Origin of the sequence: Streptomyces omiyaensis (assembly GCF_014650895.1) — a bacterium.
GTDB lineage: Bacteria > Actinomycetota > Actinomycetes > Streptomycetales > Streptomycetaceae > Streptomyces > Streptomyces omiyaensis.
This window is the reverse complement of record NZ_BMVV01000009.1, coordinates 228,977-285,488: the sequence shown is the minus strand read 5'-3', so window position 1 is coordinate 285,488 and position 56,512 is coordinate 228,977. Positions and strand designations below refer to the sequence as shown.

General features: G+C 75.0%; 52 protein-coding genes and 1 riboswitch (1 of these 53 only partly in view). Of the genes, 35 read left to right on the top strand and 17 right to left on the bottom strand.

From position 1 onward, the window contains the following. Window positions 1-239 precede the first annotated feature (239 nt). Both sigK and IE287_RS18055 read left to right on the top strand, forming a co-directional pair. The gene (sigK, locus tag IE287_RS18060; protein WP_189850076.1) at window positions 240-806 is read left to right on the top strand and encodes an ECF RNA polymerase sigma factor SigK; all 567 of its coding nucleotides are present in this window, start codon (window positions 240-242) and stop codon (window positions 804-806) included. Further along, window positions 803-1,561 (top strand): anti-sigma factor, encoded by a 759-nt coding sequence (locus IE287_RS18055; protein ID WP_189850075.1) that lies wholly within the window; start codon window positions 803-805, stop codon window positions 1,559-1,561. The genes sigK and IE287_RS18055 overlap by 4 nt, the downstream gene beginning before the upstream one ends. A gap of 171 nt (window positions 1,562-1,732) precedes the next feature. Here the strand turns inward: IE287_RS18055 and IE287_RS18050 are convergent, their stop codons facing one another. After that, the gene (locus tag IE287_RS18050; protein ID WP_189850074.1) at window positions 1,733-1,876 is read right to left on the bottom strand and encodes a hypothetical protein; all 144 of its coding nucleotides are present in this window, start codon (window positions 1,874-1,876) and stop codon (window positions 1,733-1,735) included. A gap of 161 nt (window positions 1,877-2,037) precedes the next feature. Continuing rightward, window positions 2,038-2,217 carry a DUF6480 family protein gene (locus tag IE287_RS18045; RefSeq protein WP_189850073.1) on the bottom strand — a complete coding sequence of 60 codons (180 nt, stop codon included), beginning with the start codon at window positions 2,215-2,217 and terminating at the stop codon, window positions 2,038-2,040. Window positions 2,218-2,554: 337 nt separating this feature from the next. Between IE287_RS18045 and IE287_RS18040 the strand changes: the two genes are divergently transcribed. Further along, on the top strand, window positions 2,555-3,712 hold the full coding sequence (locus IE287_RS18040) for a S1 family peptidase (protein ID WP_189850072.1): 1,158 nt from the start codon (window positions 2,555-2,557) through the stop codon (window positions 3,710-3,712). A 153-nt stretch (window positions 3,713-3,865) separates the two neighbouring features. On the opposite strand, the gene IE287_RS18035 is transcribed toward IE287_RS18040, so the two are convergent. After that, the gene (locus IE287_RS18035; protein WP_189850071.1) at window positions 3,866-4,216 is read right to left on the bottom strand and encodes an ArsR/SmtB family transcription factor; all 351 of its coding nucleotides are present in this window, start codon (window positions 4,214-4,216) and stop codon (window positions 3,866-3,868) included. Between the two features lie 394 nt (window positions 4,217-4,610). After that, a complete protein-coding gene (locus tag IE287_RS18030) occupies window positions 4,611-4,949 on the bottom strand; it encodes a thioredoxin family protein (RefSeq protein ID WP_189850070.1) in 339 nt (112 codons plus the stop codon). Between the two features lie 315 nt (window positions 4,950-5,264). Here IE287_RS18030 and IE287_RS18025 point away from each other — a divergent pair, with 315 nt between their 5' ends. From IE287_RS18025 to IE287_RS18000, 6 genes are all read left to right on the top strand, one after another. After that, window positions 5,265-6,602 (top strand): hypothetical protein, encoded by a 1,338-nt coding sequence (locus IE287_RS18025; RefSeq protein ID WP_189850069.1) that lies wholly within the window; start codon window positions 5,265-5,267, stop codon window positions 6,600-6,602. A 128-nt stretch (window positions 6,603-6,730) separates the two neighbouring features. Then, complete coding sequence (locus tag IE287_RS18020) at window positions 6,731-7,216, top strand: hypothetical protein (RefSeq protein WP_189850068.1); 486 nt, start codon at window positions 6,731-6,733, stop codon at window positions 7,214-7,216. Between the two features lie 136 nt (window positions 7,217-7,352). Then, on the top strand, window positions 7,353-8,273 hold the full coding sequence (locus tag IE287_RS18015; protein WP_229883552.1) for an acetaldehyde dehydrogenase (acetylating): 921 nt from the start codon (window positions 7,353-7,355) through the stop codon (window positions 8,271-8,273). Between the two features lie 50 nt (window positions 8,274-8,323). Continuing rightward, window positions 8,324-9,364 carry a 4-hydroxy-2-oxovalerate aldolase gene (dmpG, locus tag IE287_RS18010; RefSeq protein ID WP_373307860.1) on the top strand — a complete coding sequence of 347 codons (1,041 nt, stop codon included), beginning with the start codon at window positions 8,324-8,326 and terminating at the stop codon, window positions 9,362-9,364. Further along, entirely contained in the window at window positions 9,361-10,332 is a 972-nt protein-coding gene (locus IE287_RS18005; RefSeq protein WP_189850065.1) for an ATP-grasp domain-containing protein, read from the top strand. The genes dmpG and IE287_RS18005 overlap by 4 nt, the downstream gene beginning before the upstream one ends. A 75-nt stretch (window positions 10,333-10,407) precedes the next feature. Then, window positions 10,408-10,701, top strand: a complete 294-nt coding sequence (locus tag IE287_RS18000; RefSeq protein WP_189850064.1) for a hypothetical protein — start codon at window positions 10,408-10,410, stop codon at window positions 10,699-10,701. Window positions 10,702-10,775: 74 nt separating this feature from the next. On the opposite strand, the gene IE287_RS17995 is transcribed toward IE287_RS18000, so the two are convergent. Together IE287_RS17995 and IE287_RS17990 are read right to left on the bottom strand one after the other, a co-directional pair. After that, complete coding sequence (locus tag IE287_RS17995) at window positions 10,776-13,007, bottom strand: FG-GAP repeat domain-containing protein (RefSeq protein WP_189850063.1); 2,232 nt, start codon at window positions 13,005-13,007, stop codon at window positions 10,776-10,778. A 228-nt stretch (window positions 13,008-13,235) separates the two neighbouring features. Then, window positions 13,236-13,850 (bottom strand): TetR/AcrR family transcriptional regulator, encoded by a 615-nt coding sequence (locus IE287_RS17990; RefSeq protein WP_189850062.1) that lies wholly within the window; start codon window positions 13,848-13,850, stop codon window positions 13,236-13,238. 67 nt (window positions 13,851-13,917) lie between these two features. Between IE287_RS17990 and IE287_RS17985 the strand changes: the two genes are divergently transcribed. The 5 genes from IE287_RS17985 (at window position 13,918) to IE287_RS17965 (ending at window position 20,247) form a co-directional block, all read left to right on the top strand. Next, window positions 13,918-15,456, top strand: a complete 1,539-nt coding sequence (locus IE287_RS17985; protein ID WP_189850061.1) for an MFS transporter — start codon at window positions 13,918-13,920, stop codon at window positions 15,454-15,456. Then, window positions 15,453-16,169, top strand: a complete 717-nt coding sequence (locus tag IE287_RS17980; RefSeq protein ID WP_189850060.1) for an SGNH/GDSL hydrolase family protein — start codon at window positions 15,453-15,455, stop codon at window positions 16,167-16,169. Before IE287_RS17985 ends, IE287_RS17980 begins: the two co-directional genes overlap by 4 nt. Before the next feature lie 426 nt (window positions 16,170-16,595). Next, window positions 16,596-17,942, top strand: a complete 1,347-nt coding sequence (locus IE287_RS17975) for a discoidin domain-containing protein (RefSeq protein ID WP_189850059.1) — start codon at window positions 16,596-16,598, stop codon at window positions 17,940-17,942. After that, window positions 17,942-19,246, top strand: coding sequence for an MFS transporter (locus IE287_RS17970; RefSeq protein ID WP_189850058.1), 1,305 nt, complete (start codon window positions 17,942-17,944; stop codon window positions 19,244-19,246). The genes IE287_RS17975 and IE287_RS17970 overlap by 1 nt, the downstream gene beginning before the upstream one ends. Next, entirely contained in the window at window positions 19,243-20,247 is a 1,005-nt protein-coding gene (locus IE287_RS17965) for a TolB-like translocation protein (RefSeq protein WP_189850057.1), read from the top strand. Before IE287_RS17970 ends, IE287_RS17965 begins: the two co-directional genes overlap by 4 nt. A gap of 41 nt (window positions 20,248-20,288) precedes the next feature. Here the strand turns inward: IE287_RS17965 and IE287_RS17960 are convergent, their stop codons facing one another. From IE287_RS17960 to IE287_RS17940, 5 genes are all read right to left on the bottom strand, one after another. After that, a complete protein-coding gene (locus IE287_RS17960; protein ID WP_189850056.1) occupies window positions 20,289-20,735 on the bottom strand; it encodes a TIGR03618 family F420-dependent PPOX class oxidoreductase in 447 nt (148 codons plus the stop codon). Between the two features lie 157 nt (window positions 20,736-20,892). Continuing rightward, on the bottom strand, window positions 20,893-22,632 hold the full coding sequence (locus tag IE287_RS17955) for a lysyl oxidase family protein (RefSeq protein ID WP_189850055.1): 1,740 nt from the start codon (window positions 22,630-22,632) through the stop codon (window positions 20,893-20,895). A 373-nt stretch (window positions 22,633-23,005) separates the two neighbouring features. Next, the gene (locus tag IE287_RS17950) at window positions 23,006-23,698 is read right to left on the bottom strand and encodes a maleylpyruvate isomerase N-terminal domain-containing protein (RefSeq protein WP_229883551.1); all 693 of its coding nucleotides are present in this window, start codon (window positions 23,696-23,698) and stop codon (window positions 23,006-23,008) included. A gap of 164 nt (window positions 23,699-23,862) precedes the next feature. Further along, complete coding sequence (locus IE287_RS39110; RefSeq protein ID WP_189850054.1) at window positions 23,863-24,657, bottom strand: hypothetical protein; 795 nt, start codon at window positions 24,655-24,657, stop codon at window positions 23,863-23,865. Window positions 24,658-24,882: 225 nt separating this feature from the next. Next, a complete protein-coding gene (locus IE287_RS17940; RefSeq protein WP_189850053.1) occupies window positions 24,883-25,971 on the bottom strand; it encodes a Gfo/Idh/MocA family protein in 1,089 nt (362 codons plus the stop codon). A gap of 171 nt (window positions 25,972-26,142) precedes the next feature. On the opposite strand from IE287_RS17940, the gene IE287_RS17935 reads away from it, so the two are divergent. From IE287_RS17935 to IE287_RS17915, 5 genes are all read left to right on the top strand, one after another. Beyond that, entirely contained in the window at window positions 26,143-26,748 is a 606-nt protein-coding gene (locus tag IE287_RS17935) for a TetR/AcrR family transcriptional regulator (RefSeq protein ID WP_189850052.1), read from the top strand. A 208-nt stretch (window positions 26,749-26,956) separates the two neighbouring features. Further along, entirely contained in the window at window positions 26,957-27,619 is a 663-nt protein-coding gene (locus IE287_RS17930) for a deoxynucleoside kinase (RefSeq protein WP_189850051.1), read from the top strand. An 87-nt stretch (window positions 27,620-27,706) separates the two neighbouring features. Beyond that, a riboswitch (cobalamin riboswitch) is annotated at window positions 27,707-27,883 on the top strand. Window positions 27,884-27,965: 82 nt separating this feature from the next. Further along, entirely contained in the window at window positions 27,966-29,015 is a 1,050-nt protein-coding gene (locus tag IE287_RS17925; protein ID WP_189850050.1) for an ABC transporter substrate-binding protein, read from the top strand. 77 nt (window positions 29,016-29,092) lie between these two features. After that, a complete protein-coding gene (locus IE287_RS17920; protein WP_229883561.1) occupies window positions 29,093-30,091 on the top strand; it encodes a FecCD family ABC transporter permease in 999 nt (332 codons plus the stop codon). Next, on the top strand, window positions 30,088-30,900 hold the full coding sequence (locus IE287_RS17915) for an ABC transporter ATP-binding protein (RefSeq protein ID WP_189850048.1): 813 nt from the start codon (window positions 30,088-30,090) through the stop codon (window positions 30,898-30,900). The genes IE287_RS17920 and IE287_RS17915 overlap by 4 nt, the downstream gene beginning before the upstream one ends. Window positions 30,901-30,928: 28 nt before the next feature. On the opposite strand, the gene IE287_RS17910 is transcribed toward IE287_RS17915, so the two are convergent. The 6 genes from IE287_RS17910 to IE287_RS17885 all read right to left on the bottom strand — a co-directional run bounded on the left by IE287_RS17910 (window position 30,929) and on the right by IE287_RS17885 (window position 34,911). Continuing rightward, window positions 30,929-31,330 carry an MFS transporter gene (locus tag IE287_RS17910; protein ID WP_268254989.1) on the bottom strand — a complete coding sequence of 134 codons (402 nt, stop codon included), beginning with the start codon at window positions 31,328-31,330 and terminating at the stop codon, window positions 30,929-30,931. Between the two features lie 138 nt (window positions 31,331-31,468). Continuing rightward, on the bottom strand, window positions 31,469-31,624 hold the full coding sequence (locus tag IE287_RS17905; RefSeq protein WP_189850047.1) for a hydrophobic protein: 156 nt from the start codon (window positions 31,622-31,624) through the stop codon (window positions 31,469-31,471). Window positions 31,625-31,740: 116 nt separating this feature from the next. Beyond that, window positions 31,741-32,799 (bottom strand): iron-containing redox enzyme family protein, encoded by a 1,059-nt coding sequence (locus tag IE287_RS17900; protein WP_189850046.1) that lies wholly within the window; start codon window positions 32,797-32,799, stop codon window positions 31,741-31,743. After that, a complete protein-coding gene (locus IE287_RS39450) occupies window positions 32,796-33,149 on the bottom strand; it encodes a CDGSH iron-sulfur domain-containing protein (RefSeq protein WP_189850045.1) in 354 nt (117 codons plus the stop codon). The genes IE287_RS17900 and IE287_RS39450 overlap by 4 nt, the downstream gene beginning before the upstream one ends. 139 nt (window positions 33,150-33,288) lie before the next feature. Further along, window positions 33,289-34,407, bottom strand: coding sequence for a carboxylate-amine ligase (locus IE287_RS17890; protein WP_189850044.1), 1,119 nt, complete (start codon window positions 34,405-34,407; stop codon window positions 33,289-33,291). An 87-nt stretch (window positions 34,408-34,494) separates the two neighbouring features. Then, window positions 34,495-34,911 (bottom strand): STAS domain-containing protein, encoded by a 417-nt coding sequence (locus IE287_RS17885; protein WP_189850043.1) that lies wholly within the window; start codon window positions 34,909-34,911, stop codon window positions 34,495-34,497. A 173-nt stretch (window positions 34,912-35,084) separates the two neighbouring features. On the opposite strand from IE287_RS17885, the gene IE287_RS17880 reads away from it, so the two are divergent. From IE287_RS17880 to IE287_RS17805, 16 genes are all read left to right on the top strand, one after another. Then, window positions 35,085-35,393 (top strand): MarR family transcriptional regulator, encoded by a 309-nt coding sequence (locus tag IE287_RS17880; protein WP_189850042.1) that lies wholly within the window; start codon window positions 35,085-35,087, stop codon window positions 35,391-35,393. A gap of 653 nt (window positions 35,394-36,046) precedes the next feature. After that, a complete protein-coding gene (locus IE287_RS17875) occupies window positions 36,047-37,525 on the top strand; it encodes a sugar transferase (protein WP_189850041.1) in 1,479 nt (492 codons plus the stop codon). A 76-nt stretch (window positions 37,526-37,601) separates the two neighbouring features. Next, the gene (locus IE287_RS17870; protein WP_189850040.1) at window positions 37,602-38,921 is read left to right on the top strand and encodes a nucleotide sugar dehydrogenase; all 1,320 of its coding nucleotides are present in this window, start codon (window positions 37,602-37,604) and stop codon (window positions 38,919-38,921) included. Continuing rightward, a complete protein-coding gene (locus tag IE287_RS17865; RefSeq protein WP_189850039.1) occupies window positions 38,911-40,176 on the top strand; it encodes a glycosyltransferase family 4 protein in 1,266 nt (421 codons plus the stop codon). The genes IE287_RS17870 and IE287_RS17865 overlap by 11 nt, the downstream gene beginning before the upstream one ends. Beyond that, a complete protein-coding gene (locus IE287_RS17860) occupies window positions 40,173-41,552 on the top strand; it encodes a Wzz/FepE/Etk N-terminal domain-containing protein (RefSeq protein ID WP_189850038.1) in 1,380 nt (459 codons plus the stop codon). The genes IE287_RS17865 and IE287_RS17860 overlap by 4 nt, the downstream gene beginning before the upstream one ends. After that, a complete protein-coding gene (locus IE287_RS17855; RefSeq protein ID WP_189850037.1) occupies window positions 41,549-43,084 on the top strand; it encodes a Wzz/FepE/Etk N-terminal domain-containing protein in 1,536 nt (511 codons plus the stop codon). Before IE287_RS17860 ends, IE287_RS17855 begins: the two co-directional genes overlap by 4 nt. Window positions 43,085-43,087: 3 nt before the next feature. After that, complete coding sequence (asnB, locus tag IE287_RS17850) at window positions 43,088-45,022, top strand: asparagine synthase (glutamine-hydrolyzing) (protein WP_189850036.1); 1,935 nt, start codon at window positions 43,088-43,090, stop codon at window positions 45,020-45,022. A gap of 28 nt (window positions 45,023-45,050) precedes the next feature. Next, on the top strand, window positions 45,051-47,234 hold the full coding sequence (locus IE287_RS17845) for a bi-domain-containing oxidoreductase (RefSeq protein ID WP_189850035.1): 2,184 nt from the start codon (window positions 45,051-45,053) through the stop codon (window positions 47,232-47,234). Then, window positions 47,231-49,198 carry an alginate lyase family protein gene (locus IE287_RS17840; RefSeq protein WP_189850034.1) on the top strand — a complete coding sequence of 656 codons (1,968 nt, stop codon included), beginning with the start codon at window positions 47,231-47,233 and terminating at the stop codon, window positions 49,196-49,198. The genes IE287_RS17845 and IE287_RS17840 overlap by 4 nt, the downstream gene beginning before the upstream one ends. Window positions 49,199-49,218: 20 nt before the next feature. Beyond that, complete coding sequence (locus IE287_RS17835) at window positions 49,219-50,736, top strand: right-handed parallel beta-helix repeat-containing protein (RefSeq protein ID WP_373307862.1); 1,518 nt, start codon at window positions 49,219-49,221, stop codon at window positions 50,734-50,736. 64 nt (window positions 50,737-50,800) lie between these two features. Then, window positions 50,801-52,111, top strand: a complete 1,311-nt coding sequence (locus tag IE287_RS17830; protein WP_189850119.1) for an O-antigen ligase family protein — start codon at window positions 50,801-50,803, stop codon at window positions 52,109-52,111. A 7-nt stretch (window positions 52,112-52,118) separates the two neighbouring features. Next, window positions 52,119-53,393: a glycosyltransferase gene (locus IE287_RS17825; protein ID WP_189850032.1), complete on the top strand. Its 1,275-nt coding sequence runs from the start codon at window positions 52,119-52,121 to the stop codon at window positions 53,391-53,393. After that, window positions 53,390-54,625, top strand: coding sequence for a class I SAM-dependent methyltransferase (locus tag IE287_RS17820; RefSeq protein ID WP_189850031.1), 1,236 nt, complete (start codon window positions 53,390-53,392; stop codon window positions 54,623-54,625). Before IE287_RS17825 ends, IE287_RS17820 begins: the two co-directional genes overlap by 4 nt. Beyond that, window positions 54,622-55,428 carry a glycosyltransferase family protein gene (locus IE287_RS17815; RefSeq protein ID WP_189850030.1) on the top strand — a complete coding sequence of 269 codons (807 nt, stop codon included), beginning with the start codon at window positions 54,622-54,624 and terminating at the stop codon, window positions 55,426-55,428. The genes IE287_RS17820 and IE287_RS17815 overlap by 4 nt, the downstream gene beginning before the upstream one ends. Then, window positions 55,425-56,072 carry a PIG-L deacetylase family protein gene (locus tag IE287_RS17810; RefSeq protein WP_189850029.1) on the top strand — a complete coding sequence of 216 codons (648 nt, stop codon included), beginning with the start codon at window positions 55,425-55,427 and terminating at the stop codon, window positions 56,070-56,072. The genes IE287_RS17815 and IE287_RS17810 overlap by 4 nt, the downstream gene beginning before the upstream one ends. A gap of 3 nt (window positions 56,073-56,075) precedes the next feature. After that, window positions 56,076-56,512: the beginning of an NAD-dependent epimerase/dehydratase family protein gene (locus tag IE287_RS17805; protein ID WP_189850028.1), read on the top strand. 589 nt of this gene lie beyond the right edge of the window; only the first 437 of its 1,026 coding nucleotides appear in the window; the start codon lies at window positions 56,076-56,078; its stop codon lies beyond the right edge, outside the window.

The following is a 56,512-nucleotide window of genomic DNA, read 5'->3' as shown; positions in this document are numbered from 1 at the left end:
AGGAGGTTCCCGTCTCCGGGGAGCGGCCGTGGCCCTCGTATCGCCCTCGGCGTCCGGACACGGCCGTCGGAGAGCGCCGCGACGGACTCCCGTCCCGGCCTCGGCTCACCCGGTCGGCCCGGCCGCACGGCGCGACCGCGCCGGAGACGGCAGAGTCGGACCGGTCGGGCGGCCCAGGAGGGGCGGCCCGGCCGCACGGCCGGACGACGGGCCACCAGAGGCACGACGAGGGACGACCATTGCCTCACGCACCCGAGACGAACGCGCACCTCGACGCTCTCCTGCTCCGGGCGGCCGACGGCGACCGGAAGGCGTTCGCCGACGTGTACGACGCGCTGGCCCGGCCGGTGATGGGGCTGGCCTGCCGGATCCTGCGGGACGCCGGCCAGGCCGAGGAGGTGACCCAGGACGTCATGATCGAGGTGTGGCGGACGGCGGGCCGCTTCCGGCCCGACCTCGGCACGGCGAAGGCGTGGGTGCTCACCCTCGCCCACCGGCGCGCCGTGGACCGGGTGCGTTCCGTCCAGGCGAGCAGGGACCGCGAGGTGCGGGCCGGCATGCTGTCGGCGGACCGGGACTTCGACCAGGTCGCCGAGACCGTCGAGAACAGCGACGAGCGCCGCCGCGTCCACCACTGCCTGAAGGCCCTCGAACGCCTCCAGCGCGTGCCGCTGGTGCTCGCCTACTACCAGGGCATGACCTACGTCGAGGTGGCGCACGCGCTGTCCACGCCCGAGGGGACGGTCAAGTCCCGCATGCGCAAGGGCCTCGACCGGCTGCGCGCCTGCATGGAGGCCGGATCATGACGGCGCGGGAGGATCCGCACCTCGACGCCGCGGCGTACGTCCTGCACGCCCTGCCGCCCGCGGAGGAAGCCGCCTTCGAGAACCACCTCGCGGGCTGCGCGACCTGCCGCCGGGACGTGACCGCGCACGAGCGGACCGCCGCCCGGCTGGCGGCCGCCGAGGACGCCCCGGTTCCCGGGGAGCTGCGGGCGCGCGTCCTGGAGCGGGTCTCCCGCACCCCGCAGGAGCACCGGCCCCCCGCCCGCCCCCGCGGGCGCTCCCTCCGCCGAAGCGGCCTGCGTCTCGCGCTCGCGGCGAGCGTCGCGGCGGCGGCCGTGCTCGGCGCCGTCGCCGTCCGGGAGCACCAGGAGGCCGAGGAGGCCCGCTCCCAGGCGGCGCAGGCCCGGGAAGAGGCCCGCACCGCGGGCGGAGCCTTCGCGTACGTCCTCACCGCGCCCGACGCGACCGTGTACACCGGTGAGCTCTCCGACGGGACGCGGGCGGCGGTCGTCGTCTCCCGCGAGCGGGCCACGGCCGCGTTCACCGCCCGCGACCTCCCGACGCTGCCGAGCGACAAGGTGTACGAACTCTGGTACGCCGGGAAGGCCGGCGACCTGCGCCCGGCGGGCCTGCTGGAGGGCACCGGCGGGCGGGAGACCCGCGTCCTCGACAGCCCGCTGGGCGACGCGGTCGCCGTCGGCATCACCGTCGAGCCCTCGGGCGGCTCCGCCCAGCCCACCACCGAACCCCTGGGCGTCATCCCCATCGGCGCCTGAAGAGCGGATCCGCCGTCACCCGGGCGCGGGCCGGAGGGAGGGGCGGTGCGGCTGCCCGACGGGGCTCGGTCCGTGCCCGCGGGGACGCTCTCCCCAGGGGTGCCGTCCCGGGGGAGACCGCTGCCGTGCGCGTCGTGCCGCACCGTCAGCTCCCCGCGTCCGGTGGCGCGTTCAGTGTGCGCTCGCCCCCGCCTCGGCGTGGCGTCCCAGACGCTCGTAGCGCGAGTCGCCCTCCGCGGCGGCAGGGGGGAGGACGGTCCTGCGCGCCTCTTTCCTCGCCTCTTCCAGGAGGTGGAGGAATTCCTCGTCGGTCATGGCACTCACCACATCCGGTCGCGTCACCTTTCATTCGTTGCGGACGCCCTTCCGGATGACCGGTGGCGGGGCGGCGGCGCGGTCGCCGGCTGTGCGTCCGGCGCCTTCCCGGCCGCACGCGCCGGACGTCGGCGCGGCGCGGAGTCCCCGGCGCGGTTCCCTCAGAAGCCGAGGAACCGGAAGAGGAAGAAGAGGCTGCCGAGCACGGCACCGGCGACGATGAGGGAGACCCAGATCATCGGGTGCTCCCAGATGCCTCCGTCGGCGCCGTCCGGGTGGGCGGAGGACGTGGAGCCCTCCGCGGGCGGGGTCTCTTCGGGGGGTACGAACGGCACGCTCATGGCCACTCCCGGAAGTACGCGACGGCCCTCCGCCGTCGGGCCTCCACCGTCCCTCGCGGCGACCGCCGCCACCAGTCGCATCGATCGTGCATCGACCGGGAGGCGGCGCGAGGGGGAGGCGCGCGGGGGAAGGCACGAGGGGCGGGGCGCGCGGCGAGGGCCCGGGGAAAGGGCGGGCGCCCGGCCTCGCGGAGGGAGCCGGGGCGCGTTCCGGCTTCGCGCGCCGTCCCGGTAGGCCGAAATTTGGTATGGACCTGACAAGCAGAGCCCGCTAGCGTGTCGGTCGCGTTCCTTGAGAGCGCTCTCAGCGTTTGACTCCCCCACACCAGGAGGCCCCGTGAAACGCACCACCCCCCTGCGCGCAGCCCTCGCCGCCCTGCTCCTGACGGCCGGTCTGGGCGCGGCCCAGGCCGGCGCGGCGAACGCCGCCCCGGTTCCGGAAACCACCGCCGCGGCCCCCGCCTCGGCCGGACTGCTCGACGCGATGCACCGGGACCTCGGGCTCACCCCGGCCCAGGCCGAGGAGCGGCTGCGCGCCGAGAAGGCCGCCGCGGACGTGGAGAAGGCCGCCCGCGCCGGCGCCGGCGCCGCCTACGCCGGTTCGTGGTTCGACCCGGCGACGAGCAGGCTCGTCGTCGCCGTGACCGACCGGGCCGAGGAGGCGGAGGTGCGGGCCCTGGGCGCCGACACCCGGCTGGTCAGGCACAGCGCCGCGGCGCTGGACCGCGCCAAGGCCCGTCTCGACACGCTCCGCGCGCCCGCCGGGGTGGCCGGCTGGCACGTCGACCCGAGGTCCAACAGCGTGGTCGTCGACGTCGTGGGCACCGAACGGCGGACGGCCGCCGTGCGGTCCTACGTGGAGCGGGCCGAGGCCCTGGCCGGGGGCCTCGTCACCGTGGCGGAGACGGCCCAGGCACCCCGTACGTACGCGGCGGGCACCGTCGGCGGCGACCCGTACTACACCGGCAACGTCCGCTGTTCGATCGGCTTCTCCGTCCACGGCGGCTTCGTGACGGCCGGCCACTGCGGGCGGGCCGGTGCGGCGGTGCGCGGCTGGGACGGGTCCGCGATGGGCACCTTCCAGGGCTCGTCGTTCCCCGGTGACGACTACGCGTACGTCTCGATCCACAGCGGCTGGTGGACCGTGCCCGTGGTGCTCGGCTGGGGCACGGTGCCCGACCAGCTGGTGCGCGGCTCGGGCGAGGCGCCGGTCGGGGCGTCCGTCTGCCGCTCCGGCTCGACCACCCGCTGGCACTGCGGGACGGTCCTGGCGAAGAACCAGACGGTCAACTACAGCCAGGGTGCCGTGCACCAGATGACCAAGACCAGCGTCTGCGCCGAAGGCGGCGACTCCGGCGGCTCGTTCCTCAGCGGCGACCAGGCCCAGGGCGTCACCTCCGGCGGCTGGGGCAACTGCTCCTCCGGCGGCGAGACGTGGTTCCAGCCGGTCAACGAGATCCTGGGCCGGTACGGCCTGCGGCTCCACACCGCCTGAGCCCGGCTCCCGCGACCCGCTCCGGCCGGCCGGTCCCACCGGCCGGCCGGGGCGGGTCCGCCGTCAGGAGCGGGTCCGCCGTCCCGAACGGGTCCGCCGCCCCGAACGGGTCCGCCGCCCCGAACGGGTCCGCCGCCCGGAACGAGTCCGCCGTCAGGAGGGCGGCGGCGCGGCCGGCCCGGCCGCGTGGAGATCGGCGAGGAGTTCGGCCTGGCCCGCGAGCACGCCGGAGAGGATCGCCCGGGCCACCGCCAGCAGCTCGGCCACCTGGGGGCTGGTCAGCGAGTAGCACACCGCCGAGCCCTCGCGGCGCGCGACGACCAGGTTCGAGCGGCGCAGCACGGCGAGCTGCTGGGAGAGGTGGGCCGCTTCGACGTCGATCTCGGCGAGCAGCTCCGAGACCGCGTGCTCCCGCACGCTCAGGAGCTCCAGGACGCGAATGCGCACCGGGTGCCCGAGCGTCTTGAAGAACTCGGCCTTGAGTTGGTAGAGCGGCGCCTTCACCGGGACCTCCGGCCGGACCGCCCAGGGGCGTCGGGCGTGTGGTGCGGCCGTCGGCGCACGCGCGGCGCGCACCGCGTCCGTTCGGAACTGTTCACCATGGGGATCATCCTCGCGGCTCCGCGTCATCTCAACGGTCTCGACGGGACGGAGAGGCGATTCCCCGGACGCACCCGCGTCCGTACCCGTACCCCTGGCCGGAGACGCCGAACGCGAAATGCGGCATGCGGCACGCCGGGCGGGGGACGGGAGTCCCGGTCAGGCCTTCTCGACCACGCTCGACTTGAGCCGCATGGGGCCGAAGCCGTCGACCTCGCGGGCGAGGTTCTCGTCCATCCGGCGATCCCATGCCGACGGGAAGAGCGCCGCCCCGTGGGCCGGGGCGGCGCGCGGCCGGTCAGAGGTGCGGCTCCACGAGCTCCCGCAGCGCGGTGTCGCTCACGAGGCCCTCGGCGCGTGCCACCGCCTCGCCGTCCTTGAGGAGGACGTAGGAGGGGGCCCCGGTGACCTCGTACCGCCCGGTCGCGGCCGGGCAGCGCGTGATGTCGGTGCGGACGGCGGTCAGACGGCCCGCGCAGGCCTCGGCGAGGCCGGCCACGACGGGGTCCATGGTCCGGCACGGCTCGATCGCCTTGGGCCATGCCCCGGTGAAGTACGCGAGGACCGGGACGTCGCTCATCCGGAGGATGAAGTCGAACTCCGCGTCCTCACGGGGTTGGTGGACCCGCTTCGCCATGCACGCTCCTGAGCTGGTGTTCCGTCGTGGCCGCGTCCGGACGCGTCGGCGCGTCCGGAACCGTCCCATCATGCCCCGGGAAGGGGCGGCCGGGTGCCGTCCGCACCGGGGGCCGCCCCCGGTCGCGTGGGGGACGGTGGAGCGCACGGGGCCGGGGGCGGGAAGGCGGACCTGACAGACTCTCGCCCACCTCCCCGCCCCCGGCCCCGTGCGCTCCCGGGCGAGGCCGCAAAACCGACGCGACCCGCGCATTCATCTCATGTGATGATCACCCGGACGTGGATCATCACCGCATCCACGAGGGGGAGGAAGAACATGACCACGAGGGATGCGAACGGCATCGACCCGGCCGGTCCGAGCGGCCGGCTGCTCCACAAGGGAGACCTCGCGCACAACCCGGCGCCGCAGGCCATCGCCACGGACACGAAGAACGACCGGATCTTCGTCCTGCAGGTGGAGTCCACGACGGACAAGAGGCTCGGGCACCTGATACTCAACCGCTTCGATCGGACCACCGGCAAGCGCCTCGACCACATGCGGCTCATCGGATTCGGCCACGGGCTGTCCCTGGGCGCCGAAGCGGACGGCACCGACACCTATCTGTGGACCGAGTGCGGCCCGCTGCACATCGTGGACGCGGACGATCCGGCCAGGGCCTTCGCCGTCGGCACGACCGCCACGCGCTTCAAGTACGACCCTGTCAACACGCCCGTGCTCGACGCCGAGACCGCCGTGTTGCCGAGGTTCACACCGGCCGTCGGCAACACCGCCACCGGCCCGTCGTACGACCCCACGGTCGCGGCACCCACCGTCACCATCATGCACATCGAGGGCGAAGAGCGGCACTTCACCCGGTACGACGGGGCCTCGGCCAAGGCCGGCACCTGGAACCGGAGCGGCGAGCGCGTCACCCTTCCCCGCACGCAGCCGCACGCGACCGTCGCCCCCAGCCTGCCGCAGACGCCCGCTCTGGCGAAGAACCTCAGCTTCCAGGGCTTCCAGACCATCGGCGACGTCCTGTACGTGTACCAGTGGGCCAAGTTCGCCGTCGGCACCAACCCCGGGCACACCCTCCTGCGCAGGTTCTCCTGGACGACCGGGCTTCCGATCGACGCGGAACCGGTCCTCGTGACCGCCGCCCCCGGTCTGGTGCACCGCGAACCCGAGGGCCTCAGCGCCGAGATCGACCCGGCGACCGGCAAGCGCCGCCTGCTGTTCGGCTTCAGCAACACGATCCCCGGCGAGAAGTACGAACGCGACGTGACCATCTGCTGGTTCCCCGCCGAGGAGCCCGTCGAGGGCGTCCAGGTCCTGGGCGACTGGGAGGAGCTCGCCCTCGCCGGCGGTCTGACCGCCGCGGGCGAGGCCCCGCGCGTGCGGCTCGTCGCCGTCGCGGACACCACCTACCTGCAGTTCCGGGGCTCCTTCTCCGTCTCTCCCGGGGCGACGAAGGAGTTCAGGCTCGCGACGCTGCCGCACCGGCTGCGCCCGACGGTCCCCTTCCGGCACAACGCGCCCCGCAACAACAACAGCGGGCGCGCGATCTGCTCGATCGAGACCACCGTCACCGGTGAGCTGTGGGTGTACGGCGCGACCGCCGACAACGCGATCACCTGGGTCGACCTCAACAGCGTCTCCGGCGCCTGGCGCTGACGCCCCGCTCCGCACCGCGCCGCCCGGCGGCGCCCCTTCACCCCTCGCCGGCCTCTCGCCCCGTGTCCCCGACATCACCGAGAGACCGCCGCGACCCCACCGACCTCTTCGATCCGGAGGATCACCCCATGACCACGACCAGCCGTCGTTCCCTGCTCGCCGCGGCGCTCGCCGCCCCCGTCGCCGCCGTCGGCGTACCGCTCGCCACCGCGGCCCCGGCCGCCGCCGCGGACCCCCTCACGGGCTGCCAGACGGTCCAGGACTGGACGCCCGTCGCCCTGGAGCCGCCCGTCACGTTCGAGACCGGCGCCCCCCTGCAGGCCCGGATCGTCCGCATCGCCGGCACGCAGTTCCTCCAGCTGCGCGGTGTGGCGCTCACCGAGTTCACCGAGGACACCTACCTCGGCACCCTACCGGCAGCGGTCCGGCCGCCCAGGCTGACCCGCGGCATCGCGGCGCGCAACAACCACGAGGGCATCAGCGCGATCCGCGTCGAGGTGGGCACCGACGGACGCCTCAAGGCCTTCGGCACCAAGACGGCCGCGGGCCAGCCGCCGTCGACCAACCTCGTGCGCTGGATCCAGCTCGACTCCTTCTCGTCCGTCATCGGCTGAGTCGGCGGCGCCCCGGACTCCCGTCGCGTGGCGCGCCTCCTCCTGACCACCACCCGGGTAGGTTTCGTACAGATTCAGATCCTTCTGTATGGATTCTTCCCGTGCGGGGAGTGGCGTTCGAGGAGGGCATGACACGGTGTTGTCCACGTCGGGTGAGCACGTGCCGGGGGCCGGGGGGCCCGTCCGGGTCGCCGTCCTGGGGACGGGTGTGATCGGCCAGGACCTGGTGAGCAGGATCGGGCGTTCGCCGTGGCTGCGGTGCGGCCTGGTGGCCGGACGGGATCCGGATTCACCGGGGTTGCGCCGCGCGGCGGAGCGGGGCTGCCCGACCAGCGCGGACGGGATCCGGGCGGTGCTGGCGTCGGAGGAGCCGTTCGCGGTGGTCTTCGACGCCACCAGCGCGCTGTCCCACGCCGAGCACGCGCGGCTGCTGGCGCCGCTCGGCACCCTGCTGGTCGATCTGACCCCGAGCCGGCTGGGCCGGACGGTCGTGCCCGCGGTGACGGGGGTGACGCCCCCGGACTCCGGGAGCGTCAGCCTGATCAGCTGCGGCGGACAGGCGGCGATCCCCGTCGTGCACGCGCTGGCGCGGCGCTTCGACGTGCGGTACGTGGAGGTCGTCTCCACGGTGGCGTCGGTGGTCGCGGGGCGGGCCACGCGGCTCAACCTCGACGAGTACGTGGCGACGACGGCGGAGGCGGTCACCGCGTTCTCGGGGGTGTCCGACGCGAAGGCGATCCTCAACATCAGCCCGGCCGTCCCGCCGGCCGTCTTCCGGACCGCGGTGCACGCGGTCGCGCCCGGCGCGGACCCGGACGAGGTGCGGGCCGTGGCCGGCGAAACGGCCGAGCGGGTAAGGGCGTTCGCGCCGGGGTACCGCGTGGTGGCCTGTACGGCGTCCGACGGCCGGGTGGTGGTCTGCGTGGAGGTGACGGCGGCCGGGGACGTGCTGCCGGCGTACGCGGGCAACCTGGACATCATCGACGCGGCGGCCGTGCTGGTGGCCGAGCGGCACGCGGCCCGGGCGGCGGCCGGGGCGGAGGTGGTGTCGGCATGAACTCCGGTACCCCTGACGCGCATTCACCCACGGACTCCGCGAGGAGCACCGTGGTGGTCCACGACGCCACGCTCCGGGACGGTCAGCACGCGGTGGCGCACCGGCTCGGCGTGGCCGAGCTGCGCGGGTACGCCGAGGCGGCCGACGCGGCGGGCGTCCCGGTGGTGGAGGTCGGGCACGGCCTCGGCCTCGGCGCCTCGTCCCTCCAGGCGGGGCGGGCCGCGGTGAGCGACGACGTGATGCTGTCGACCGTCAGGGAGGCCCTGCGGCACAGCCGGATGGCGGTGTTCCTGCTGCCGGGCTGGGGCACCTCCGCCGACCTGGACAGGGCGGTCGCCCACGGGGCCGACGTGGTCCGCATCGGCGTCCACTGCACGGAGGCGACCCTCGCCGAGCGGCACATCGGACACCTGAGGGAGCGCGGCACGGAGGCGTACGGGGTCCTGATGATGTCCCACATGGCCTCGCCCGGCCGACTCGCCGAGGAGGCGGCCCTGTTGGCCGAGTACGGGGCGAGCGGGGTCGGCATCATGGACTCCGCGGGTCACCTGCTCCCCGACGACGTGGCCGAGCGGATCGGCGCGATCGCCGGAGCGGTCGACGTGCCGGTCGTCTTCCACGGGCACGACAACCTGGGCTGCGCCGTGGCGAACTCGCTCGCGGCCGCCCGCGCCGGAGCGGGCGTCGTCGACGCCTGTGCCCGGGGATTCGGGGCCGGGGCGGGCAACACCCGCCTGGAGGTGCTGGTGCCGGTGCTGGAGCGGACCGGCTTCGCCACCGGCGTCGATCTCTACGGGGTCCTGGACGCGGCCGAGTTCGCCGGGCGCGCGTTCGTCCCCGCCCCGCCGTTCCCGGACTCCGCCGGCATCGTCGGCGGTCTGGCCGGGGTGGTCGCGGCGTTCCGGCAGCACGTCCTGCGCCACGCGCTGCCGGCGGGGGTCGACCCGCGGGACGTCTTCTTCGAACTGGGCCGGCGGCAGGCCGTCGCCGGCCAGGAGGACCTGATCGTCGACGTCGTCGCCGAGTTGAGCAGCAGCGGGCGTGCGCGGACGGGCGCGCACGCGGACGAGCGCAAGGAGGGCACAGCATGAGCACCGATCGGCCGCAGGCCGCCAGGGTGGCCCTGGTCACCACCGAGCACCTGGCCCGGAACGGCTGGCAGGACCCGGACACCGGGCCGCTGCGCGACGCCCTCGTGCGCCGCGGCGTCGACGCCCGCGTCGTGTACTGGTACGACGAGGCGCTCGACTGGGGGCGGTTCGACCTCGTCGTCCTGCGTTCGCCCTGGGACCTGTTCGTCCTCTACCCCGAGCACCTGGTGCCGTGGGCCGTCGACGTGTCCCAGCGCAGCACCGTCCTCAATCCCCCCGCCGTCATGCGCCAGGTCCTCGACAAGCGCTACCTCGCACGGCTCGCGGCGGCGGGCGTGCCGACGGTGCCGACGGTGTTCGCCGAACCCGGCGGCCCGGACGGTCCGTTCACCGTGCCGCCCGGCGAGTTCGTCGTGAAGCCGGTGACGTCGGGCGGGGCGCGGGCCACCGCGCGGTACCGCCCGCACGAGTCGGCCGCCGCCCTGGCCCACGTCGCCTACCTCCACCGGCGCGGGGAGACGGCGATGGTGCAGCCGTACGTGCCGGCGATCGAGACCCTGGGCGAGGTGAACCTGGTCTTCTTCGACGGCTCCTACGACCACGCCGTCGTCAAGGAGCCCGCCCTGAGGCCCGGCGTCCCCTTCGACGGGGCCCATCCCGTCCACCCCGGGCCGCGCGCCCACCGGCCGACCCCGGCCGAACTGGACGTCGCGTACGCCGCCCTCGCCGCCTTCGCCCCGGCGGGACCGCTGCTCTCCGCCCGGGTGGACCTGCTCCACGACGAGCACGGCGAGCCGATGGTGCTGGAGCTCGAACTCGTCACCCCCGCCCTCTTCCTGGCCCACTCCCCCGGGGCGGTGGACCGCTACGCCCAGGCGATCCGCCGTCACCTGTCCCCGCCCGCGACCGAGCCTCCCCCGGGTTCCCCGGGACGGGGACGGGCCGCCGAACCGATGATCACACCGTGAGATCGGCCGATCACCGAGGGCTGGGATGACGGCCGTCGCCGCAGTCGTGCGGCGGATCGAGACAGGGACATCCACATGGCCGTCATCGTCAGCTTCGACTTCCCCGGCGCAGGACGGGAGCTCTGCGACGAAGTCATCGCACGCGTGACCCGGGGCCGGGGCTTCACGTGCTTCGCGGACCTGCCGAACACGGGACTCCTCTCCCACGCGGCGGGGCCGGTCGACGGGGGGTTCCGGGTGACCGAGGTCTGGGAGAGCGAGGAGGCCCTCGCCACGCACGCGCGGACCTTCGCCCCGGTCCTGGCGGACCTCGGCCACGCGGACGTCGAGCCCACGGTCTTCCCCGCGCACCACTTCGTCGTGCGGTAGCCGTACGGGGAACCAGCGGGGGTCCTTCCCCCGCCCGCTCCGCACGCGAGCGGGAAGGGAAGGACCCCCGGCCGTCAGGAGACGCTGGTGAACGCGGTGCCCTCGCCCGCGTACAGGTCGGTGCCCAGGCGGGTGAACGTGCCGGAGGCCGTACCGTTCGAACGGTAGACGTACGTGGCGTTCGCCCCGTAGGCCACGAGGTCCGGGCGGCCGTCGTTGTCCGCGTCGCCCCCGCCCACGAGCTGGCTGAAGACCTGCCAGCCGCCGCCGATCTGCACGCGTCCCGCGAAGCCTCCGGCGCCGTTGCCCTGGTAGAGCCAGAGGACGCCGTCCGTGTCGCGGGCGACGAGGTCCCCGGCGGCCGAGCCGGCGATGTTCCCCACGGCGGTGAGCTGGTTGTAGACCTGCCAGCCGCCGCCGACCTTGACGCGGGTGTCGTAGGGCCGGGAGAGGTCGCCGGTGCCCTTGTAGAACCACAGCGTCCCGGAGGTGTCGGAGGCGAGGAGGTCGGAGCGGCCGTCGCCGTTCAGGTCCGAGCCGCCGGTCAGGTGGCGGTAGACCTGCCAGCCGCCGCCGACCTGCACGCGGGAGGTGAAGGTGCCGTCGCCCTTGCCGAGGTAGCGCCACAGCATGCCGGTGCCGTCGACGGCGACGAGGTCGGCGTGGGCGGCGCCGCCGAGGTTCCCGACGGCCTCGATCTGCTGGTACGTGTTCCACCCGGAGCCGATCCGGGCGCGCTCGGCGGTCGCGATCCTTCCGTCCGCGGGCCGCTCCAGCAGGTCGTCGCGCCACAGGACGCCGGAGGCGTCGCGGGCCAGCACGTCAGTGGAGCCGTTGTTCGAGTAGTCGTGCGCGTTGGCCGCGCGGGTGAGGGTCAGCTGCCCGGTCCACGGCACGGTGTCGCCGGAGTGGTTGTGCAGCTCCGCCTCGGCCGACACCGTGTAGGCGCCGTTCGGCGCGTCGACGCCGTCGACGAGGCCGTCCCACTCGAGGGAGAAGTTCCCGTCCTCGGCGGGGGAGGCCGGGAAGTCCACGTACTCCTTGCCCGTGGCCACGTGGGTCAGCCGGACGAGCAGGAAGGCGTCGGGACGCGACAGCGTCCAGCTCATCGCCACCTTGCCGCCGGTGCTCTCCAGGTCGACCGTCGCGGGCACCTCGGCCCGGTCGATCGTCAGGGGCTCGGTGCTCTCCGGGGCCGCCAGCTTCCCGGTGACGGCCGGGGCGCCGTCCGCGCCGGCCGCGACCCGGAACAGCCCCTCGTCGCCCGCGGTCAGGGCGCCCTGGAGCACCAGGGTGCCGTCGCCCGGGGTCAGCACGGAGGACCCGTGCTCGGCGAGGACCCGGGTCTCGCCGGTGGTCAGGTCGACGGCCTTCGCCTCCTTCGAGGAGCTCGAAGGGTTGCCGTAGACCAGCCACGAGCCGAGGAGACCCGCGTACGCCAGGCTGTCGCGGGCGCCCAGGACGGTCTTCTTCCGCTCCTTCGTGGTGCGGTCGACGGAGGTGACGTACAGGCCGGAGGCGCTGTCGTAGTCGACCCAGGCCACGTGCGAGCCGGAGAACTGCAGGGTGCTGAAGTCGTAGCCGGACTCGATCGAGGCGTACGTCTCCGTCACCGCCCCCGACGTCAGGTCGACCAGGGCGCGGCCGCCGGTCCGCGCGTCCTGCGGGCCGGTCGCGTACCCGACGAGCACCTTGCCGTCCCGGGCCTTCGAGGCGAGGAGGTCGGTGGCGTCGCCCGGCAGGCCCGTGACCTCGCGGGTGGTCGTCCCGGCACCGTCCTTGGTGACGATGTGGAGCTTTGCCGTGCCGTCGGCCTTCCGGAACTGCGCGAGCAGGCTGTTCGGGCCGAGGACGGCGACGTGGAAGCCGTTCATCGGCCGGAGGTCGATCTCCACCGCCGGCGCGGAGGGGTCGGCCATGTTCCGCAGGCCGATCACGTCCATCTCGGCGGTCCAGCTCGCGTTGCCGAGCGCGACCACGTCGCCGCCGCCGATGTCCCAGCCCTCGGGCTCGCCGAGCGGCACCGGGGCGCTCCCGTCGAACGGCGTCCACAGCAGCGACCTGTCGCCCGCGCGGCTGAAGGAGTAGGTGAGGAAGCCGGAGGGCCCGAGGCCACCGAGTTCGGCGGCCTCCCCGATGACGGGGAGCGCCTCGCCCTGTGCGGCCGGGAGGGCGGCGGGGGCGGCGGCCGGGGCCGCCGCGAAGGCGACCGGCGCCGTGGCGAGCGTGCCGGCGCCGAGGCCCGTGACGGCGAGGGCCGTCGTGACGGCGAGGGCGAGGCGGGTGCCGGCGGTGCGGTGCTGCAAGTGAACCCCTTCGGAAGAGCGACCGGGCACGGATGTGTCCGTGCGCGGTCAGACCCGTGAGGGGTTCGCATGGTTGTACGGAAGATCGCAACTTCCTTGCGCGTCCGCCCGGTTCGGCCGCCTCCCGGTCCCCCCTCCCCCTTTCCCGCTCACACGGGTGCGACGCGGGGGGGCGCGCCGGGAGGGGCGAGGGGGCGCGGTGGTCACCGGGCGGTGGGGGTTCCTTCGTCACGCATCCTGGGCGGGGAGGCCCAGGATCGCGCGCATGCCGCGCAGGGCCCACTCCTCCGTGCGGTCGTCGCCGTGCAGGAGCCGGGCCGGGGTGATGCCGGCGGCGAGGGACTCCAGGCCGTAGACGACCTGGGGGGCGTCCGTCCCGGGCGGGAGGCCTCCCGCGGCGACGGCGGTCTCGACGTCGTGGCGCAGGGTGTCCCTCCAGCGGGCGCGGCCCTCGGCGATGCGGTCGTGGACCGCGCCGGTGCGGCCGTCGTAGTCGTAGGTGACCTGGGTGAGCAGACAGCCCCCCGGGTAGCCGGGGTCGGCGGCGTAGCGCACCCAGGCCGCGCAGGCGGCCAGCAGGCGCGGCAGGCCCGCGTCCACGTGCCGCACGGGCAGCCAGACGCGGACCCGGAAGTCCTCCATGACCAGCTCCACCGTCTCCAGCTGGAGCTTCTCCTTGCTGCGGAACTGGCCGATCACCCCGGCCTTGCTCATCCCGAGCCGGTCGGCGAGCCGGCCGATGGTCACGCTGTCCAGGCCCTCCGCGGAGGCCACTTCCGCGGCGGCGCGCAGCACCGCCCGCCGGGTCTCGAGGGCTGCCTGGGCCGATGCACGTCCTGCCATGCCCGTCAGCTTAGCAAACGACCGTACGCCATTGACGTACGAACGATCGTATTCTTAAATCCTCGCCATGACGCCCTCCAGCTCTGCCCGCCGGGCCTCGCTCGCCCTGTCCCTCGCCTGTGCGGGCACCTTCCTGAGCTTCCTCGACGCCACCGTGACCAACCTCGCGGTGCCGGCGATCACCGACGACTTCGACCTCCCGCTGACGACCGCCTCCTGGGTCGCGACCGCCTACGTGATCCCCTTCGCCGCCCTGCTCGCCCCCGCCGGACCGCTGGCCGACGCGGTGGGCCGGGCCCGTCTCTTCCTGATCGGCGTCGCCGCCTTCACGGCGTCGTCGCTGCTGATCGCCCTGGCCCCGAACCTGCCCGTGCTCCTCGGTGCCCGCGCCGCCCAGGGCCTGGCGGCGGCGCTGCTGGTGCCCGCCTCGCTGGCCCTGGTCCTCGCGGAGATCCCCGCCGAGCGCAGACGGGCCGCGATCGGCGTGTGGAGCGCGGCCGGCGCGCTCGCCGCCGCCGCGGGCCCCGCCGTCGGCGGCGTCCTGGTGGAGGTGCTCGACTGGCGGGCGCTCTTCTGCCTCAACCTGCCCGTCGGCGTCTGGGTGCTGGCCGCCGGAAGGAAGCTGCCGGCCGGGGAGCCCCGCACCGGCCGGGCGCCCGACCTCGCGGGCGGCCTGCTGCTCGCGCTCGCCGTCGGGGCGGCGGTGTACGGGCTCACCCAGGGCCCCGATCACGGCTGGTCGTCCGCGCACGTCCCGGTCGCCGCCGGGGTCGCCCTGGCCGCGGGCGCGGGCACGGTGGCGCGGGCCCTGCGGCATCCGCGGCCTGCGCTGCGCCTCGACCTCTTCCGCGGCCGGAGCTTCGCCGTGGCCGGCGGCGTCTCCCTCGCGTACGGCGCCGCGCTGTTCACCACGATGCTGCTCGGCGTGCTCTTCCTGACCGGGGCCTGGGGCTACTCCGCCCTGGAGGCGGGCCTGGCGATGAGCCCGGCGGCGCTCGTCACCGCCGTGGTCGGCGTCGGCATCGGGCGGCTCCCCGTCCCCCTCCCGCCGCGCACGCTGGTGGCGGCCGGCTCGGCCCTCGTCGCCGCCTCGACGGGCGTCCTGGCCCTGCTCATCGACACCGAGCCCCGCTTCTGGTCGCTCTGGCTCCCGGCCGGGGCGGTGATGGGCGCCGGCGTCGGCATGGCCACCGTCGGCATCTCCAGCGCCGCCGCGCTCTCGGTCGCGCCCGGCCACTTCGCCGCCGCGACGGGCACGGTCATGGCGGCCCGCCAGGTCGGCGGCGGTCTCGGCATCGCCGCCACGGCCGTGATCATCGCCGAGGTCGCGGGCACCGGAGCGGAGCCGTACGCCGCCGCGTACGGGTTCGCCACCGCCGTCGGCGCGACGGCCGCGCTCGGCGGGCTCGCCCTGCGCGACACGCCTCCGGGCCCCACCCCGCCCGCGGAGCCGGGCACGAGCCCGGCTCCGAACCGCTCCCCCGCTCCGCACCGGAGCTCCTCCCCGCCCCCGAACCAGGCCCCGACCCCGATCCCGGGCACGCGGCAGAGCCCGGGCCCCGCCGGCCCGGCCGCGGCCCCCGTCCTCGAAGGAGAGCAGCGATGACCACCACCCGGACGGACCGGACCCTCCCCCCGGACCACGCCGCCGAGGCGTCCGACCCGCACTGCGTCGAGCCGGACGCCGCCGCCGAGCTGCTCCGCGGACTGCCGTGGAACCGACTCGCCGTGCTCGGCGACAGCGTCACCGCCGGCGTGATGGACCCCCTCCCCGGCTACCGCCACCGCTCCTTCGCCGACCGCTTCGCCGACGCCCTCGCCGCCACCCGGCCCGGCTTCGCCTCGGTCAACCTGGCCGAGCCGTACCTCTTCCTCGACGAGATCCGGGACCGGCAGCTCGTCCCCGCGCTGGAGTTCGAGCCGGACGTGGTGATGGTGAGCGCGGGCGGCAACGACGCCTTCCGCGACTTCGACCCCGAGGCGCTGCGGACCGGGCTGGCCTCGCTGCTCACGCCGCTGGCCGAGAGCGGCGCCCTCGTCGTCACCATCGGCCTCTTCGACCTGGCCCGGTCGGGCCTCGTCCCGGCGGAGCACGCCGGGAGGATGGCCCGCCGCTTCGACGAGCTCGACCGCGTCACCGCCGGCCTGGCCGGTTCGCTCGGCGGCGTCCACGTCGACGCCCACCACCACCCGCTCGCCACCGACCCCGGCCTCTACGCCGCCGACGGCATCCACGCCAACGCCCGGGGCCACGCGGTCGCCTTCGCCGCCATCACGCGCACCCTGGCCCGGCACCCGTCCGACGACGCGACCGGCTGACCCCCGCCCACGCGGCCGACCCCGCCCCAGGGCCCGTCGCCGTCGACGCCTCCGCCGAGGCCGTCGCCCCGGCGTCACCCCGCCGTCACCTCGCCGTTCCGCCCTGGTCACGGGCGGGACGACGGGGTGACGGAGCGTCATAAACCTTTGCGCCCAGGCCCGTTCGCGCACTGGTAGGAAACCTTCCTGTCCGCTAGCATCCCCGCAGCGGCTCGGCGCGGCGGCCCCACCACGAGGACGTGACGCGCTCAGCGAGAGCTCTGACCCGGCCGCCGAGCACCACTCCGTCCGTGCGACGCCCCCTACCCCGCGCGGCCGGCCGTCCGTGCGCGCCGCCGTACCGCGCGGCGCGGACGGCGCGCTCCGTGGTGCCCCGTGCCGGTGCCCAGCTCTCGCCCACACCCTCAGGCCAGGGAGCCCTCAGGCATGCACCTGTTCGCCACCGCCCCACCTCGCCGCACCAGGACCGCCACCCCCCTGCCGCTCGTCCTCGCCGCCGTGCTGCTGCTCGTCGGCGGACTCCTCCTCGCCCTCCCGGACCGGGCCGGCGCCGTCGCCGACCCGCTGATCTCGCAGGGCCGTCCGGCGACCTCCTCCTCCGTCGAGGACGCCACCTTCGGCCCCGAGAAGGCCTTCGACGGCGTCTCCACCACCCGCTGGGCCAGCGCCGAAGGCGTCGACCCCCAGTGGATCCGGGTGGACCTCGGGCCCTCGGCCACCGTCTCCCGCGTCAAGCTCGTCTGGGAGGCGGCCTACGCGAAGGCGTACCGGGTCGAGATCTCCGCCGACGGCACCACCTGGACCCGCCTCGCCACCGAGACCGCCGGCAACGGCGGCACGGACGACTGGACCGGGCTGACCGGCTCCGGCCGCTACCTGCGCGTCCACGGAACCGCGCGGGGCACCTCGTACGGCTACTCGCTCTGGACGGTCGAGGTGTACGGCACCGCCTCCACCACGCCCCCGCCCACCGGCGCCTTCACGGTCGTCGCGGCCGGTGACATCGCCGCCCAGTGCACCGCCTCCAGCAGCTCCTGCGCCCACCCCAAGACCGCCGCCCTGGCGCAGCGGATCGCACCGTCCTTCTACCTGACGATGGGCGACAACCAGTACGACGACGCCCTGCTGTCCGACTTCCGCGCCTACTACGACAAGTCCTGGGGCGCGTTCAAGGCGCAGACCCGTCCCGTGCCCGGCAACCACGAGACGTACGACCCGGCGGGTTCGCTCGCCGGCTACAAGGCCTACTTCGGCTCGATCGCCTACCCGCAGGGCAAGCCCTACTACAGCTACGACCAGGGCAACTGGCACTTCGTCGCCCTCGACTCCAACTCCTTCGACGACGCCGCGCAGATCCAGTGGCTCAAGGACGACCTCGCCCGCACCACCAAGGGCTGCGTCGCCGCCTACTTCCACCACCCGCTGTACTCGTCCGGCGGCCACGGCAACGACCCCGTATCCAAGCCCGTCTGGCAGATCCTGTACGCCGCCAAGGCCGACCTCGTCCTCAACGGGCACGACCACCACTACGAGCGCTTCGCCCCGCAGGACCCGGACGGGCGGGCCACCGCCGACGGCATCGTCGAGATCGTCGGGGGCATGGGCGGCGCCGAGCCGTACGACATCGAGACCGTCCAGCCCCACAGCCAGAAGCGGATCAGCGGACCCTACGGCGTCCTGAAGCTGAGCTTCACCGACACCACCTACACCTGGCAGTACGTCGGGACCGACGACCAGGTCAAGGACTCCGCCCCGACCTACACCTGCCACTGATGTACCTCGCGACCACCGGTCGCCCCGACGCGCCGCCCGCCCCCGCGGGGATCCGGCGGCGCGTCCCGGGCACCGTCCTCGCCCTGGGCACGGTCAGTCTGGTCACCGACGTCTCCTCGGAGATGGTGACGGCCGTCCTGCCGCTCTACCTGGTCCTCGGACTCGGCCTCTCCCCGCTCCAGTTCGGACTGCTCGACGGCCTGTCGACCGGGGCCACCGCCCTCGTGCGGCTCCTCGGCGGCACCGCCGCCGACCGCGGCGGACGGCACAAGACGGTCGGCGGCATCGGCTACGCCCTGTCCGCCGCCTCCCGGCTCGGCCTGCTCCTCGCGGGCGGCGCCACCGGCTGGATCGCCGGCGCCATCGGCGCCGACCGGCTCGGCAAGGGCGTCCGCACCGCCCCGCGCGACGCCCTCATCACCCTGCACAGTCCGCCGGAGGACCTGGGGCGGGCCTTCGGCACGCACCGCGCCATGGACACGACCGGCGCCCTGCTCGGGCCCCTGGCCGCCTTCGCCCTGCTGTGGGCGACGGCCGACGCGTACGACGCCGTCTTCGCCGTCAGCTTCTGCGTCGGGGCCTTCGGGGTCCTGCTGTGGCTGCTGTTCGTCCCCGGCCGGGCCCGCGTCCCGCTCGCCCCGCGGCCGGCCGCTCCGGCGCCGCCCCGAGGACGCTGCGGGCTCCCCGCCGCCCTGCGCTCGCCGGGCTACCGGCGGATCGTGCTGTGCGCCGGGCTCCTCGGGGCCGCCACGATCGGCGACTCCTTCCTCTACCTGCTGCTCCAGCACCGGCTCGACCTCGACCCCACCTGGTTCCCCGTCCTGCCGCTCGGCGCCGCCGCCGTCTTCCTGCTGCTCGCCGTCCCGGCCGGCCGCCTCGCCGACCGCCTCGGGCGGCGCGGCCCCCTCCTGTACGGGCACGGGGCCCTGCTGCTCGCCTACGGGCTGCTGCTGGCCCCGCTGCCCGACCCGGTGGTCCTGCCGGGCGTCCTGGTCCTGCTCGGCCTGTTCTACGCCGCGACCGACGGCGTGCTGATGGCGCTGACCGGTCCCTTCCTGGTCGAGGGGCGGGAGGCCGGCGGGCTGGCGCTCGTGCAGACCGCGCAGGCGCTCGCCCGGCTCGGCGCCGCCGTCGCGTTCGGCGCCGTCTGGACCGCGGCCGGCCCGCGGACCGCGCTGGTCGCGGCCCTCGTCGCGCTCGCCGCCGCCGTCTGCTGCTCCGCGCGCCTGCTGCCCCGGGGCGTCGCGGCCCGGACCGGGCCGCCGCCCCTCCCCGAGCCCTCCGAGAGGACCGACCGCCCATGACCGCACCGACCGGCGCCTCGCCCCGCACCCGGGTCTGGATCGTCGTCCTCGCGCTCCTGCTGCTCGGCGGCGGGGCCACGGCCTACGCCCTGCGGGCCGCGTCCGGCCGCGAGGCCGCCGCCACCCGGCCCGCCGACCCCGGCTTCACCCTCGCCGGGGGCACCGGCGCGCTCTACGTCCGGGACACCGCGACCGGGCGCGTCGCCCGCCCGGACCCGTCCGCGCCCGGCGGCCGGACGGCCGGCGGCCCGGTCTGCGACCGCTTCCACGCCGCCGCCGACACCGCCCTCTGCCTCCGGCGGCGGCCCGGCGTCCCGGCCCGCTCGTACGTCATCGTGCTCGACCGGCAGCTGCGCGAGGTGCGCCGGATGGGCCTGCCGGGCATCCCCAGCCGGGCGCGGGTCTCCGCCTCCGGGAACATGCTCGCCTGGACGATGTTCGCGACCGGGGACTCCTACGCCCGCTCGTCCTTCTCCACCCGCACCTCCGTCCTCGACCTGCGCACCGGCTACCTGATCAAGAACATCGAGCAGATCCCGCTGACCCTCGGCGGCCGGCGCCACCACGCGCCCGACGTGAACTACTGGGGCGTCAGCTTCGCGGCGGACGACAACCGCTTCTACGCCACGGTCTCCACGGAGGGCCGCACCCACCTCGTCGAGGGCGACATGGCGAACTGGTCGGCCCGAACCCTCCGCGAGAACGTCGAGTGCCCGTCGCTCTCCCCCGACGGCACCCGCCTCGCCTTCAAGAAGCGCGTCTCCGCCGGCCCCGAGGAGCCGTGGCGGCTGTACGTGTACGACCTCGCCACCGGTCGCGAGCACCCGGTCGCCGAGCGGCGCGGCATCGACGACCAGGCGCTGTGGACGGACGGGAAGACCCTCGCGTACGGCTACGGCGGCGGAGTCTGGTCGGTGCCGGCCGACGGCACGGGGACGCCGCGCCTGCTGGCCCCGGCCGCCTCCTCCCCGACGGTCGTCCGCCCGGCGCCGGCGCCCTGAGGCCCCGCCCCGCGCGGGAGTCCGGCCGCTCCGGCGTCCGGTCAGGGCGCGGGGACCGGGCCTCCGGGGCGGAACCGCTCGACACCGACGATGTGGCGCACCTTGACCGGGCGCACGATCACCGCGACGCGCCGCTCTCCCGGCATGAGCCACTCGTAGCGGTCGGCGCCGAGGTACTTGCGGGCCATCCGGTCCATGCGCGCGTGCGCCTCGGGGCCCTCGACGAAACGGGACACCACGCCGCTGATCTGGACGCGGTCGAGGGGGTTCGCGGTGTCGGCGTGCGAGAGGTAGACGCGGGGGTCGCGCCGCAGGTTCTCCTCCTTCACCCGGCCCACGGAGGTGTTGAAGGTCAGCTCCGCATCCCCCTCCAGGTCCACCCACATGGGGCTGACCTGGGGTGCCCCGTCGGCGAACACGGTTCCCACGTACCAGATGTGAGGGGCTCTCAGCCGGGCGCGGACGGCTTCGTCCAGAGTCGGATCCATCCCGGGAGGCTACCGGCCGCGGCGGCCCCGGGGACGGGGTTCGCCGGAGGCCGGGTGTCGCGGCCGGGCGGGGACGCGGCCGCGCCCGGCCCTCCGCGGGTGCGGAGGGCCGGGCGCGGCGGGGACGCGGGGGCCGGTGCGGGGCCCACGCGCGGGGTCAGTTCGCGTTCACCAGGTCGTGCGCGGGAACGGTGACGGTGCGCCGGCCGGGGGTGCCGCCGAGGACGACCTTGCGCAGGGCGCTGTTGTTGTTGAGGTCGGTCTCCTTGAGGCGCTTGGCCGGGTTGGCGAGCACCTGGATGTAGTACGTGCCGTTGGGCAGGTCCGTGATGTCGAAGGACTGGCCCGGCAGGTCCTGGGTGTAGGTGTCGCCGGAGCCGACGTCCAGCACCTCGCGGACGGAGATGGAGTTCTCCTGGCCGCAGGCGGTGGACAGGTCGGTGTTGAACGGGTGCCAGTTGGCGTTCTTCACCGTGTAGTCGACGGCGTCGGTGTTGGCCAGGCAGAAGGCCTCCTTGCCGCTGCGGACGGCTTCCTTCCTGTCGGCCTTCAGGAGGCGGTAGCTGGCGAAGTCGGTGAAGTGCCAGTGCACGTGGCCGGGGCGCGGGTCCCACTCCATGGTGCCGGTCGGGGTGTAGCCGACCTGCTTGCCCTTGGCGTCGTAGAAGTACTGGTAGGCGTCCATCTTGGCCTTGCCGGGCGAGCGGAAGCCGTCCACGACGAGCTGGGCCGGGCCGGCGTTCCAGACGTTGGCGCTGAAGGCCAGGTAGTCCTTGCCGGGGACGTTCTGGCCGCCGCCGTCGCTGATGGTGATGCCGTAGGCCGGCAGCGAGCGCAGGTCGGGCTTGGGGACGTCCGGGACGGAGGGGGCGCCGGTGGGCCGCGCGGAGCGCGGGGTGAGGGCGGGCGCCTGGCGCGAGCCGTCGGTCTGCCCGGTGCCGTCCCCGGCGGCCTGCGCGCCGGCGCGGCCGGTCTGCTGCACCTTCAGCGCCCACGGGAGGGCGGGGGGCGCGGCCTTGAGGGGTCCGTGGCCCACGTTGTACGAGGGGCCGGCGCCGCTGGTCACGGGCGCCGCCGCCTGGGCGGGCGTCGGGGCGTGCCCCGCTCCGTGGCCGGCGTGCGCGGCGGGGGTCTGGTGTCCCGCTCCGTGTCCGGCGTGTTCGGAGGCGGCGGCCGCGCGGCCGTTCTCCCAGCTGCGCTCCTCGATGGTGACCTTGACGGTCGCGGGCTTGTCGGCGATCCCGAAGAGGTCGCGGTACTTCTTGGCGACGCGCACCTTGGCGGTGTACGTGCCGGCCGCGAGCTTCACCGGCTCGGTGTAGGAACCGGCGTAGGTGTTGGCGGCCCAGCCCTTCTCGATGCCCCACACGGAGCCGAGGGTGAAGGGGTTGGTGGGGCAGCTCTCCGGGTACTTCGAGGTGGCCGGGGCGTCGGGCCGGACCCGTCCGCTGGCGTTGTTGGGGCAGAAGTTCTCCTTGCGGCTGGCGACCACCTTGCCCGTCTTGTCGGTGACGGTGACCTCGGCGAAGCCGGGGAGGCCGGAGAAGTCCTTCACGGTGCCCACGGGCAGCGTCCTGGTCGTGGTCCTGCCGCCCTCGAAGACGGTCTGGGCGATGGTCACCGGGTCCTTGTAGGACTTGCGGGTGACCTTCAGCTCCAGCGGCGTGCCCTCCGCCGTCAGGTAGGTGCCGAGGTCGAGGTAGACGCCCGGCTCCTCCTTCCAGGAGGTGAGCGTGACCGAGCCGGTCGCCGCGATGAGGCTCAGCTTCGGACCGGTCGCGGCCTTCGCCTGCTCCGGCGCCGCGGTCATGAAGCCGACCGTCACGGCCATGGCGGCGACGGCCGTGGTTCCCACGAGCAGCGGTCGCCGTGGCCGGTTGGTGCGCGTCGTCGTCATCGTTCCCTCGTCCTCCGGATGGTGTGTGCGGTGAGCGGCCGCGGCCGGCCGGGGCTGTCGCGCCCCGGGGCCCACGCGGCGTGGGGCACTCGCCGTGTCCCGCGCTGTGAGAGGGGGCGGGGGGACGTCCGGTTGTCCGGAGGGACCGGATCGTCACGATGTTGGCCGGAAGACGCCGTTGTGGCGCAAGAGCGCGTGCTGCCTCCGGGGTTCGTCCCCGGTTCCCGCGCGGCTCCCCCGCCGGCGGCCCCGTGCGGTGATGGGCCGCCGGTCGCGCCGGGGGCGGTGCCGGCCGGGAGGAGACCCGGGGCGGACGGCCGCGGAGCCTTCGGCGGGGCCGGCGGCGTCCGGGCCGCCCGGCGGGTCGCGGGTGTCAGCCCAGGGCGAGCCACCGGACGCCGAGGCGCTCCACCCGGGCGGCCTCCGTCGCGTCGAGGGGCTCCCGGCCGGTGGCCTTGCGCAGGAAGCGGGGCCGGCTCCAGCCGAGGCCCTCGACCGCCGCCTCGTGGTCCGCCCCGAGCAGCAGCTCCGTCACGGCGTCCCCGGCCCGCGCGGTCAGCCAGGGCTCGCGGCCGAGGGCGTCGGCGACGTCGAGGCCGTGGACGGCGACCTCCACGACGCGGGTGAGGAGGAAGTCCGACAGGAGCATCGCGTCGCCGTGGCGCGTCCGCACGGTCCGGCCGGCCGGTTCGGCCCGGCACAGCCGGTCGGCCCGCCGCCAGGTGGCGGCGAACTCCCCGGCGGAGGCGGCGCCGTCGGCCGTGCGGGCCGCCCGCTCCCGGGCCAGGGCGATCCGCGTGCCGTTGGCCGGCGGGGAGAACCGCTCGTCCGGGCGGTAGTACTCCGCGGCGGAGATCTCCGCGCGCCGCGGAGCCGGGGCGTCCAGCATGCCCGGCAGCCAGTCGATCACCACGCCGACGTGCCCGAGCAGCTCGCGCACCGACCAGGGGGCACAGCGCGTCGGCAGCTTCCACTCGGCCGCGGACAGTCCCGACACGGCGGCGTCGAGCGCCTCGCACTCCTGGCGGAACGCTTCGAGCACCCGGTCGTCCTTCTGGTCCGGCACGGCACGGCTCCTGTTCCTCCGGGCCGTGCCGGATCCACCCCGCACGGCCGCCCCGTCCGACGGCGGTCGCCGTCTCCGCCGATACACGCGCCGCGCCGTCCTTCGGTTGCACGGCCCGGCAGGGTGCCCCGCCCCGCCGCCGGCGGGCGGGGCGGGCGGGGCCGTCAGACGAGGTTGCCGAGGATGCTCAGCGCCGCCACGAGCAGCAGCCCGCCGTGGAAGCTCGCCGCGGCGACCAGGGAGGTGCTGTGGTAGCTGCGCAGCAGCCACAGCGCCCAGCCGAAGGAGCTCATCAGGCAGACGAGCGCGAGCGGCCCGAGCACCAGTCCCACCGGGCCGAACCCGAGGAGCGCGAGGAGCAGCGACAGGACGGCGACGGTCGGGAAGCCGAGCAGCCAGATCCACCAGGGGTGCCGGGCGAGCGCGGGCGGCAGCGGCCCGCGCGCCGCCGGGGGCAGCAGGTACGCGGCCGAAGCCCCCTGCGGCGGCACGGGACCGTACGGATCCCCGCCGTACGGGGCGAGGGGCGGCGCGGGAGGCACGGGCGGCCGGGCCCCTGACGGACCGCCGGCGGACACCGACGGCGGAGCGTCCGGCGGACCGGTGGGCGCCGGGCCGGCCGGAGCGGTGGCGGGTGGCGCCGGCGGCGTGGCGGCCGTGGGGCCGGCGGGAGCCTCCGGCCGCCGGGCCTCCGCGACGGCTTCGTCGAGGAAGGAGGCGAAGGTGGCGTCCCGCGCGATCTCGTCGGCCAGGACGGACACGGCGATGGCGAACGCGCCCCCGCCCGGCTCCGCCCCGAGCCGCGCCAGTGCCGCCGTCCCCAGGTCGGTGGTCCGCAGGCGGTCCTCCACCAGCAGGCGCACCCTCGCCCGCCTCCGCAGGGCCCGCGGGTCCGCGTCCGCGTCCTCGGCGGCGAGCAGCAACCGTAAAGCGCCCGCCGCCCGTTCGGCGTCTCCCATGACGACCTCCTCGCTCCGCTGTCCCGTTCCCACACGATCGAGCCGTTCTCCCGGCGGGCCCGGCGCGCGGGCGCGCGGCGGTGAGCACGCGGGGGACCCCATCGAACACGAGGACCGGCGGATGCTGAACCCCCTTCGGGGGACGAGCGTCCCGCGGATCGCCGCGGGCCTCCGGATCCCGCTCGCCGAGGGCGGGGACGGGGCGCCGCGGACGGCGTCCGCCCGTCACTTCAGGCGCTGGCGCGTGCCGGTGGTCGCGGCCTCCCGGACGGCGTCGAGGAGGCGGTGGGTGGCGGTGGCGGTGGCGAAGTCCGGGGTGAGCCGGCCGCCGGTGCGGATGGCGCGGGCCAGGTCCGCGTACACCTCGGCGACGTTGGCGACGGCGGGCGGCGCGTCCGGGAGGACACGGCGGTCGGGGACCGGCAGCCGGACCGGGACGCCCGTGCCGTCGGAGCCGTACAGGGTGAACTCGGGTCCCACCAGGGAGTCGTCCGAGGCGGACAGGACCAGGCGGCCGGCCCGGCCGTGCACCTCGATGCGGAAGCCGTCGCCCGCCGGGCCTCCGGTCATGAAGTGCGCCGACGCGGCCGCGCCGGACTCCAGGAGGCCGCCGACCACGATCTGGTCGGGCGAGGTCACCTCGATCCGTTCGCCGGTCTCCTCGACGGTGACGGCGGTGATGCGGGTGGCCAGCGTCGCCGACAGTTCGGTGAAGTCGCCCACGGCGGAGCGGAACATGTCGAGGGAGTGGCCGGCGACGACGGCGAGGTGGTTGACGCCCTTGGTGGCGTCGAACAGGGCCGCGTACCGCCGCGACCAGACCTCGGGGGCGGAGAGGGAGTAGGTGAGCGTGGCGGACAGCACCTCGCCGACCCGTCCGTCCGCCACCAGGCGCCGCAGCTGCCGGACCGCCGGGTGGTGGCGGCTCTGGAGGCCGACGGCGTGGCGCACCCCGGCCGCTTCCGCGCGCGCCCGGAAGACCTCCGCGGGCGCGGCGCCCAGGGCGAGCGGCCACTCGCAGTAGACGTGCTTGCCGGCCGCGACGGCCGCGTCGACGAGGCCGTCGCGGCCGGTCAGCTGGACGGCTATGACGACGAGGTCGACGTCCGGGTGGGCCATCAGCGCGTGCGGGTCGTCGAACGCGTGCGCCGCGCCCCACACCTGTGCCGCGGCCCGGGCCGAGGCCTCGCCGGTGCCGGCGACGGCGGTGATCTCGTAGTCGGGCAGCGCGGAGAGCGCGGGCAGGTGCACCGCGCGCGCCCAGCCACGCGTGGCGTGCGCTCCGACGACGCCGACCTTGACGGTGTCTCCCATGGGTCTTCTTCCCTCTCCTCGTCCGCCGCTCGACGCCCCTCCCCCTGGCGTGCGTCGGGCGATGGACCCCGGCACGGCCGGAAAGACACGGCACGTGTCGTGTCACGAATTCTGCGGGCGGTGGCCTCGCACTGTCAACACGACACGTGCCGTTTCCTGTAAGGTCGCGCCATGAACCCGACACCCAACCCCCAGCGGCGCAGCGAGAAGAGCCACCGGGCGATCCTGGACGCCGCCATGGAGCTGTGCGTGGAACACGGGTACGGGAACGTCACCGTCGAAGCCATCGCCGCGCGCGCGGGCGTGAGCAAGAAGACGATCTACCGGTGGTGGCCGACCAAGGGCGCGGTCGTCCTGGAGGCCTTCGTCGAACTGGCCGGGACCGCCACCCGGTTCCCGGACACCGGCGACGTCGTCGCCGACCTGCGCACGCAGATGACCGCCGTCCTCGCCAACATCCTGTCGGGTCCCCGCGCCTCCGTGTACGCCGGCATCATCGCCGAGACGCAGCACGACCCGGCCCTCGCCCGCGAGCTGCGCGCCCAGCTCCTCGACCCGCGCGTCGCCGCCGCCCGCGACCGCCTGCGCCTCGCCCGCGACCACGGGCAGCTCGCCCCGGACGCGGACGTGGAGATGGTCGTCGACCTGCTCTACGGACCGCTGTACTACCGGCTCCTGCTCCACCTCGGCCCCTATCCCCCCGCGCGCCTGCGCGCCCACGTCGCGCACGTGCTGGGCTCCTTCGCCCCCGCTCCCCCGGCCTCCGCCGCCCCCTGAGCGCGGAGCCGGAGCGGGGGACGGGACCGGGCGGATCGTCCTTTAAAATTCAGGGCGGCCGCGGGCCGCGGAGCGCCGCCGACGGCGGCGGGCATCATGACGTGGATCACGAGAATCCGGGGAATCGCGTGACCACCGGCGTGCGTCCCCGTGGTGCGGGAAGCCCAGCCCCCGTCCACGGACAGAAGACCCCAGGGAGAAGTGAGGTATGCCGGTGATCTGCGTCGGAGGCATGATCGGGATCGGCAAGACGAGCGTGGCCGAGCTGCTGGCGAAGGAGCTGGGCAGCGACGTCTTCTACGAGAGCGTGGACGACAACCCGATCCTGCCGCTCTTCTACTCGGCGAGCCCCGAGGAGATCCAGGCCAAGCGCTACCCCTTCCTCCTCCAGCTGTACTTCCTGCAGACCCGGTTCGCCTCGATCAAGGAGGCGTACAAGGGGGACGACAGCGTCCTCGACCGGTCCATCTACGAGGACTGGTACTTCGCCAAGGTCAACCACGACCTCGGCCGGATCACCTCCCTCGAGATGCGGGTGTACGAGGGGCTGCTCGACGAGATGATGCGCGAGATCGAGGGCCTGCCCTACCGCAAGGCGCCCGACCTCATGGTCTACCTCAAGGCGGACTTCGAGACGGTGCTGCACCGCATCGGCCTGCGGGGGCGCGACTTCGAGCAGGACGAGGGCCTCGTCGAGTACTACCGGACGCTCTGGTCGGGGTACGACGACTGGGTGCACAAGCACTACTCGGTCAGCGAGGTCCTCGTCGTCGACATGAACGAGACGGACGTCGTGCACAACCCCGAGGACGCGGCGCGCGTCGCCCGGCAGGTGAAGGACGCCCTGGCGGCCGTCCGCCGCCGGGGCTGAGCCCCGGGCGCCCGGACCCGCCGGACGCGGGCCGGGACGCCGGGAGAGCACGGCGGGGGCAAGATCCTCTTGTGATAGCTTGCCCGGGCCAGTCGCACCTCTGTACGTATCGCAGGCGCGGTACGTGCACGGGTCGGGGAATCCGGTGGGAATCCGGAGCTGACGCGCAGCGGTGAGGGTGACGGGCGGGACATCGGCCACTGGACCAGGAGGGTCCGGGAAGGCGTTCCGTCCGGACGACCCCGAGTCCGAAGACCTGCTGGCGGCCCCGGGGGCGCGGACCGCCGTCCGGGGAGCACCGTACGACAGGCTCCGCGCATGAGCCGTGACGCAGAGGACTCCTCACGTGCCCCTCCCCCCTTCCGTCCGTCCCGCCGCGCTGCTCGTGGCCGGCGCCGTACTCGTGGCCGGCTGCGGCGCCGGAGGTCCGGCGGCCCCGGCCGGGGAGGAGGGGGCGGGCCCCGCTCCGGCCCCCGTCGCCGTCGCCGTCGACAACTGCGGGCAGCGGGTCGAGGTCGACCGCCCGCCGCGCCGCGCCGTCGCGCTCGACCAGGGGTCGGCGGAGATCCTGCTCTCGCTCGGCCTCGCCGACCGCATGGCGGGCACCGCCACCTGGACGGACCCCGTCCTCAAGGGTCTGGAGAAGGCGAACGCAGCGGTGCCGCGGCTGGCCGACCGCTACCCGTCCTTCGAGAAGGTCCTCGACGCCGAGCCCGACTTCGTCAGCGCCTCCTTCCTTCACACGCTGGGCGAGGGCGGCGTGGCGCCCCGGGAACGGTTCACGAAGCTGGGCGTGCCCACCTACGTCTCCCCCGCCGACTGCGTCGGCAAGGACAACGGCGGCGACGGCGACGGGGTGCGGACCGCGCCCCTCACCATGGACGCCGTGTACGGCGAAGTCCGCGACCTGGCCCGGATCTTCGGCGTCCCGGAACGCGGCGAGAAGCTCGTCGGCGAGCTCCGCGCCCGGGTGGACGCGGCCGCGGCCGGCGCCGGCTTCGGCGAGGCGTCCGTCCTCTACTGGTTCTCCGACGCGCAGGGGCCGTACATGGCCGGATGCTGCGGCGCGCCCGGGATCGTCAGCGGCGCGCTCGGGGTGCGTAACGTCTTCGCCGACACCCGGGAGGAGTGGCCGCAGATCAACTGGGAGACCGTCGTCGACCGCGACCCCGACGTGCTGGTGATCGCCGACCTGACCCGCAGGGCGCAGTCGGCCGAGAGCGCCGCGACGAAGGTCGGGTTCCTGGAGTCGCACCCGGTGACCCGGAACATGACGGCCGTGCGGAAGAAGCGGTACGTGGTCCTCAGCGGACAGGCGATGAACCCGACGATCCGCACCGTCGAGGGCATCGAGAAGGTGGCCGCCGCGCTGCGGACGTACGGGTTCGCGAAGTGACGGGCCCCGGCCCGGCGACGGCCGGCCGGTCCGGACGGGAGAAGGACGGGAGCGTCCGTTCCCCCCGGAGCCGTCCGCTGGTCGCCGGGGTGGCCGGGGTGCTGCTCCTGGGCGTCTCCGTCGCCCTCGCGGTGACCCTCGGCCCGGCCGACATCCGCGTCGCGGACACCTGGTCGGTGGTCGTGTCCCGGCTCGGGGGCGGTCCGTCCGGCCTGAGCCCGATCCGGGACGGCATCGTCTGGGAACTGCGGCTGCCGCGCACGCTCCTCGCGGCCGTGTGCGGGGCCGGACTCGCGGTCTGCGGAGTGGTGATGCAGTCCCTGCTGCGCAATCCGCTCGCCGACCCGTTCGTCCTCGGCGTGTCGTCCGGCGCGTCGACCGGGGCGGTGGCGGTCGTCGTGCTCGGCGTGGGCGGGGGCGCGGTCTCCGTCGCCGGGGGCGCCTTCCTGGGGGCGCTCGCCTCCTTCGCGCTGGTCCTGCTCCTCAGCCACACGCTGGGCGGGACGACGGACCGCGTCGTCCTGGCCGGGGTGGCGGCGATGCAGCTCTTCTCCGCGCTGACGTCGTTCGTGGTGATGACCGCCGCCGACGCCGAGACCACCCGGGGCGTGCTGTTCTGGCTGCTCGGCTCGCTGACCGGCGCCGACTGGACCGACGTCGGCGTGTGCGGGGCGGTGCTCGTCGCGGCGCTGCTGGTCTGCGGCGGACACGCCCGCACGCTCGACGCCTTCGCGTTCGGCGAGGAGACGGCGGCGACGCTCGGCGTGCCGGTGGCCCGGACCCGGCTGGCCCTCCTGACGGTCACGGCGCTGCTGACCGCCGTCCTGGTGGCCGCCGCGGGCGCGATCGGCTTCGTCGGCCTGGTCCTGCCGCACGCGCTCCGCGCCCTCGCCGGACCGGGGCACGCCCGGCTGCTGCCGCTGGCCGCACCGGCCGGGGCGGTCTTCCTGGTCTGGGCGGACACCCTCGCCCGTACGGTCCTCGACCCCCAGGAGGTGCCGGTCGGCGTGGTGACCTCGCTCGTGGGCGTCCCCGCGTTCGTACTCGTCCTCCACCGCACCAGGAGCGCGCGATGACCGACGCCCCCTCACCCGCCCCCGGCCGTACGGGACTGCGCGCCGAGCGCGTCTCGCGGACCGCCGGCGGGGCGCTCGTCCTGGACGGCGTGACCCTGGCACCGCGTCCCGGCGCGCTCACCGGGCTGCTGGGCCCGAACGGCTCGGGCAAGTCCACGCTGCTGCGCCTGCTGGCGGGGGTCCTGGCCCCGGAGACCGGGGTGGTGACGCTGGACGGCGATCCCCTGCGCGGCCTCCCCCGGCGCGAACTGGCCCGGCGGGTCGCCGTCGTCGGGCAGCACGCCGACACCCAGGTCGGCCTCACGGTCGCCGACGCCGTGCGTCTCGGGCGGCTGCCGTACCGGCGGGCCTGGTCCCCGCCGACGGCCGCCGACGAGGAGGCCGTGCGCTCCGCGCTCGCCCGCACCGGTCTCTCCGGTCTGGCCCACCGCACCTGGCACACGCTCTCCGGCGGCGAGCGGCAGCGCGTGCAGCTCGCCCGCGCCCTCGCCCAGGAACCCCGCGAGCTGCTGCTCGACGAGCCGACGAACCACCTCGACGTCCGGCACCAGCTCGATCTCCTGGCCCTGGTCTCGGGCCTGCGCCTGACCTGCGTCATGGCGCTGCACGACCTCAACCTCGCGGCCCTGTACTGCGACCACCTGGTGGTCCTGCGCGAGGGGCGCGTCGCGGCCGCAGGACCGGTGGCGGAGGTGCTCACCGAGCGGCTGGTGGCCGACGTCTACGGGGTCCGCGCCGCGGTCACCCACCCGGCGCCGGACGGCCGTCCCCACGTCCGCTACCTCGGCGCGCCCGCCGGACGCGGCTGAACGGGCCGCGCCCGGCGGACGGGCGTGTTCAGGCGCGGGCCGCGTCCGGTTCCCCGGCAGCTTCCGGGGCGGCCCGCGCGTACCGGGGACGGGTGCGGGCGCCCCAGCGTTCGAGGGCGGGGCCGGTGGCGCCGAGGGCGGCGGCGAGCTGGTCGACGGTGGCGACGAGCGTGAGGCCGGCCCCGTCGTCGACGAGGACGAGGGCGGACATCGCCACGGCCTGGACGGCGAGGGCGAGCATCATGACCGTGCGCGGACCGCACCGGTCGGCCAGGCGGCCGCCCGGCGCGCCCGCGAGGAGGCCGATCAGGCCGGCGACGGTGAGGGCGGCGCCGACCTGCGCCGCCGGAAGGCCCACGACCAGGGTGAAGTAGAGCGCCGACGCCGTGTTGAAGAGGCCGTTGCCGACCCGGTTCACGAAGCCGGCCAGGATCAGTACGCGCTCCGCTCCGCTGCCGGCCGGTTCCTTCGCGCGGCCTGCCGGTCTCTCTCCCCCCGATCGTGCCCGCAGGCTAACAGCGGTCGCGCACCTGCCGGGAAGTGCGGCGCGCAGGGGCGGGGAGCCCGCTCACCAGCGGTACCAGCGGCCGTTCCCGCTGCGCATGAAGAAGCCGAGCAGCCACAGCACCAGCACGGCGATGGCCACCCACCAGAGCACGTCGAGCGCGAAACCCGCACCGAACAGCACCAGGATCAGGAGGAGTACGAGAAGAAGGGGAACCATGACGGCACCTCCGCTGTCCGCGGCCCGGCCGGCCGGTGACCGGCACGGGGATTCGATACCAGCGCGTGTGCCCCCGTCCCGGCCGGACATGCGGGCCGCGCGCGGTCCGCCCGGCCTCACGGGCCCTCCCGTGCCGGGGGCCCCGGCCGCTCGCCGTCGGGGCGGGCCGGCAGCGGGCCGCGCAGGGCGCTCTCGCCGCGGCTCCAGGCGTCCAGGACGTGGTCGCCGAAGCGGTCGTCCAGGAGGAGGGTCGCCGCGATGCCGAAGGCGACGGCCGGTGCGTGCGCGGGCTCGTCGTCCAGGAACCCGCCCACGACGTCGCGGCGCACCAGCTGTTCGTGGACCGCGTCGGCCTCGACGTGTTCGTCGAAGTACCGCTCCGCGGCGGGTCCGGCACCGGTCCGGCGCATCGCGACGGCGATGCGGGAGGCGGCGGGCGGCGAGGTGGTCTCCAGGACGGCGAAGTGGCCGACGAGCGCCCCGCGCAGCCTCCGGTGGAGTCCGAACAGCGACATCAGGTTCGAGGCCGCCAGCGTCTCCGCGCCGACCAGGTCCACGAACCGTCCGTACGAGGGGTCGAGCCCCAGATCGGTCATGAGGTCGGCGTACAGGCGGGAGTGCATCCTCTCCTCGCGCCCGCCGCCGTACTCGTCGTACTCGACGGCCGCCATGGCGGCCTTGGCGCGGCCGCGCAGCCGGGGGACGACCCAGAGGTGCGGATCGGCCTCGCGCAGCTGCTGCACGGAGCGCAGGGCCGCGTACTCGCGCAGGTGCCACGGCGTGCCGGAGGACACCAGGAAGCGGGAGACGCCGGTGCCGCCGGGCGGTTCCGCGAGCAGGGCGGCCAGCGCCTCGCCCGCGTCGGGCGCCGTGCGGCAGTCGTGGCGCAGCGCGCTCTCGAAGCGGTGCTCCAGGAGGGCCCGGATCCCGAGGACGCCGGGGTCCCATTCCAGGGTGTCGGGGACGCCCGCGAAGCCCCGGTAGTGGAGTTCGTAGCAGAGGTGGAGGGCCAGCTGGAGGTCCTCCCCGTACGGGGCGGCGCGGGCGATCCGACCCGCGCCGGGGAGGAGGGCGGAGCCGCCGCCGAGGAGCCGGGCCCGCAGCGCGTGGGACACCTCGCCGCGGGCCTCGGGCAGCCGGGGCGGGGCCTCGACGGCCGTCCGCGCGGGCGTCATGGCTGCTGCGCCTCCTTGCGCGGGCCACCGGGGCGGCGCGGTCTGCGCGGGCGGTGGCTGGTGTCGCAGAACGGCTGCCGCAGGCTGCGCCGGCACGTGCAGAGCGCCATCACCGGCCGGTCGCAGCGGATCACGGTGCCGTCCGGCATGACGATCTCGGCGGGCCCCTCGACCAGCACCGGTCCCTCGGGGAGCGGCCTGATCCGGGGCGGTCCGCCCCTGCCGTACGGCCTCTCCGCGCCGTCCGGCCCGTCGGCGCCGTACGGTCTCCGCGCGTCGTGCGGCTTCTCCTCGGCGCCCGGCCGGACGGCGGCGTCCGGCTTCTCGTTCTCGTGCGGGTAGGCGGGCATGGCGTACCACCCTTCTCGTCCGGAAGCCGGACGGCGCGGTCATCGCGCGACTGCCCGCGCCCGCCGTTCCGAACCGCTTCCGGCGGGCGCGGGTCACGAACGGCTCGCCGGAGCGGCCGGGACCGCGGTGCCCCCGGGGTCAGCCCGCCACCGTCGCCGCGGCCAGCGCGTCGACCACGGCGCCGAACCGGCCGTACCGGCGGAGGACGGCCCGCTGGCGCGCGGCGCCGCCGCCCTCGGCGCGGACGTGCCGCCACCGCTCGCACGCCCAGTCGGTGTCGCCGGCGGCGTCGAGACCGGGCCGGGCGAGGGCGAGGAGGTCGTCCAGGAGCGCGGGGGCGGGGCGCTCCCGGCCGTCCAGCGGGTCGACGCCGGGGCCCGTGAGGCCCCGCGCGGCGGCGAGCCGGTGGGCGTGGAGCAGCCGGCGCGCGGGGACCCGGGGCGGGGGGACCGAGGCGTCGACGCGGGCGAGGAGGGTGGCGGCGAGCCCGCGGACCAGGACCGCGAGCAGCACCACGGTGTCGAGGTCGGCGTTGGTGTCGGCGACCCTGATCTCCAGGGTCGGCACGTGCTCGGAGGGACGGGCGTGCCAGTAGACCATGCGGTCGTCGAGGAGGGTCCCGTCGGCGACGAGCCGGGCGACGTGCGCGAGGTACTGGGGCTCGTCGAGGACCGGGGTGGGGCCGACGGTGGGCCAGCGCGCGTGCTCGACGGCCCGCCAGCTCTGGTAGCCGGTGTCGTGGCGGCCCGCGTAGGGCGAGTTCCCCGCCAGTGCCTGGAGCACGGGCAGCCAGGGCCGCATGTGCTGGGCGAGGGCGAGGGCCCGCGCGCGGTCGAGGGTGCCGACGTGGACGTGGCAGCCGCAGACGAGCCCGTCGTCGCGCGTGACGCCGTCCTCTCGGGTGACCAGCGGGGCGAAGTGGCGGGCCATCAGCCGGTAGCGCTCGGTGTCCGTCACCGTCAGCGGCTCCTCGGGCGGGAGCACGGGGGTGCCGCTGGCGACCGGCACGCAGTGGGCGGCCAGGGCGGCCGAGCCCACGGCGCCGCGCAGCCGGGAGAGTTGCGCGCGCAGGTCCTCGCGGTCGGTGGTGACGCGGGTGCAGGTCTCGATCTGGGCGTTGAAGAATTCGGCCTGGACCAGATCGCCGAGTTCTCGGCCCGCCCGCCGGATGACGTCGGGCGCGCGGTTCACCGGGGCGCGTGTCGTCCGGTCGACCAGGACGAACTCTTCCTCGACGCCCATCGTCAGGATCCTCATGGCGGGCTCCTCGCCTCGCCGCCGCTTCTACCCGCCGCGCGGGCGGTCATGCCGGGGGCCGCGGGGCGCCGGTGCGGGCCCGGGGCGTCACGGGGGGCCGTCGGCGGGGGCCGCGGGGCGGGGCGGGAAGGCAAAGAGGGCGCCGGTCCCGGTGACGTCGAGGAGGCGGGAGACCTGGTCGCTCGCCGCGCCGATCGTCAGGGGGGTGTGCCGGCCCAGCGCGAGCAGGCGCAGTCTCAGCAGCGTGTTGAGTCCCGTGGAGTCGCAGAAGGAGACCTCGGAGAGGTCGAGGAGGAGGCCGGCGCCGTCGTGGCACCCGGACAGGGCCGCCGTGAGGGCGGTCTCCAGTCCCTCGGCGGTGTCCAGGTCGATCTCGCCGCCGAGCCGGACGAGGATCGCGGCCCCGGTGCCGTCGGGTGCCGGTGCCGTCCGCGTCCACATCCGGGCGTCGTCCGCGTCGCGCCGGGGCGGGGCCGGCGGGGTGGACTCGGGGGACGCGGTCATCTCGCCTCCTGGACCGGGAGGGCGTGTACCCCGAGTGTCCGCCGGGGCGACATACACGTCAATATTTACGCGAAATACGCAACGGGTAAACGCTGGCCGAGCGGGAGGGAGGGAGACACGCGCCGTGAAGACCCGGACGCTCCGGGTGGACCTTCCTCACCAGTCACGCGCGCGTGCCGCTCACCCTCGCCCGCGACCCGGAAGTGCGGCTGCGGGACGTGGCCGAGCGCTGCGGCATCACCGAGCGCACCGTGCGGGCCATCGTCGCCGACCTGGAGGCCGGCGGGTACCTCACCCGCACGCGCGGCACCGACGGGCGGCGCAACCGCCACCGCATCGACATCTCGTCCCCCTTCCGCCACCCCGCGGATGCCGGCCACGAGATCGGCGGACCGCTCGCCCTGCTCGCCCCCGGGGCGGACACCGCCCCGTCCGGGGGCACGGAGCCGCCCGCCGCCGACGGCCCCGTCCGGGGGCGCTGACCTCCGCGCAGTGCGCGCCTCCCTCGCGCCCTCGCGCCCCTCCGCTTCCAGCCCCGATTTCCGGCCGTTCCGGCCGGGGGCGCGCGTCGGCGGGGCGCCCTTGACGCGCTCGGGGCGGGGTGCGCGGGGCACCGTCCCGCGCACCCCGACGACGCCCGTCCACCCCTCCTTCACCTGCGGGTGGGCCTCCGGCCGACCTCTGGAGCGGAGGGGACGCCAGGGGCGGATACGGACGGTTGGGGACCGGTGGAGACAGGCTCAAAGTTTGACCACAAATTACCCACATCCTCTCTCCAACTCCCGTTCCGATGCTCTAGATTGACCATGCTTCAGACGGCCCGGCCGGAGGCGACCACAGGTGGTCCCCCCGGTCCGGCGCTACGCAAAGCCAGTTTCGCGTCCCCGGCACGAGACCGCGGGGACGATCGGTTCGCGGGGACCCAGGGGGGTCCCCGGGTGTGGGGAGCACCCGGGGTTCTGCGAGGTTTCCGCGCGCGTTTCGATCGCCCGACGGGGCAGGTGCGCCTGCCGCCGTCGGGATGTGTGGTCCACGCAATGCCGAAAGTGCCGGGACGTCCGCGCCGGGGAAGGGGCGGGGGCCTCCCGAGGAGTGTCGGGCGAACACGTCGAACCACTGGGACCTGGGGGGTTCTGTGCGGCAAGGGGGACTAGTCAGCCCGTTTCCGTCGGCGCACGAGCGTCTGGCGGACGGGACGATCGACCGGCCTGCCACCGACTGGGAGCAGCGCTACCGCCGTACCGTCATCATCAGCGACACCGTGACCACCGCCCTCGTGGTGGGCACGATCGGCGAGTTCTTCGGCGTCCGCGACGCGGCGAACTGGCACGAGAAGTGGGGCATCCTGGCGTTCGGCACCCAGCTGCTGGTGCTGGGGACGCTCGCGGTGGGCCGCGCGTGGGCGCCGGCCGTGCTCGGCCAGGGCGCGGAGGAGTTCCGCCGGCTCGGACGCTCGCTGTTCGCGGCCACCGTCGTCCTGGCGCTCGGCGGCATCGCCCTGACCTCGCGGAACATCAAACTCTGGATCTTCGTCGCGATCCCCGCGATCGCGCTCGTCACCATGACCGCGCGGTACCTGCTGCGCCTGTGGCTGCACAAGCAGCGGAAGGAGGGCAGGTGTCTGCGACCGGTGCTGGCCGCCGGCAGCGCGGACACCGTGCGCGACCTGATCGACCGGACCCGGAAGTTCCCGCACCTCGGCTGGCGGGTGGACGCGGTGTGCACGACGGACGGCCTGGGGCCCGACGGCGACCACGTGGACGGCGTGCCGGTGGTCGGGCCGCTGGCGGACGTCTCCACGCACGTGCGGCGCGACGGCTACCGGGTCGTGGCGGTCACGCCGGACCCGCACTGGTCGCCCGACCGGCTGCGCCGGCTCGCCTGGAACCTGGAGGGCAGCGACGCCGAGATGGTCGTGGCACCGGTGCTGATGGAGGTGGCCGGACCGCGGCTGCACGTCGACGCGGTGCTCGGGATCCCGCTGCTGCGGGTCAGCATGCCGACCTTCAGCGGGGGTCCCCGGGCGGTCAAGGAGGTCGTCGACCGGCTGGGCGCGGCGGTGCTGCTGCTGCTCTTCGCCCCGCTGATGGCGCTGGTCGCGCTGCTCGTCGCGGTCGACAGCCGGGGCGGCGCCTTCTACCGCCAGCGCCGGGTCGGCAAGGACGGACGCGAGTTCACCATCCTCAAGTTCCGGACGATGGTCGCCGACGCCCACCGGGCGCGCGCCGGGCTGGAAGAGCTCAACGAGGGCGCCGGGCCCCTCTTCAAGCTTCGCCGGGACCCGCGGGTGACCCGGGTGGGAGCGGTGTTGCGCCGCTACTCGATCGACGAACTGCCGCAGCTCTTCAACGTGTTGACCGGATCGATGTCGCTGGTCGGTCCTCGGCCGCCGTTACCCGAGGAGTCCGCCGCGTACGGACCGGACATCCGGCGGCGGCTGCTGGTCAAGCCCGGCCTGACCGGTCTGTGGCAGATCAGCGGACGCAGCGACCTGCCGTGGGAGGAGGCGGTGCGGCTGGACCTGCGGTACGTGGAGGACTGGTCGCTCGCCCTGGACACGGTGATCTTGTGGAAGACGCTGCGCGCGGTGCTGCACGGACAGGGGGCCTACTGATGCGCGGGGAGCCGCGTCGTACGGCCGGCACGCGGACCGCAGGCCACGTCGGCCTGCCTGGGGGGAGGAACGAGTCATGAAGGTCAGTGTCTTCGGCCTCGGCTACGTGGGCTGCGTGTCGGCCGCGTGCCTGGCCAGTCTGGGGCACGAGGTCGTCGGGGTGGACGTCAACCAGGTGAAGGTGGACCTGGTCAACGACGGCAAGGCCCCGGTGGTCGAGGAGGGCATCGGCGAGCTCGTCGCCGAGGTCGTGGGGACCGGGGCGCTGCGCGCCACCCGCGACGTCCGCGAGGCGATCCGGGACAGCGAGGTGTCGCTGATCTGCGTCGGCACCCCCTCGGAGCCCAACGGCAGCCTGTGCACCACCTACCTGGAGCGGGTGACCGAGGAGATCGGGGCCGCGCTGGCCGAGCGCGGCGGGCGGCACACCGTCGTCTTCCGCAGCACCATGCTCCCGGGCACCTGCCTGAACCTGCTGCTGCCGATCCTGGAGAAGCACGTGGGGGGCACCGCCGGCGTGGACGTCGGGGTCGCGGTCAACCCGGAGTTCCTGCGCGAGGGCACCAGCGTGCGGGACTTCTTCGACCCGCCGAAGACCGTCGTCGGAGAGCTCGACGAGGCCAGCGGCGACGTGGTCGAGTCGCTCTACGACGGTCTGCCCGGCGAGGTGTTCCGGGTCCCGATCCCGACGGCCGAGGCGATCAAGTACGCGGACAACGCCTTCCACGGCCTCAAGATCGGCTTCGCCAACGAGCTGGGCGCCGTCTGCCGGGCCCTCGGGGTCGACTCGCACCAGGTGATCGACGTCTTCCTCGCCGACCGCAAGCTGAACATCAGCCCCGCCTACCTGCGGCCCGGCTTCGCCTTCGGCGGCTCCTGCCTGCCCAAGGACCTGCGCAGCCTGGTCCACGCGGCGCAGCGGGCCGACGTCTCGGTGCCGATCCTCGCCCACGTCCTGCCCTCCAACGCCGACCACCTCCAGCGCGCGGTGGAACTGGTCGAGCGCACCGGCCTGCGCAAGGTGGGCCTGTTCGGGCTCTCCTTCAAGCCCGGCACCGACGACCTGCGCGAGAGCCCCCTCGTCGAACTGGCGGAGCGGCTCTTCGGCAAGGGGTACGACCTGCGGATCCACGACGCCAACGTGAGCCTCGCCCGGCTCCTCGGAGCCAACCGCGAGTACATCGAGAACCGTCTCCCCCACCTCGCGCAGCTCCTCGCGGACTCCGTCGACGAGGTACTCGACCACGCCGAGGTGTGCCTGGTCGGGACCAGGGACCCGGCCGTCCTCGCGGCGCTGCCCCGGGGCGGCACCGGCCCGATGATCATCGACCTCGTCCACCTCCCCGACGCCGCCGCGCGCCGGGCCGAACCGGGATACGTGGGCCTTGCCTGGTAAAGCGAGGGGCGGCGACCGGCACGGCCGGCGCGCGCTGATCCTGGTCGAGAACCTCTCGGTCCCCTTCGACCGGCGGGTCTGGCAGGAATGCACGACGCTCCGCGACGCGGGCTGGACGGTGCACGTCATCTGTCCGCAGGGGACCAAGCGGGACACGGAGGCCGAGGTCGAGATCGACGGCGTCCGCATCCACCGCTACCCGCTGCGCGCCGCCACCGGAGGGCCCGCCGGCTACCTGCGCGAGTACGGGGCGGCGCTCTGGCACACCGTGCGGCTGGCACGGCGGATCGGCCCGGTCGACGTCGTCCACGCCTGCAACCCGCCGGACCTGCTGTTCCTGGCGGCCCGCTGGCTGAAGCGGCGCGGCGCCCGGTTCGTCTTCGACCAGCACGACCTGGTGCCCGAGCTGTACCTCTCCCGCTTCGACCGCGGCGAGGACCTGCTCTACCGCGGCGTGTGCGCGCTGGAGCGCCTGACCTACCGGGCCGCCGACGTCGTGCTCGCCACCAACGAGAGCTACCGGGACGTCGCGGTGCGCCGCGGCGGCCGGAGCCCCGAGGACGTGTTCGTGGTGCGCAGCGCGCCCGACACCGACCGGTTCCACCCGGTGCCGGCCGAACCGGAACTGAAGCGCGGCAAGCCCCATCTGCTGTGCTACCTCGGGGTGATGGGGCCGCAGGACGGCGTCGACTACGCGCTGCGGGCGCTCGCGAAGCTGCGCGACGAGGTCGGACGCTCCGACTGGCACGCGGTCTTCGTCGGCGGCGGCGACACCTTCGACGCGATGGTGGAGCTGTCCCGTCGGCTCGGTCTGTCGGACCAGGTGGAGTTCACCGGCCGGATCCCGGACGCCGACCTGGCCCGCTACCTGTCCACCGCCGACGTGTGCCTCTCCCCCGACCCGCACAACCCGCTCAACGACGTGTCGACCATGAACAAGGTCCTGGAGTACATGGTGATGGGGCGGCCGATCGTCTCCTTCGAGCTGCGGGAGGCGCGCGTCTCCGCCGGTGACGCCGCCGTCTACGCGCCCGCCAACGACGAGTCCGCGTTCGCCCGGCTGGTCGCGGAGCTGCTCGACGACCCGGAGAAGCGGGCCCTGATGGGCAAGACCGGGCAGGAGCGGATCGGCGGGCCGCTCGCCTGGCGCCACTCCCAGCGGGCGCTGCTCGCCGCCTACGAAGCCGCCTGCCGCGACCGCGCGCCGGTGCCGGGGACCGTCCCGGGCCGGGCGGGGACGAGGCCGCGCCGTTGAGCGACGACACCATACGCCTGGTCACGATCGGGCGGATCGTCCGCCGGCGCCGGCGGCTGCTCACCCTCCTCGTGGTGACGGGCGCGCTCGTCGGGTACGGCACCTCCGTGCTGCTCCCGCCGCGGTACACGACCTCGGCGTCGGTGCTGCTGCCGGGGGCGTGGGAGGAACGCGAACTGCGGACGCAGGCGGAGATCGCCACCAGCTCGGTGGTGCTCGACCGCGTGGCGGCCGCGCTCGGCCGCCCCGCCGTCGACGCCGCCGGGCTGCGCGAGCGGGTGGGCGCCGAGGCGACCGAGGGGAACATCGTCAGGATCTCGGGCACGGCCGGGACGCCGGAGGGCGCCCAGCGCCTCGCCGACGAGGTGGCCGAGGAGTTCGTGGCGTTCGCCACCCGGGTCGTCGGCGACGACACCGACCCGGAGGCCGCGTCGCGGACGGAGGCGCTGCGGCGGCTGGTGACGCGGACCGACCGGCGGATCACCGAGCTGGCCGACGCGGCCGGCACGGGGAAGTCCGTGGAGAGCGTGCAGACCCGCACCGAGCTCGCGAAGCTGCGGACCTCGCTGCAGGAGGCCGTGGAGAAGCTGGAGCAGGCCGCGCCGGCCTCCGGCAAGGCCAACATGGTCGTCATGGGGCCGGCGGCCCGCCCGTCCGGCGAGGCGCCGCCGACCCGGACCCAGCTCGTCGCCGCGGGCGCCCTGCTGTTCTTCCTGCTCGCCGTCGTCGGACACCTCGCCGCCGCGCGGGTGAGCCGGCGGCCGCGGACCGAACCGGAGATCACGGCGGCGCTCGGCTCGGTGCTGCTCGGCACCGTCGACGTGCCGGGCGACCGGGCCGCGTACCGGCGGGAGGGGCGCGGGCCGTGGGCCCTGTTCCGCCGTCTCCTCGGGGTGGACGTCCGATGGGACCTGCCGGTCCCCCGGGCCTCCGGCGACGAGGCCGGCCGGCGGATCCGCTACCGGCGGGTGATCGCCCGGCTCCGGGACGTGCTGCCGGCTCCCCGGCGCCTCCTCGTCGTCGTCCCGGACGGCGACGGGATCGCCCGCCGGGCCGCGGCCGAGCTCCTCGCCGAGGCCGAGGGCGCCTCCGCGAGCGGGGGGAACCCCCGGCTGCGGGTGGTGGAGGTGGCGGTCTCCGAGCCGCTGGTGCCGGACCACGACGGCGAGTCGGGGGCCCTGGTCGTGCTCAGCGCCGGCAGCTGGACCGCCGGGGAGCTCTCCGGCATCTCCGAGGCGTGCGCCGACGCCGGGCACGAGGTCGTCGGCATCGTCCTGGCCGGCCCGGTCCGGGCCCGGCCGACCCGGTCGGCGGGCCCCGCCCGGCCCGCCGCTCCGGCGCTCACGGTCGACGACACGACGGGGGTCCCAGGGTGACGACGCGTACGACCCCGGAGCCGTCGGCCGCGGCTCCGCTGCTCGACCTGCACACGCTGGTGGTGGCGGTCCGCAGGCGGCGCCGCCTGTGGGGCTCCATGGCGCTGCTCGGGATGCTCGGCGGCGCGGGCTCGGCGGTCCTGCTGCCGACGCCGCCCACCGCGGTGACCAAGGTGCTGGTCGCCCACCAGGAGGACCAGCCGAACGACCCCGGGACGCTGATCCGCACCGACGCCGCGCTGCTGCACACGACGCGGATCGCCGGTGACGCCCTGAAGGCCCTCAAGTCCCCCGACAGCCCCGAGGACTTCATGAAGGACTACGTGGGCAGCGGGCTGACCAACAACGTGCTGCAGATCGAGGTGACCGGGGAGAGCGACGCCGAGGCGGTGGCCCGTGCCCGGGCGCTGGCCGACGCCTTCGTCGCGGACCACGTGCGGCGGATAAGGGAGGCGTGGAACGCCGAGGCGGACGCGCTGATCGACCAGCGCGACCGGCTGCGGGGCGAGCTGACCCAGGTCAACACGGCGATCGCGGACGGTCCCCCGGCGGGCGGGCCCCCGGCCTCCTCCGACATGGAGTCGCTCTTCGCCCGCCGGGCCGAGCTGACCTCGCAGATCTCCGACCTCGGACAGCGGGCGGCGGAGGCGCGCATCGGCACGCCCCGGCTCATCGCCGGCACCCAGATCGTGGACGCGCCGCGCGCGCTGCGGAACTCGCTGCCGGGGACCGCCGCCACCAACTCGGCGATCGGGCTCGCCCTCGGGCTCGCCCTGGGGCTCGCGGTGTCCGCGGTCGGCACGGTGGTGGCGGACCGGCCGGTGCTGCGCCGGGAGATCGCGGCGCACCTCGGCGCCTCGGTGGTCGGGGAGCTTCCCCGCCGGTCGGCCTCGCCGTGGCGGCGCCGGCGGATCGGGGCGGAGCGTTCCCGGCTCGCCGCCTCCCTGGCCCGCACCGCGCGCGGTGCGGCGGAGCCGCTGTCGCTGCTGGAGCTGGGGTGCGCGCCCGACGCCGCGGCGCTCGCCCTGGACCTCGCGCGGGTGCTGGCGGCGGACGGCCCGGTGGTGGTGGTCGACGGTCTGCCCGGGCGGCGGCTCGCCGACCGCCGGGCCAGGCCGGGCGACCCGACCGTGGTCGGGGTCGACCACGCGGGGAGCGTGCCGCGGCAGGAGCTGCGGCTCGGCGTCGGCTCGGTGGCGCCCGGGACGGCCTGGTCCGAGCTGCCCCTCCTCGGGCCGCGGACCGTGCTCGTGGTGCGGGCCGGGCACGCCGGCGTCGCGTGGCTGCACACGGTGGCCCGGCAGCTCGCGGAGCAGCACGTCCAGGTGGCCGGTGTGGTGCTGCTCGCCCCCGACCCGCGGGACCGCACCGACGGAACCCTGTGGTCCGGCCCGCCCGCCCCTGCCGCACCGGGCCGGCCGGACGCCACGGACGGGCCGGCGGCCCGGCGGGACGGGACGGAACGGCGGCGGGCGGAACGGCTGCCCTCCTGGGCGGCGCAGGGACCGGACAGCGATCAGGGAGCGAGGTAGGACATGTGTGGCATCGCAGGCACGTACCGCTGGCCGGACGGGAAGGCCGTGACCGACCGGCTCACCGACATCCTCGCCCACCGGGGGCCGGACGGTGCGGGGCGGTACGGCCGTCCCGTCGGTGACGGCGAGGTGCACCTGGGGCACCGCAGGCTGGCGATCGTCGACCTGTCCGACACCGGGGCCCAGCCGATGGTCTCGGACGGACTGGTCCTGACGTACAACGGCGAGCTGTACAACGCCCCCGAGCTGCGGGCCGAGCTGACGGCGGCCGGGGCGCGCTTCCGCGGCACCTCCGACACCGAGGTGCTGCTGGAGGCGTGGCGGCGCTGGGGCACGGACTGCCTGCCCCGGCTGCGCGGCATGTTCGCGTTCGGGATCTTCGACGAGCGGACCGGCGAGCTGGTGCTCGCCCGGGACCAGCTGGGCATCAAGCCGCTCTTCCTGCTGCGGCGCGGCGGGGGCCTGGTCTTCGCCTCCGAGCTGAAGGCGCTCGCCGCGGCGACCGGCGGGAGGCTGGAGGTGGACCACGGGGCGCTGGTGGCCTCACTGCTGTACTACTGGGTGCCGGACTCGCGGTGTGCGTACCGGGAGGCGGAGAAGCTGCCGCCGGGAAGCTGGCTGCGGGTGCGGCCCGACGGCCGGACGGACCGCGGCCGGTTCTGGGACCTGCGGGAGGTCGCCGCCGAGGGGCGGGAGCGGGCCCGGTCCGGTGAACTGCCGGACCTCGCCGCCGTCGTCGCGGAGTCGACCCGGCGCCACCTGCTCTCCGACGTGCCCGTGGCGACCTTCCTCTCCGGCGGGCTCGACTCCAGCTACCTGACCGCGCTCGCCGCGCGCGACCGGCCGGGGATCTCCGCCTACACGATCGGCTTCCGGGCCGAGGACGCCCGCTTCGAGGCCATGCCGGACGACCTGCGGTACGCCCGGCAGGTGGCCGCCCGGTACGGGGTCGACCTGCACGAGATCGAGATCGCGCCGGACGTGCTGGACCTGCTGCCGCGGATGACGTACCACCTGGACGAGCCGATCGGCGATCCCGCGGCGATCAACACCTTCCTGATCTGCTCGGCGGCCCGGGAGGCCGGGGTGAAGGTGATGCTGTCGGGCATGGGGGCCGACGAGCTGTTCGCCGGCTACCGCAAGCACCTGGCCAACCTGCTGGCGCTGCGCTACCAGCGCGTGCCGCGGCCGCTGCGGCGCGGCCTGTCGGCCGCGGTCGACCGGCTGCCGGTCGCCTCGGCCCGCCGGGGATACCGGTCGGTGCGGTTCGCGAAGCGGTTCCTCTCCTTCGCGGACCTGCCGGAGGAGACCGCCTTCCGGCGGAGCTACACCCTGTACGACCGGGCGGAGCTGCTCGCGCTGGTCGACCCGGACCTGGCGGGGACGGTCGACGACGTGCTGACCGAGCACGCGGACGTGTACCGGGACAACGACCTCGACGACTTCGTCAACCGCATGTGCCTGGGCGACGCGCGGATGTTCCTGCCGGGGCTCAACCTCGCCTACACCGACCGGTCGAGCATGGCCGCGTCGACGGAGGTGCGGGTGCCGTACGTGGACGTCGAGGTGGTCAGGGCGGCGTTCGCGGTGCCCGGCGACCGCAAGATCGTGGGACGGCAGGGGAAGGCCGTCCTGAAGGAGGCGGCCGCCACGGTGCTGCCCCGGGAGATCGTGTACCGGCCCAAGGGCCTGTTCAGCGCCCCGCTGCGGGCCTGGATGAGCCGGGACCTGGCCCCGCTGGTGCGCGAGGTGGTGCACGACGGCCTGCTCGTGGAGTCGGGGCTGCTCCGGCGCGACGCGCTGGCGCGCATGGTCGCCGAGGACGCCGCAGGACACCGGGACTACTCCAAGCACCTCTGGCATGTGCTGACCCTCGAGCACTGGTACCGCGACGCGACCTCCGGGTCCGGCGGGGACGCGCGCTCGGCGGCGTAGAAGACGGCTCGGAAACAAGGGGACTTCGGTGAAACAGGTTGTGCAGAACTACAAGAGCGGCGAGCTGGCGGTGCTCGACGTGCCGGTGCCCGGGTGCAAGCCGGGGGGTGTGCTGGTCCGTACCGCCTACTCGCTGATATCCACCGGGACCGAGCTGATGAAGGTCTCCGAGGCCGGCATGTCGATGCTGGGCAAGGCCCGCTCCCGGCCGGACCAGGTGGCGAAGGTCATGCAGAGCGTGGCCGTCAACGGGGTGCCCGCGACCTACCGCAAGGTGATGGGGAAGCTCGACTCGTACACGCCGCTGGGCTACTCGCTGTGCGGGGTGGTGGAGCAGGTCGGCGCCGGGATCGACGACGTGAAGGCCGGCGACCTGGTCGCCTGCGCGGGCAACGAGCACGCGCTGCACGCCGAGCTGAACTGGGTGCCGAAGAACCTCTACGCGCCGGTCCCGGAGGGTCTCGCCTCCCGGCACGCGGCCTTCGGGACCGTCGGCTCGATCGCCCTCCAGGGCGTCCGCCAGGGCGAGCCGCAGCTCGGCGAGGTGGCGCTGGTCATCGGCCTCGGGCTGATCGGGCAGCTGGTGGCGCAGCTCCTCACCGCCGCCGGGGTCCGGGTCGTCGGCGTGGACCCGGACCCGGCGCGCTGCGCGCTCGCCCGGGAACTGGGCGCCGCGGCCTGCGGCGATCCCGCGTCCCCGGCGGTGGAGGCGGCCGTCGCCGAACTGACCGGCGGTCACGGCGTGGACCAGGTGTACCTGGCGGCCGGCGGCGCGAGCAACCAGCCGGTGGAGCTGGCCGCCCGGCTGGCCCGGGACCGGGGCCGGGTCGTCGACATCGGCAAGTGCCGCCTCGACCTGCCGTGGAACGCGTACTACGAGAAGGAGCTGGACGTCCGCTTCTCGCGCAGCTACGGCCCCGGGCGCTACGACCCGGAGTACGAACTGGAGGGTCGGGACTACCCGATCGGCTACGTGCGCTGGACCGAGCGGCGCAACCTGGCGTGCTTCCTCGACCTGGTGGCACGCGGCCGGGTCGACGTCGAGCCGCTGGTCTCGCACGTGGCCGACTTCGACGACGCCGTCGAGACGTACCGGTCCCTGGAGGACGGCGAGCTGAAGGCCGTGGCCGTGCTCTTCCGTTACCCCGAGGGCGCCGGGGACGAGGAGGCGCAGGCCCCGGCGGTGACCGTCCCCGAGGTGCGGCGCGCCGGGCGGGCGGCTCCGGCGCGGGCGGTCCGGGGGCCGGTGCGGCTCGCGTTCGTCGGCGCGGGGAACTACGCGACGTCGATGCTGCTGCCGCACCTGGTGGGGCGCGAGGGCGTCGAGCTGTCGACGGTGGTGACCACGACGGCGCTCTCGGCGGCCAACGCGCAGCGGAAGTTCGGCTTCGCCTCGGCCACCACCGACCTGGACGCCGTGCTGGACGACCCGACCGTGGACGCGGTGTTCGTGGTCACCCGGCACAGTTCGCACGCCGAGCTGACGCGCAGGGCGCTGCTCGCCGGCAAGGCGGTCTTCGTGGAGAAGCCGCTGGCGCTCACCGGGGAGGAGCTCGCCGGGGTGCTGGCCGCGGTGGAGAAGTCCGGCAACGACCGCCTGCAGGTGGGCTTCAACCGGCGGTTCGCGCCGCTGCTCCAGGAGGCCGGGCGGCGGTTCGGCGCCCGGACCGGTCCGGCGAGCCTGCGCTACCTGGTGAACGCGGGCCGGCTCCAGCAGGGCAGCTGGTACCTGCGGCAGGGCAGCGAGGGATCGCGGTTCGCCGGCGAGGGCGGGCACTTCGTCGACACGGCGAGCTGGCTGCTCGGCGCCGATCCGGTCTCGGTGTACGCGACGGCGACGGCCGGCAACGAGGACCTCCAGGTCGTCCTCGGCTACCCCGACGGGTCCACCGCTACCATCAGCTACGTCACCACCGGGCCCTCGGGCTTCCCCAAGGAGACCCTCGACCTGATCGCCGACGGCAAGGTGCTGAAGCTGGACGACTTCGTCCGCGCCTCGGTCCACGGTCCCGAGCGGTGGGTCAGCTCCCGGCTGCCGAAGGCCCGCGACAAGGGCCAGAACGCCGAACTGGCCGCGTTCGTGCGGGCCGTGCGCGGCGGCGGGCCGATGCCGGTGCCGCTGGAGTCGCTCGTCGCGACGACGGCGGCCACCCTCGCCGTGGAGACCGCTCTGGGGACCGGCGCGCCGGTGACGCTGGCGGGGCCGCGATGACCGTGAGCGCGGGGAGCCCGGGCTGGTACCTCCGGCGGCTGTCCCGGATGGGGCCGCGGGAGGTGGGCGGCCGGGCGGTCGACACGGTGCGCCGGCGCAGGTGGCGGTCGGCACGGCCGGAGTGCCCGGGCGCGCCCGGCGCCCGCTTCACCGCGGTGCTGCCCGCCGGGACGGTCGCCTCGGTGGACCCGGACGCGGCGAAGCGGCTGGTCGCGGAGGCGGACCGGCTGATGGCGGGGCACGCCGAGTACTTCGGGGTGGAGCGCGACGACCTGGTGGACCCGGACTGGTGGTTCGACCCGAAGACCGGGCGCCGGGCCCCGTGGGGGTACGCCTTCGACGTGCCGTACCGGGACGAGGAGGCGGTCGGCGACATCAAGCAGATCTGGGAGCTCTCCCGGCACCAGTACCTCACCGTGCTCGCCGCCGCCTACGCGGTCACCGGGGACGAGCGGTACGCGGAGCGGGTCGCCGAGCACCTGCGGTCGTGGTGGGCGGCGAACGCGCCGCTGCGGGGGGTGCACTGGACCAGCGGCATCGAGCTGGGCATCCGGCTGCTCTCCTGGGTGTGGGTCCGCCGGCTGCTCGACGGCTGGGCGGGCGCGGCCGGCCTCTTCGAGGGCAACCCGGTGGCGGTGAGCCAGATCTGGCACCACCAGCGCTGGCTGGCCGCCTTCCCGAGCCGGGGCTCATCGGCCAACAACCACGTCGTCGCGGAGGCCGCCGGGCAGTTCGCCGCGGCCTGCGCGTTCGACTGGTTCCCCGCGTCGGCGCGGTGGCGGGCCGACGCGCTGCGCTCCCTCGAACGGCACCTGCGGAGCAACACCTTCCCGTCCGGGCTCAACCGCGAGCTGGCCTCCGAGTACCACGGGCTGGTCCTCGAACTCGGCCTGGCCGCGCTGGCCGAGGCGGACGCCGCCCGGGTGCCGGTCCCGGCCGCGGTCCGGCTGGTGCTGCTGCGGATGACCGACGCGCTCGCGGCCGTCGTGGACGGGCGGCTGCGGCCGCCGCGCCAGGGCGACGCGGACGACGGGCACGGGCTCGTCGTGGACGGGGCGGGCACCGACCGGTGGGGCTCGCTGCTGGCCACCGGGGAGGCGGTGTTCGGCCGGCTCGACTGGTGGCCCGAGGTGACCGGGACCGACGTGCGCACGACGCTCCTCGCCGCGCTCGTCCGGCCGTACGGGAAGGGCGGGGGCACGCCCGCGGTGCGCCGGCCGGCGAGCCGGCCCGCGCACTTCGCCGACGCGGGTCTGACCGTCCTGCGCGGTCCCGGGGGGATCTGGTGCCGCTGCGACGGCGGTCCGCACGGCTTCCTGTCGATCGCGGCGCACGCCCACGCGGACGCGCTGTCGGTGGAGGTCCGGCACGACGGCGTCGACGTGCTCGCCGACCCGGGGACGTACTGCTACCACGGGCAGCCCGAGTGGCGGCGGTACTTCCGGTCGACCCTGGGCCACAACACCCTGGAGCTGGGCGGCACCGACCAGTCCGTCTCCGGCGGCCCGTTCCTGTGGACCCGGCACGCCCGCAGCCGCGTCCTGGTCGCGGACGCCTCCGGCGGGGACACCGCCCGGTGGTGCGCCGAGCACGACGGGTACGAGGGGGCCGTGCACCGGCGCCGGGTGGAGCTGGACGGCGGGAACCGGGAGCTGCGCGTGGTCGACGAGGTGACCGGCGGGCGCACGGCGGTGCGTCTGGCGTTCCACCTCGGCCCGGCGATCGCGGCGGAGCTGGAGGGGAACCGCGCGGTGCTCCGCTGGACGCGGGACGGCGAGGACCGCTCCGCGGTGCTCGACCTGCCCGGGGAGCTGTCCTGGCGGGCCCACCGGGGGGAGACCTCGCCGCCGCTGGGCTGGTACTCCGCCGGTTTCGGGCGCAAGGAGCCCAGCACCACGCTGGTCGGCAGCGGTTTCGCCGACGGCATGCGGGGGTTCACCACCGTGCTCGGGTTCCACGGCTAGGGGGGAGGGGGAGCGTGGGGATCACGTGGCGGCGCCGGGCGGTGCCGGTGGCGCTGGCGCTGCTGGCGGCGACCGGCTGCGAGGGCGCCCCGGCGGCACGGCCGGCGGCGGCACCGGCCGCGCCGTCGTCGGCGACGGCGGCCGTGGCCCGGGTCTGCGACGCGCCCGCGGCCGGGCCGGCGAAGGCACCGGCGGGTGCGGTGGTCGTCGACCCCTCGGTCGTCGGCGACCTCGCGGCGAAGACGGAGCGCAGTCCCGCGGGGACCACGTTCTGGCTGCGCCCCGGCGAGCACCGGCTGGAGCCCGAGGCCTACGCGCAGGTGATCCCCAAGGAGGGCAACCGCTACCTCGGCGCGCCGGGCTCGGTGCTCGACGGCCGCCGGACCAACCAGTACGCGTTCGGCGGCACCGCCGCCGGCGTGACCCTCCGGCACCTGACCGTGCGGGGGTTCGTCGCGCCCCGCGACGAGGGCGTGGTCAACCACGACTCGGCCGACGGATGGGTGATCGAGCACACGACGATCCGGGACAACGCGGGGGCCGGTCTGATGGCGGGGGCCCGCCAGCACCTGCGCGCCAGCTGTCTCAAGGACAACGGGCAGTACGGCATGAACGCGTACAAGGCGGGGGACTCGATCCGGGGTCTGGTGGTGGAGGGCAACGAGATCACGGGCAACAACACCGACGACTGGGAGCGGCGCGAGCCGGGCTGCGGCTGCACCGGCGGCGTGAAGTTCTGGGCCGTCGACGGCGCCGACGTCCGCGGCAACTGGGTGCACGACAACCGCGGCGCCGGGTTGTGGGCGGACACCAACAACAACGACTTCCTCTTCGAGGGCAACGTCCTGGAGGCCAACGACGGTGCCGCGCTGATGTACGAGACCAGCTACAACGCGGTCGTCCGGGACAACACGATCCGGCGGAACAACCGGGTCGAGGGCCGTGCGGCGGCCGGGCGCGGCGACGACTTCCCGTACGCGACCGTCTATCTGTCGGAGGCAGGCGGCGAGCCGCGCGTCCGGGCCCGCACGGACAGGATCGAGGTCTACCGCAACGTGCTGGAGGACAACTGGAACGGCATCACCCTGTGGGAGAACGCCGACCGGTTCTGCAACAGCCCGGCCAACACCTCGGCCGGCTACTGCACGCTCCTGGTGGCGGGGGCCGGCCGCTGCGCGCCGCCGGCGATCGCCGAGGAGCCGCTCCGCTCCGACTGCCGGTGGAAGACGCAGCGGGTGGACATCCACGACAACCTCTTCCTCCTCGATCCGGCCGCCGCCGGGTGCGCGGCGGAGTGCGGCCGGATGGCGGTGGTGGCCAACGAGGGCACCGCGCCGGACTGGTCGCCCTACCGGGGCGCAGGGGTGGCGGAGGCGATCGCCCACCGGCAGGGGAACCGCTGGCACGCCAACGTCTACCGGGGGCCGTGGAGTTTCGCCGCGGGCGGTCTCGGCGGGGTTCTCGACGCCGGGCAGTGGCGGGGCGCGCCCCACCGGCAGGACGCGGGCAGCACCTTCGAGCCGCGGGCCGGTGGTTGAGATGGGCGGAGAACCGACCCGCCGCGAGACCTCCGGCGGGGCGTCCGGCGCGGCTTCCGGCCGGATGTCCGGCGGGGCCTCCGGTGCGGCTTCCGGCTCGGCCTCCGGTGCGGCTCCCGGCTCCGCGGACGCCCCGGGCCCGAGCGGTGCCGCTCCCGCGGTGTCCGGGACGCCGAAGGGCGTCGGGGTGGCCTGGGCGCTGCTCGGACTGAACACGCTGGGGTCCGCCGGGGCGAAGACGGTCGTCCCGCTCCCCCGCTCCCTCATCCAGATGGGCACGATGGGGGCGTTGGTCGCCGCGTTCGCGCTGGCGCTCGCCCTCAATCCGCGGGTGCGGATCCGGCCCAGCGCCTTCGTCTTCCTGCTGACGCTGCTGCTGGTGCCGAGCCTGATCGCCAGCGTGCAGCTGGAGGTCGGCCTCGGGGCCCTGTTCCGGTGCGCGCGGCTGGCGCTGTTCGTGGCCACGCTGTGGCTGCTGAGCCGCTGGTGGGACGGGAGCCTGACCTTCGTCCGGTACCACGTCCGGATGTACTTCGCGGTGCTCGTGCTGGTGGCCGTCGGCCTCGCGGTCGCGCCGGGCACCGCCCTGCCGGAGTACTACGGGGGGCGCCTCGTCGGCGCCCTGTGGCCGCTGACCCCGCCGCAGATCGGACAGTACGCCGCCGTGGTCATCGGCCTCACCGTGCTGCTGCTCCTCGGCCGCAGGACCGGCGGGGCGGGCGCGGCACTGGTCATCGTGCCGTCGCTGGTGCTGCTCGCGATGACGCACACCAGGACGGCGACGCTGGGCCTGGTCATCGGGCTCGTCCTGGCGATCGGCTCGCTGGTGCTGACCAGCGGGGCCGCCCGCCGGTTCTTCGCCTGGGCGGTGCTGTGCGCGGCGGTGGCGGCGGTGGTCTTCAGCTCGGCGCTGCGGACGTGGTTCCTGCGCGGGCAGAGCCAGGAGAACTTCTCCAACCTCACCGGCCGGGCCAAGGTGTGGGACGCCCTGCTCGCGGCGCCCCGGACGCCCGGCGAGGAGGCCTTCGGGGTGGGGCTGAGCGACAAGTCCTTCGACGGCCTGCCGATCGACAACAGCTGGCTGGCGGTCTACCACGAGCAGGGCCTGGTGGGCGTGGCGATCGTGGCCGCGATGATCATCGCCCTGGGCGGCGTGGCGCTGCTGCGGCCGCCGTCGCTGCCGCGGGCCTGCGCGATCTTCCTGATCGGCTACTGCGCCCTCTCCTCGTACACCGAGGTGGGGCTCGGCGACGCCTCCGCCTATCTGCTGCACCTGACCCTGGCGGCCTCGCTGCTCGCGGTGCCCGCCCCGGCGGCGCCGCTCCCGGCGGCCGACACCCCCCGACGACGCGTCCCGCGATGGGCCCGGAGGTGACCTGAGCATGCATGTCCTGGTGGTGCACAACCGCTACTCCTCGGCGCAGCCGAGCGGGGAGAACAGGGTGGTCGACGAGGAGGTGGGGCTGCTGCGCGCGGCCGGACACCGGGTGGAGCTCTTCGAGCGGCGCAGCGACGACATCGCCGGCCGGTCCCTGCTCGGCAAGGTCGCGGTGCCGCTGCTGGTGCCGTGGAACCCGGGGGTGCGGACGGAGCTCGCGGCGCGGCTGCGGGCCGACCGGCCGGACGTGGTGCACGTCCACAACGTCTTCCCGCTCCTCTCCCCCGCCGTGCTCGCCGCCTGCGCGGACGCCGGGGTGCCCGTCGTCGCCACGCTGCACAACTACACGCAGGTCTGCCCGCCGGGCACCCTGCACCGGGACGGCCGGCCGTGCTCCGAGTGCGTGGGGACGCGCACGTCGCTGCCCGCGGTCCGGCACGGCTGCTACCGGGACTCGCGGCTGGCGACGGTGCCGCTCGCGGTCGGCCAGAGCGTCAACCGGCGGCGGTGGTGGTCGGGGGTGGACCGGTTCCTCTGCATCTCCGCCGCCCAGCGCGACGTGCTGGTGCGCTCCGGCATGCCGGCCGAACGGCTGGTGGTGAAGCACAACTTCGTGCCCGACCCGGGCATCCGCAGGACCGGCGGCGGAGAGCACCTGCTCTTCCTCGGCCGGCTCGCGGAGCCGAAGGGCGTGCGGCTGCTCATGGCCGCGTGGGACGGGCTCGCCGCGGAGGGAGGGGTGGGCGTGCCGCTGGTGGTCGCCGGGGCCGGACCGCTGGAGCCGGAGGTGACCGCCTGGGCGGCGGGCCGGGACGACGTCCGGTACGCCGGCCTGTACGACCCGGAGGAGTGCCGGAAGGCGGTCGCGCGGGCGGTCGCGGTGGTGGCCCCCTCACTGGCGAAGGAGACCTTCGGTCTGGTGGTCGCCGAGGCGATGGCGGCCGGGGTCCCGGCCGTCGCCGCCGGGCACGGCGGTTTCGTCGAGCTCGTCGAGGACGGGGTGACCGGGCTGCTGCACCGGCCGGGCGAGGCGGGCTCGCTCGCGGACGGTCTGCGGCGGATCACGGCCGACCCGGTCCGCAACCGGGAGATGGGGCTCGCGGCCCGGAGCCGGTACGAGCGGGGCTTCGGCCCGGCCGTCGGCCTCGCGCGCCTGGAGGAGGAGTACCGGTCCGTGATCGCGGGCCGGTCCGGCGGCGGGGTCGTCCCGCCGCCCTCAGGGGAAACGACTGGCTCGCCGCGGGTCCGCCCGCGCGAGCGGGATGGGGGAAGCAGATGACACGTTGCCGACTGTGCGGCTCGACGGCGCTGACCAGCGTCGTCGACCTCGGGGCGACGCCGCCGTGCGAGAGCTTTCTCGCCGAGGACCAGCTGGACCTGCCGGAGCCGGCGTACCCGCTGCACCTGCGGGTGTGCGCCGACTGCTGGCTGGCACAGCTGCCTCCGCTGATCGCGCCGGAGGAGACCTTCCGGGAGTACGCGTACTTCTCCTCCTACTCGACCTCGTGGGTGGAGCACGCGCGCACCTTCGTCGAGGGCGCCGTCGAGCGGCTCGGTCTGGGGGCGGACGCGTTCGTCGTCGAGGTCGCGAGCAACGACGGGTACCTGCTGAGGCACGTGGTGGACCGGGGGATCCGCTGCCTCGGCGTGGAGCCCTCGGTGAACGTCGGCGCGGTGGCGCGGGAGGCGGGCGTGCCCACGCTCACCGCGTTCCTGTCCCCGGAGACCGGTGCCGCCGTCCGCGGCGAGCACGGTCCGGCGGACCTGGTGGTGGCGAACAACGTGTACGCGCACATCCCCGACGTGACCGGCTTCACCCGGGGGCTGCGGGCCCTGGTCGCCGACGACGGCTGGGTCTCCGTCGAGGTGCAGCACCTGCTGACGCTGATCGAGGAGAACCAGTACGACACGATCTACCACGAGCACTTCCAGTACTACACGGTCGCGTCCGCCGCCCGGGCGCTCGCGAGCGGCGGGCTCACGCTGGTGGACGTCGAGCTGCTGCCGACCCACGGCGGCTCCCTCCGGCTGTGGGCCCGGCCGGAGGGGGCGGCCGGCGAGCCGACCGCGCGGGTGGCCGAGGTCCTGGACCGGGAGAAGGCCGCCGGGCTCCAGGAGCTGTCCGGGTACACGGAGTTCTCGGCGCGGGTGGCGAAGGTGCGCAGGGACCTGCTGCGGTTCCTCGTCGAGGCGGCCGAGCGCGGCGAGACGGTCGTCGGCTACGGCGCGCCCGGCAAGGGCAACACGCTGCTCAACCACTGCGGCATCCGGCCCGACCTGCTGGCGTACACGGTCGACCGGAATCCCTACAAGCACGGCCGGTACACCCCGGGCACCCGCATCCCGATCCTGCCGCCCGAGCGGATCGCCGCCGACCGGCCCGACTACGTCCTGGTCCTGCCGTGGAACCTGCGGACCGAGCTGGTCGAGCAGCTGTCCTTCGTCCACGAGTGGGGCGGCCGTCTCGTCTTCCCCATCCCGGAGCTGAGCATCGTCGAGGTGACGTCATGAAGGTCGTTCTGTTCTGCGGCGGTTACGGGATGCGGATGCGCAGCGGTGCCTCCGACGACGTGCCCAAGCCGATGGCGATGGTCGGCCCGAGGCCGCTGATCTGGCACGTCATGCGCTACTACGCGCACTTCGGGCACCGGGAGTTCATCCTGTGCCTCGGCTACGGGGCGGACCACATCAAGAACTTCTTCCTCCACTACGAGGAGACCGCGTCCAACGACTTCGTGCTCCGGGGCGGGAGGACCGAGCTGCTGTCCACCGACATATCGGACTGGACGATCACGTTCGCGCAGACCGGCATCGAGTCGCCGATCGGCGAGCGGCTGCGCCGGGTGCGCCACCACCTGGACGGCGACGAGATGTTCCTCGCCAACTACGCCGACGTGCTCACCGACGCGCCGCTGGACGAGATGATCGACCGCTTCGCCGCGCGCGACGCCGGCGCGTCGATGATGGTGGTGCCGCCGCAGTCCTCGTTCCACTGCGTGGAGCTGGGCGAGGACGGCCTGGTCGGGGGGATCACCGCGGTGAGCGACCTGCCGCTGTGGGAGAACGGCGGCTACTTCGTGCTCCGCCAGGAGGTCTTCGACCACATACCGGAGGACGGGGACCTGGTCGCCGACGGCTGCGCCGGTCTCGCCAAGGAGGGCCGGCTGGTGGCGCACCGGCACCGCGGCTTCTGGAAGCCGACCGACACGGTGAAGGAGCGGGCCGCGCTCGACGCCGCCTACGCCACGGGCGACCGCCCGTGGGCCGTGTGGGAGCGGGACGGCGCGCGGGCGGACGCCGGAGCCCGCGCGTGATCCGGCTCGGGGCCCGGCCGCTGGAACGGGTCGTCGCGGTGGGCGCGCACTGCGACGACATCGCCATCGGCGCCGGCGGCACGCTGCTGACGCTCTGCGGGGCGCGGCCCGGCCTCCGGGTCGACGCGCTGGTGCTCTCCGGCGGCGGCGGGGAGCGGGAGGCGGAGGAGCGGGCCGCGCTCGCCGCCTTCTGTCCGGGCGCCGACCTGCGGCTGACCGTGCTGAAGCTGCCGGACGGCCGGCTCCCCGCGCACTGGGAGGAGGCCAAGTCCGCGGTGGAGGAGCTGCGCGGGCGGACCGACCCGGACCTGGTGATCGCCCCGCGCGCCGAGGACGCCCACCAGGACCACCGGGGCCTGGCGCGGCTGATCCCCACCGCCTTCCGCGACCACCTCGTGCTCGGCTACGAGATCGTCAAGTGGGACGGCGACCTCGGCCGGCCGGTGGCCTACCAGCCGCTGACGCCGGAGACCGCCGAGGAGAAGGTGCGGCTGCTGCAGGAGCACTACCCCTCGCAGCGGCACCGGCCCTGGTACGACCGGGAGGCCTTCCTCGGCCTCGCCCGGATCCGCGGCATCGAATGCCACGCGCGCTACGCCGAGGCGTTCGCCGTCACCAAACTCACTCTCGACCTGGGGGAATGAACCTTGCGCGTATTGCTGACCGGACACCAGGGCTACCTGGGCACCGTGATGGCCCCGGTCCTCGCCGCCGCCGGGCACGAGGTCGTCGGCCTCGACGCCGGCCTGTTCGCCGACTGCGTGCTGGGCCCGCGGCCGCAGGACCCGGCGGGGCACCGGGTGGACCTGCGGGACGTCACGGCCGAGCACGTCGCCGGGGTGGACGCGGTGATCCACCTGGCGGCGCTCTCCAACGACCCGCTGGGGTCGCTGGCGCCGGAACTCACCTACGACATCAACCACCACGCGTCCGTGCGGCTCGCCCGGCTGGCCCGCGACGCCGGGGTGGGCCGCTTCCTCTACGCCTCGACGTGCTCGGTCTACGGCGCCTCCGGCGGCGACGACCTGGTGGCCGAGGACGCGCCGCTGCGCCCGGTGACGCCCTACGCGGAGTCGAAGGTGCG

Bases quoted from the DNA above. Each gene is read 5' to 3' on its own strand.
- IE287_RS17905 (WP_189850047.1), bottom strand. From the start codon at position 31,624: ATGGTTCCCCTTCTTCTCGTACTCCTCCTGATCCTGGTGCTGTTCGGT.
- IE287_RS18025 (WP_189850069.1), top strand. From the start codon at position 5,265: ATGACCACGAGGGATGCGAACGGCATCGACCCGGCCGGTCCGAGCGGC.
- IE287_RS17990 (WP_189850062.1), bottom strand. From the start codon at position 13,850: ATGGCAGGACGTGCATCGGCCCAGGCAGCCCTCGAGACCCGGCGGGCG.
- IE287_RS17970 (WP_189850058.1), top strand. From the start codon at position 17,942: ATGTACCTCGCGACCACCGGTCGCCCCGACGCGCCGCCCGCCCCCGCG.
- IE287_RS18045 (WP_189850073.1), bottom strand. From the start codon at position 2,217: ATGAGCGTGCCGTTCGTACCCCCCGAAGAGACCCCGCCCGCGGAGGGC.
- IE287_RS18050 (WP_189850074.1), bottom strand. From the start codon at position 1,876: ATGACCGACGAGGAATTCCTCCACCTCCTGGAAGAGGCGAGGAAAGAG.
- IE287_RS17985 (WP_189850061.1), top strand. From the start codon at position 13,918: ATGACGCCCTCCAGCTCTGCCCGCCGGGCCTCGCTCGCCCTGTCCCTC.
- IE287_RS17840 (WP_189850034.1), top strand. From the start codon at position 47,231: ATGACCGTGAGCGCGGGGAGCCCGGGCTGGTACCTCCGGCGGCTGTCC.
- IE287_RS17960 (WP_189850056.1), bottom strand. From the start codon at position 20,735: ATGGATCCGACTCTGGACGAAGCCGTCCGCGCCCGGCTGAGAGCCCCT.
- IE287_RS17820 (WP_189850031.1), top strand. From the start codon at position 53,390: ATGACACGTTGCCGACTGTGCGGCTCGACGGCGCTGACCAGCGTCGTC.
- IE287_RS17915 (WP_189850048.1), top strand. From the start codon at position 30,088: ATGACCGACGCCCCCTCACCCGCCCCCGGCCGTACGGGACTGCGCGCC.
- IE287_RS17930 (WP_189850051.1), top strand. From the start codon at position 26,957: ATGCCGGTGATCTGCGTCGGAGGCATGATCGGGATCGGCAAGACGAGC.
- IE287_RS17890 (WP_189850044.1), bottom strand. From the start codon at position 34,407: ATGAGGATCCTGACGATGGGCGTCGAGGAAGAGTTCGTCCTGGTCGAC.
- IE287_RS18005 (WP_189850065.1), top strand. From the start codon at position 9,361: ATGAGCACCGATCGGCCGCAGGCCGCCAGGGTGGCCCTGGTCACCACC.
- IE287_RS17935 (WP_189850052.1), top strand. From the start codon at position 26,143: ATGAACCCGACACCCAACCCCCAGCGGCGCAGCGAGAAGAGCCACCGG.
- IE287_RS17900 (WP_189850046.1), bottom strand. From the start codon at position 32,799: ATGACGCCCGCGCGGACGGCCGTCGAGGCCCCGCCCCGGCTGCCCGAG.
- IE287_RS17965 (WP_189850057.1), top strand. From the start codon at position 19,243: ATGACCGCACCGACCGGCGCCTCGCCCCGCACCCGGGTCTGGATCGTC.
- IE287_RS39110 (WP_189850054.1), bottom strand. From the start codon at position 24,657: ATGGGAGACGCCGAACGGGCGGCGGGCGCTTTACGGTTGCTGCTCGCC.
- IE287_RS18055 (WP_189850075.1), top strand. From the start codon at position 803: ATGACGGCGCGGGAGGATCCGCACCTCGACGCCGCGGCGTACGTCCTG.
- asnB (WP_189850036.1), top strand. From the start codon at position 43,088: ATGTGTGGCATCGCAGGCACGTACCGCTGGCCGGACGGGAAGGCCGTG.
- IE287_RS17870 (WP_189850040.1), top strand. From the start codon at position 37,602: ATGAAGGTCAGTGTCTTCGGCCTCGGCTACGTGGGCTGCGTGTCGGCC.
- IE287_RS17975 (WP_189850059.1), top strand. From the start codon at position 16,596: ATGCACCTGTTCGCCACCGCCCCACCTCGCCGCACCAGGACCGCCACC.
- IE287_RS17940 (WP_189850053.1), bottom strand. From the start codon at position 25,971: ATGGGAGACACCGTCAAGGTCGGCGTCGTCGGAGCGCACGCCACGCGT.
- IE287_RS17815 (WP_189850030.1), top strand. From the start codon at position 54,622: ATGAAGGTCGTTCTGTTCTGCGGCGGTTACGGGATGCGGATGCGCAGC.
- IE287_RS17825 (WP_189850032.1), top strand. From the start codon at position 52,119: ATGCATGTCCTGGTGGTGCACAACCGCTACTCCTCGGCGCAGCCGAGC.
- IE287_RS17885 (WP_189850043.1), bottom strand. From the start codon at position 34,911: ATGACCGCGTCCCCCGAGTCCACCCCGCCGGCCCCGCCCCGGCGCGAC.
- IE287_RS18020 (WP_189850068.1), top strand. From the start codon at position 6,731: ATGACCACGACCAGCCGTCGTTCCCTGCTCGCCGCGGCGCTCGCCGCC.
- IE287_RS17830 (WP_189850119.1), top strand. From the start codon at position 50,801: ATGTCCGGCGGGGCCTCCGGTGCGGCTTCCGGCTCGGCCTCCGGTGCG.
- IE287_RS17980 (WP_189850060.1), top strand. From the start codon at position 15,453: ATGACCACCACCCGGACGGACCGGACCCTCCCCCCGGACCACGCCGCC.
- IE287_RS39450 (WP_189850045.1), bottom strand. From the start codon at position 33,149: ATGCCCGCCTACCCGCACGAGAACGAGAAGCCGGACGCCGCCGTCCGG.
- IE287_RS18030 (WP_189850070.1), bottom strand. From the start codon at position 4,949: ATGGCGAAGCGGGTCCACCAACCCCGTGAGGACGCGGAGTTCGACTTC.
- IE287_RS17955 (WP_189850055.1), bottom strand. From the start codon at position 22,632: ATGACGACGACGCGCACCAACCGGCCACGGCGACCGCTGCTCGTGGGA.
- IE287_RS18000 (WP_189850064.1), top strand. From the start codon at position 10,408: ATGGCCGTCATCGTCAGCTTCGACTTCCCCGGCGCAGGACGGGAGCTC.